Annotated in this window: 49 protein-coding genes (1 of these 49 cut by a window edge); 35 read left to right on the top strand and 14 right to left on the bottom strand. The window is 73.3% G+C overall.

The window, feature by feature from the left end; translation table 11 throughout:
* Positions 1-131: 131 nt before the first annotated feature.
* Positions 132-959 carry a SigB/SigF/SigG family RNA polymerase sigma factor gene (locus ACH4K4_RS14240; RefSeq protein ID WP_398167345.1) on the top strand — a complete coding sequence of 276 codons (828 nt, stop codon included), beginning with the start codon at positions 132-134 and terminating at the stop codon, positions 957-959.
* 125 nt (positions 960-1084) lie between these two features.
* Positions 1085-2341 carry an aromatic acid exporter family protein gene (locus ACH4K4_RS14235; protein ID WP_398167343.1) on the top strand — a complete coding sequence of 419 codons (1257 nt, stop codon included), beginning with the start codon at positions 1085-1087 and terminating at the stop codon, positions 2339-2341.
* Between the two features lie 203 nt (positions 2342-2544).
* On the opposite strand, the gene ACH4K4_RS14230 is transcribed toward ACH4K4_RS14235, so the two are convergent.
* Positions 2545-2715: a hydrophobic protein gene (locus ACH4K4_RS14230; protein ID WP_398167341.1), complete on the bottom strand. Its 171-nt coding sequence runs from the start codon at positions 2713-2715 to the stop codon at positions 2545-2547.
* Between the two features lie 157 nt (positions 2716-2872).
* Here ACH4K4_RS14230 and ACH4K4_RS14225 point away from each other — a divergent pair, with 157 nt between their 5' ends.
* The 9 genes from ACH4K4_RS14225 to ACH4K4_RS14185 all read left to right on the top strand — a co-directional run bounded on the left by ACH4K4_RS14225 (position 2873) and on the right by ACH4K4_RS14185 (position 14994).
* Positions 2873-3046: a CsbD family protein gene (locus ACH4K4_RS14225; protein WP_398167339.1), complete on the top strand. Its 174-nt coding sequence runs from the start codon at positions 2873-2875 to the stop codon at positions 3044-3046.
* A 341-nt stretch (positions 3047-3387) separates the two neighbouring features.
* Positions 3388-5829: a SpoIIE family protein phosphatase gene (locus tag ACH4K4_RS14220; protein ID WP_398167337.1), complete on the top strand. Its 2442-nt coding sequence runs from the start codon at positions 3388-3390 to the stop codon at positions 5827-5829.
* Between the two features lie 74 nt (positions 5830-5903).
* Positions 5904-6422, top strand: coding sequence for a DinB family protein (locus tag ACH4K4_RS14215; protein ID WP_398167335.1), 519 nt, complete (start codon positions 5904-5906; stop codon positions 6420-6422).
* 126 nt (positions 6423-6548) lie between these two features.
* Entirely contained in the window at positions 6549-7310 is a 762-nt protein-coding gene (locus ACH4K4_RS14210; RefSeq protein WP_398167333.1) for a hypothetical protein, read from the top strand.
* A gap of 334 nt (positions 7311-7644) precedes the next feature.
* Positions 7645-9489, top strand: a complete 1845-nt coding sequence (gene asnB, locus ACH4K4_RS14205) for an asparagine synthase (glutamine-hydrolyzing) (RefSeq protein ID WP_398167331.1) — start codon at positions 7645-7647, stop codon at positions 9487-9489.
* A gap of 29 nt (positions 9490-9518) precedes the next feature.
* Positions 9519-9950 (top strand): MarR family winged helix-turn-helix transcriptional regulator, encoded by a 432-nt coding sequence (locus ACH4K4_RS14200; protein WP_398167330.1) that lies wholly within the window; start codon positions 9519-9521, stop codon positions 9948-9950.
* A 127-nt stretch (positions 9951-10077) separates the two neighbouring features.
* Positions 10078-11241, top strand: a complete 1164-nt coding sequence (locus ACH4K4_RS14195) for an FAD-dependent monooxygenase (protein WP_398167328.1) — start codon at positions 10078-10080, stop codon at positions 11239-11241.
* Between the two features lie 168 nt (positions 11242-11409).
* The gene (locus tag ACH4K4_RS14190; protein WP_398167326.1) at positions 11410-12621 is read left to right on the top strand and encodes an acyl-CoA dehydrogenase family protein; all 1212 of its coding nucleotides are present in this window, start codon (positions 11410-11412) and stop codon (positions 12619-12621) included.
* 120 nt (positions 12622-12741) lie between these two features.
* Positions 12742-14994: a tetratricopeptide repeat protein gene (locus tag ACH4K4_RS14185; protein ID WP_398167324.1), complete on the top strand. Its 2253-nt coding sequence runs from the start codon at positions 12742-12744 to the stop codon at positions 14992-14994.
* 12 nt (positions 14995-15006) lie between these two features.
* Here ACH4K4_RS14185 and ACH4K4_RS14180 read toward each other — a convergent pair whose 3' ends face one another.
* The gene (locus tag ACH4K4_RS14180) at positions 15007-16332 is read right to left on the bottom strand and encodes a glycoside hydrolase family 27 protein (protein ID WP_398167322.1); all 1326 of its coding nucleotides are present in this window, start codon (positions 16330-16332) and stop codon (positions 15007-15009) included.
* A gap of 153 nt (positions 16333-16485) precedes the next feature.
* Between ACH4K4_RS14180 and ACH4K4_RS14175 the strand changes: the two genes are divergently transcribed.
* The gene (locus ACH4K4_RS14175; RefSeq protein WP_398167320.1) at positions 16486-18042 is read left to right on the top strand and encodes a phytoene desaturase family protein; all 1557 of its coding nucleotides are present in this window, start codon (positions 16486-16488) and stop codon (positions 18040-18042) included.
* Positions 18043-18049: 7 nt separating this feature from the next.
* Here the strand turns inward: ACH4K4_RS14175 and ACH4K4_RS14170 are convergent, their stop codons facing one another.
* Entirely contained in the window at positions 18050-19219 is a 1170-nt protein-coding gene (locus ACH4K4_RS14170; RefSeq protein ID WP_398167318.1) for an FAD-dependent oxidoreductase, read from the bottom strand.
* Positions 19220-19382: 163 nt separating this feature from the next.
* Between ACH4K4_RS14170 and ACH4K4_RS14165 the strand changes: the two genes are divergently transcribed.
* The 4 genes from ACH4K4_RS14165 to ACH4K4_RS14150 all read left to right on the top strand — a co-directional run bounded on the left by ACH4K4_RS14165 (position 19383) and on the right by ACH4K4_RS14150 (position 24660).
* Entirely contained in the window at positions 19383-20486 is a 1104-nt protein-coding gene (locus ACH4K4_RS14165) for an NAD(P)H-dependent flavin oxidoreductase (RefSeq protein WP_398167316.1), read from the top strand.
* A gap of 17 nt (positions 20487-20503) precedes the next feature.
* Complete coding sequence (locus tag ACH4K4_RS14160) at positions 20504-22069, top strand: acyl-CoA synthetase (protein ID WP_398167315.1); 1566 nt, start codon at positions 20504-20506, stop codon at positions 22067-22069.
* Between the two features lie 65 nt (positions 22070-22134).
* Positions 22135-23679 carry a fatty acyl-CoA synthetase gene (locus tag ACH4K4_RS14155; RefSeq protein ID WP_398167313.1) on the top strand — a complete coding sequence of 515 codons (1545 nt, stop codon included), beginning with the start codon at positions 22135-22137 and terminating at the stop codon, positions 23677-23679.
* Positions 23680-23865: 186 nt separating this feature from the next.
* A complete protein-coding gene (locus ACH4K4_RS14150) occupies positions 23866-24660 on the top strand; it encodes a VOC family protein (protein ID WP_398167311.1) in 795 nt (264 codons plus the stop codon).
* Between the two features lie 36 nt (positions 24661-24696).
* Here the strand turns inward: ACH4K4_RS14150 and paaK are convergent, their stop codons facing one another.
* Entirely contained in the window at positions 24697-26055 is a 1359-nt protein-coding gene (paaK, locus tag ACH4K4_RS14145; protein WP_398167310.1) for a phenylacetate--CoA ligase PaaK, read from the bottom strand.
* Positions 26056-26174: 119 nt separating this feature from the next.
* Here paaK and ACH4K4_RS14140 point away from each other — a divergent pair, with 119 nt between their 5' ends.
* From ACH4K4_RS14140 to ACH4K4_RS14110, 7 genes are all read left to right on the top strand, one after another.
* On the top strand, positions 26175-26873 hold the full coding sequence (locus tag ACH4K4_RS14140) for an alpha/beta fold hydrolase (protein WP_398167309.1): 699 nt from the start codon (positions 26175-26177) through the stop codon (positions 26871-26873).
* Between the two features lie 127 nt (positions 26874-27000).
* Positions 27001-27237 (top strand): hypothetical protein, encoded by a 237-nt coding sequence (locus ACH4K4_RS14135; protein WP_398167308.1) that lies wholly within the window; start codon positions 27001-27003, stop codon positions 27235-27237.
* 1 nt (position 27238) lies between these two features.
* Complete coding sequence (locus ACH4K4_RS14130) at positions 27239-27358, top strand: hypothetical protein (RefSeq protein WP_398167997.1); 120 nt, start codon at positions 27239-27241, stop codon at positions 27356-27358.
* Positions 27359-27411: 53 nt separating this feature from the next.
* Positions 27412-28476: an RNA polymerase subunit sigma-70 gene (locus ACH4K4_RS14125; protein ID WP_398167307.1), complete on the top strand. Its 1065-nt coding sequence runs from the start codon at positions 27412-27414 to the stop codon at positions 28474-28476.
* A 96-nt stretch (positions 28477-28572) separates the two neighbouring features.
* Positions 28573-29022, top strand: coding sequence for a hypothetical protein (locus ACH4K4_RS14120; RefSeq protein WP_398167305.1), 450 nt, complete (start codon positions 28573-28575; stop codon positions 29020-29022).
* 210 nt (positions 29023-29232) lie between these two features.
* Positions 29233-30843 carry an adenosine deaminase gene (locus tag ACH4K4_RS14115; protein ID WP_398167303.1) on the top strand — a complete coding sequence of 537 codons (1611 nt, stop codon included), beginning with the start codon at positions 29233-29235 and terminating at the stop codon, positions 30841-30843.
* Positions 30844-31023: 180 nt separating this feature from the next.
* Positions 31024-31200 (top strand): hypothetical protein, encoded by a 177-nt coding sequence (locus tag ACH4K4_RS14110; RefSeq protein ID WP_398167302.1) that lies wholly within the window; start codon positions 31024-31026, stop codon positions 31198-31200.
* On the opposite strand, the gene ACH4K4_RS14105 is transcribed toward ACH4K4_RS14110, so the two are convergent.
* Both ACH4K4_RS14105 and ACH4K4_RS14100 read right to left on the bottom strand, forming a co-directional pair.
* Complete coding sequence (locus ACH4K4_RS14105; RefSeq protein ID WP_398167301.1) at positions 31195-32457, bottom strand: cytochrome P450; 1263 nt, start codon at positions 32455-32457, stop codon at positions 31195-31197. The two genes, ACH4K4_RS14110 and ACH4K4_RS14105, sit on opposite strands and share 6 nt — an antisense overlap.
* Before the next feature lie 353 nt (positions 32458-32810).
* Positions 32811-34436 (bottom strand): acyl-CoA synthetase, encoded by a 1626-nt coding sequence (locus tag ACH4K4_RS14100; RefSeq protein ID WP_398167300.1) that lies wholly within the window; start codon positions 34434-34436, stop codon positions 32811-32813.
* 211 nt (positions 34437-34647) lie between these two features.
* Between ACH4K4_RS14100 and ACH4K4_RS14095 the strand changes: the two genes are divergently transcribed.
* From ACH4K4_RS14095 to ACH4K4_RS14075, 5 genes are all read left to right on the top strand, one after another.
* The gene (locus ACH4K4_RS14095; protein WP_398167298.1) at positions 34648-35448 is read left to right on the top strand and encodes a crotonase/enoyl-CoA hydratase family protein; all 801 of its coding nucleotides are present in this window, start codon (positions 34648-34650) and stop codon (positions 35446-35448) included.
* A 26-nt stretch (positions 35449-35474) separates the two neighbouring features.
* Complete coding sequence (locus ACH4K4_RS14090) at positions 35475-36449, top strand: Zn-ribbon domain-containing OB-fold protein (RefSeq protein WP_398167297.1); 975 nt, start codon at positions 35475-35477, stop codon at positions 36447-36449.
* On the top strand, positions 36449-37495 hold the full coding sequence (locus ACH4K4_RS14085; protein ID WP_398167296.1) for a thiolase domain-containing protein: 1047 nt from the start codon (positions 36449-36451) through the stop codon (positions 37493-37495). Before ACH4K4_RS14090 ends, ACH4K4_RS14085 begins: the two co-directional genes overlap by 1 nt.
* The gene (locus ACH4K4_RS14080; protein WP_398167295.1) at positions 37492-38673 is read left to right on the top strand and encodes a thiolase domain-containing protein; all 1182 of its coding nucleotides are present in this window, start codon (positions 37492-37494) and stop codon (positions 38671-38673) included. Before ACH4K4_RS14085 ends, ACH4K4_RS14080 begins: the two co-directional genes overlap by 4 nt.
* A gap of 81 nt (positions 38674-38754) precedes the next feature.
* On the top strand, positions 38755-38994 hold the full coding sequence (locus ACH4K4_RS14075) for a DUF397 domain-containing protein (protein ID WP_398167293.1): 240 nt from the start codon (positions 38755-38757) through the stop codon (positions 38992-38994).
* Between the two features lie 134 nt (positions 38995-39128).
* Here the strand turns inward: ACH4K4_RS14075 and ACH4K4_RS14070 are convergent, their stop codons facing one another.
* The 5 genes from ACH4K4_RS14070 to ACH4K4_RS14050 all read right to left on the bottom strand — a co-directional run bounded on the left by ACH4K4_RS14070 (position 39129) and on the right by ACH4K4_RS14050 (position 43147).
* The gene (locus tag ACH4K4_RS14070) at positions 39129-39431 is read right to left on the bottom strand and encodes a hypothetical protein (RefSeq protein ID WP_398167291.1); all 303 of its coding nucleotides are present in this window, start codon (positions 39429-39431) and stop codon (positions 39129-39131) included.
* A 91-nt stretch (positions 39432-39522) separates the two neighbouring features.
* Positions 39523-40737: an RICIN domain-containing protein gene (locus ACH4K4_RS14065; protein ID WP_398167289.1), complete on the bottom strand. Its 1215-nt coding sequence runs from the start codon at positions 40735-40737 to the stop codon at positions 39523-39525.
* Positions 40738-40973: 236 nt separating this feature from the next.
* Positions 40974-41657, bottom strand: a complete 684-nt coding sequence (locus ACH4K4_RS14060; RefSeq protein ID WP_398167288.1) for a hypothetical protein — start codon at positions 41655-41657, stop codon at positions 40974-40976.
* Between the two features lie 379 nt (positions 41658-42036).
* Positions 42037-42798, bottom strand: coding sequence for a DUF2637 domain-containing protein (locus ACH4K4_RS14055; RefSeq protein ID WP_398167286.1), 762 nt, complete (start codon positions 42796-42798; stop codon positions 42037-42039).
* A 94-nt stretch (positions 42799-42892) separates the two neighbouring features.
* Complete coding sequence (locus tag ACH4K4_RS14050) at positions 42893-43147, bottom strand: hypothetical protein (protein WP_398167285.1); 255 nt, start codon at positions 43145-43147, stop codon at positions 42893-42895.
* Positions 43148-43638: 491 nt separating this feature from the next.
* Here ACH4K4_RS14050 and ACH4K4_RS14045 point away from each other — a divergent pair, with 491 nt between their 5' ends.
* From ACH4K4_RS14045 to ACH4K4_RS14020, 6 genes are all read left to right on the top strand, one after another.
* Positions 43639-45180, top strand: coding sequence for a cytochrome P450 (locus tag ACH4K4_RS14045; protein ID WP_398167284.1), 1542 nt, complete (start codon positions 43639-43641; stop codon positions 45178-45180).
* Positions 45181-45196: 16 nt separating this feature from the next.
* The gene (locus ACH4K4_RS14040; RefSeq protein WP_398167283.1) at positions 45197-46381 is read left to right on the top strand and encodes a terpene synthase family protein; all 1185 of its coding nucleotides are present in this window, start codon (positions 45197-45199) and stop codon (positions 46379-46381) included.
* A gap of 142 nt (positions 46382-46523) precedes the next feature.
* The gene (locus ACH4K4_RS14035; RefSeq protein ID WP_398167282.1) at positions 46524-47900 is read left to right on the top strand and encodes a protoporphyrinogen/coproporphyrinogen oxidase; all 1377 of its coding nucleotides are present in this window, start codon (positions 46524-46526) and stop codon (positions 47898-47900) included.
* A 264-nt stretch (positions 47901-48164) separates the two neighbouring features.
* Positions 48165-49364, top strand: a complete 1200-nt coding sequence (locus ACH4K4_RS14030) for an ATP-binding protein (RefSeq protein ID WP_398167280.1) — start codon at positions 48165-48167, stop codon at positions 49362-49364.
* The gene (locus ACH4K4_RS14025) at positions 49322-51088 is read left to right on the top strand and encodes a hypothetical protein (protein ID WP_398167279.1); all 1767 of its coding nucleotides are present in this window, start codon (positions 49322-49324) and stop codon (positions 51086-51088) included. The genes ACH4K4_RS14030 and ACH4K4_RS14025 overlap by 43 nt, the downstream gene beginning before the upstream one ends.
* Positions 51089-51130: 42 nt before the next feature.
* Positions 51131-51631: a hypothetical protein gene (locus tag ACH4K4_RS14020; protein WP_398167278.1), complete on the top strand. Its 501-nt coding sequence runs from the start codon at positions 51131-51133 to the stop codon at positions 51629-51631.
* A gap of 53 nt (positions 51632-51684) precedes the next feature.
* Here the strand turns inward: ACH4K4_RS14020 and ACH4K4_RS14015 are convergent, their stop codons facing one another.
* Positions 51685-53694: an N-acetylmuramoyl-L-alanine amidase gene (locus ACH4K4_RS14015; RefSeq protein WP_398167277.1), complete on the bottom strand. Its 2010-nt coding sequence runs from the start codon at positions 53692-53694 to the stop codon at positions 51685-51687.
* Between the two features lie 247 nt (positions 53695-53941).
* Complete coding sequence (locus tag ACH4K4_RS14010) at positions 53942-55075, bottom strand: aminoglycoside phosphotransferase family protein (protein ID WP_398167276.1); 1134 nt, start codon at positions 55073-55075, stop codon at positions 53942-53944.
* 259 nt (positions 55076-55334) lie between these two features.
* Here ACH4K4_RS14010 and ACH4K4_RS14005 point away from each other — a divergent pair, with 259 nt between their 5' ends.
* Positions 55335-56843, top strand: coding sequence for a hypothetical protein (locus tag ACH4K4_RS14005; protein WP_398167275.1), 1509 nt, complete (start codon positions 55335-55337; stop codon positions 56841-56843).
* Between the two features lie 89 nt (positions 56844-56932).
* Here ACH4K4_RS14005 and ACH4K4_RS14000 read toward each other — a convergent pair whose 3' ends face one another.
* On the bottom strand, positions 56933-57114 hold the final stretch of the coding sequence (locus ACH4K4_RS14000) for a PP2C family protein-serine/threonine phosphatase (protein ID WP_398167274.1). Its footprint extends 1300 nt past the window's final position; 182 of the gene's 1482 nt are visible here — the last part of the coding sequence; its start codon lies beyond the right edge, outside the window — the gene reads right to left on this strand; the stop codon is at positions 56933-56935.

Here is a 57114-nt window from a genome sequence, read left to right as displayed (position 1 = left end):
GAAGAGCGGCAGTGCTTCGGAACGGTAGGCACCCTTCCCTTTTCTGGTCGAGGGGTCCGTCTGCCGTTTTCCGGCCGTGGCCCCTCGCCTGCCCGCGGACACCTCCGCGGATCGTCTAAGGAGAGCCGGCGATGGCCACCCCCGCTACCGCGCGCGACCATGGGCGCGGTGCCCGCGATGTCGACACCAGCGACGAGTTCCGGCTGCTGGCCACGTTGGAGGACGGGCCGGTCAAGGAGCAGATACGCCAACGGATCATCACCGCGTGGCTGCCGATGGCGCACCGGCTGGCGTACCGGCTGCGAGAGCGCGGCGAACACCTCGACGACCTGAAGCAGGTCGCCGCCCTGGGTCTGGTCAAGGCCGTCGACCGCTTCGACCCCGACCGCGCCGAGGCGTTCGAGCAGTTCGCCGTCCCCACCATCACCGGTGAACTCAAGCGGCACTTCCGCGACCACACCTGGCATGTGCACGTGCCGCGCCGCATCCAGGACCTGCGCAACAAGGTCCGTACCGCGGTCCAGGAACTGAGCGCCACCTCGGACGGGCGTACCCCCACCGCGGCGCAGCTCGCCGCCCACACCGGGTTGACCGAGCAGGACGCCGCCCTCGGGCTGAAGGCACTGGGGTCCTACCGTTCGCTGTCGCTGGAAGCGGCTCTCGACCACGGTGGCGGCGGCGGTGACGGCCACGCTCTCGTGGACGTCCTGGGCGGGCTCGAAGACGCCTTCGGGCTCGTCGAGGACCGTGAGGCGGCCAGGCCGTTCCTGGCCAGGCTGCCCGAGCGCGACCGCCGCATCCTGTATCTGCGGTTCTTCGAGGACATGACGCAGAGCGCGATCGCCGCCCGGTTGGGCATCACCCAGATGCACGTCTCCCGCCTGATCAGCCGGGCGCTGGCCCGGGTGCGCGCCGAGGTGGTGAAGGGGGCGGCGGAGGAATACCGCAAGGCTGCCTGAGCCGTCTGTGGTGCGGGTGGCTCAGTGCGGCGGGGGAGCGCTGGGGTGGGGTCGTCCCGGCGGGGTACCGAGTGAAAGCGGTCGGTCCGCTGCCAGGTGCGGGCCGGATGAGGAACGGAGCGTGCATGACCGGTCGGACGGGGGAGCAGGTTCCCCGGGAGGAGAGGGTGCGGAGGAAGTCCCGGGAGCCGTCGGCGCGACGGCGGGAGTCGCCCGCGGCTCAGGGCCGGGTGGCCCGGGTGCGGCAGTGGTGGAGCCGGGCCTGGGGGACGGCGGGGCACGAACGCCACACGCTGCTGCTGATCGGCAAGAGCACGCTGGCCGCCACGGCTGCCTGGGTGTGCTCGTACAACCTGCTCAACGCGCAGTCGCCGGCGTTCGCGCCGTTCTCGGCGGTGCTGATCATGCAGGTGACGGTGTACCAGTCGCTGTTGCAGTCGCTGCGCTACGTGGGCGCCGTGGCGACCGGGGTGGCCGTACAGGCGGCTCTCGGCGCGCTGGCCGGCCCCGACGTGCTGACCTTCGCGCTCGTGGCGGTGGTGGCCCTGGTCATCGGGCGGTGGCCGGCCCTGGGCTCGCAGGGCTCCCAGGTGGCGACGGCGGCGTTCTTCGCCTTCTCCACCTATGTGACGGCCCCGCCGGGCATCGGCAAGATCACCCACCTCGGGCAGATCGTCCTGCTGGTCCTCATCGGCTGCGGCATCGGCGTCCTCGTCAACGTGTTCGTGGTGCCGCCACTGCGCTACCGCAGCGCCGAGCACTCCATCCACACCCTCGCCCGCGCACTGTGCGACCTGGTCAGCGACATGTACCCGGCCATGCGGCAGGGCGAGCTGGACGAGGAGCGCATCAGCCACTGGCGCAGCCGGGCCGAGCAGACCGGAGAGCTGATCACCCAGGCCGAGAACGGGTTGCGGACGGCGCGCGAGAGCCTCTACTACAACCCCCGCAGCCGACTGGGCCGCCACCGCGGCCGTACGGGATTCGAAGGGTACGGCGCGGTGCTCAAGGCACTGGAGCGGACGCTGTACCAGATGGCCTCCCTCACCCGCAGCCTCGACCAGTGGCGCGAGGGCGGCGACGAACGGGACCGGCGCTTCCTGCGCGGCTACGCCGGCTTCCTGGAATCCGTCTCCGACCTCACCCGGACCCTCGGCGAAGTGGACGAGGACTCCCTGCACGAGCAGGCCCGCCGGCTCTCCGGGCTCGCCGAAGAGGCGCAGGAGCGCTGCCGCCAGGTGACCGAACAGGCCGAGCAGGACGGCCTGCCGCTGACCGATCCGGCCCGCCCGTACGGCGTACTCGTCGTGGAGGCCACCCGGCTGACGGACGAGTTCCGGTACACCTGCGACGTGCTCCGGCGCTATGTCGACGGGCGGTGACACCGGCGGGCCGGGACGGGCCGGGCTGGAGGTTGCGCGCGGTTCCCAGCGCGAGCCCTGACCCGCCCCGGCTACGGCACCGACTACCCGATTCGGTGATTCCGATTCGGGAATCGGGTACGGACGGTTCCGGAACACGGCTGCGGGCCCGCCCGGATCACGGAGATCCGGGCGGGCCCGCAGTACGTGCGGGGCGCGCTACCTCACCACCGGTACCAGCGCCCACGGCGGCCGCCCGCTCCGGCGGAACGCATGACGAAGCCGAGAAGCCAGATCACGAGTACGACGACGGCCACCCACCACAGGGCTTTGAGGGCGAATCCGGCGCCGAACAGGATAAGCGCGAGAAGCAGAACGAGTAGCAGGGGAACCATAGTTATCAACCTCCGGAACGTCGTGTGCCCCGCCCTTTCGCTTTCACACACCCACGTTTTTCCGTCGTTCCCGCATCGTGCCTCCGGCGGTTTGTTTGCGCGACCGGGAGCCGGGCACTCGCGATGTCGTCCAACGACTGCCGAAGGGGAGGGATCCATGAGCGCGAGCGAAAAGGCCAAGGCCAAGGCCGAGCAGGTCAAGGGCGCGATCAAGAAGGAAACCGGCCGCGCGGCCGACAACGATCAGGCGGCCGCCGAAGGCCAGGGCGACAAGACGAAGGGCAGCCTCCGAGAGGCCAAGGAAAAGGCCAAGGACGCTTTCAAGAAGTGAATCACGGCGAGCGTGACGCGCACATGGGGCCACAATCTTCCGGGTTGTGGCCCCATGTGTGTCGGCATCGTTTCTTCCCCGGAATCCGGGCAGTCCGTTCCGGTTGCCCCGGGCTCTCGGAGGTGCGGTTGAACCGGTGGCGGGGAGCCGGCCGTACTACCGGCCGTCGTGTGCTCCGCTCGGCGGAGTGAGCGGCCCCGGGCCCCCGGCCCGGGGCGCGGGTCGCGCGGGCCGACACGATACTGGGGCACACCTGCTCAATTCACTGTCTCGGGTCGCCCGGAGGAGTCGCCGCAGGGACGACAGCGCGGGCCCGCTCGGCGAGTCGAAGGGGCGAAGCGATGGACGCACCGGTGCCGGACTTCACCGAGCGGCCGGAGGACCCGTTTGCGCTGCACCGCGCCGCCTCGGCGATGCTCGACGACCAGGGCGGGGTCGTGGGCTGGAGCGAGCGCGCCGAGATCCTGCTCGGGCACCCGCCACAGGAGGTGTTCGGGCGGCGGGCGGACGCGTTCCTGGTCCCCCGGGACGGCCGGGGCGCCGTGGCGGACGCCGTCGCGGCGGCCCGGCGGGACGCGGGCTGGTCCGGCATCCTGCCGTTGCTGCACCGCGACGGGCGGCGGATCGAGCTGGGCCTCAGGGTCCGTGCCGTCACGCGCGGTGACGCCGCGCGCGAGTGGTTCGTCGCCGCCGCGCCCGCGGCGGAGGTGGTCCAGTGGGAGATCGACCGCTCCGTCCTGGACGGCCTGTTCCGGCGTTCCCCCATCGGGCTGGCCGTGCACGCGCCCGACCTGAGCATCCTGCGCATCAACCGGGCGATCGCGGGCATCAGCCGGCGCCCCGCCGCGGCGCACCGGGGCCTGCGCATGGAGGACTTCCTGATCGGCCCCGACGTGGCGACCATCGAGGAGCGGCTGCGCCGGGTACTCCGGACGGGCGAGCCGCTGATCTTCACCGAGCAGCCGTGCCGGCTCCGCCTCGACCCGGGGCACGAGCGGGTGGTGTCCGTGTCCGCGTTCCGGATGCAGGACCGCTCCGGCGCGGTGCTCGGCGTCACCCAACTGGTCGAAGACGTCACCGACCGGCACCGGGCCCAGCGCCGGCTCGCCGTCCTCAACCGGGCGAGCGCCCGTATCGGTACCACCCTGGACGTGGACCAGACCGCCGGGGAACTCGCCGAGGTCGCGGTCCCCGACCTCGCCGACGCGGTCTCCGTGGACCTGCTGGAGCCGGTCGTCCACGGCCAGGACCCCACCCGGGGCACGCCCGTGGCGGTGTGCCGCGCGGCCGTCAGGTCCGTCGTGGCCGAGGCGCTGGAGGTGATGTACCCCGTCGGCGAGGAGTTCCGGTTCGAGCCGGGTACGCCGCAGGCCCGGTGCCTCGCCGAGCGGGAGCCGGTCCTGGAACCGGACCTGACGGGCAGCACCGGCTGGCACGTCCAGGACCCGGAGCGGTCCAAGGCCGCCCTCCGCCTGGGCGCGCACTCGCTGATCGTCGTGCCGCTGGCGGCCCGCGGCCAGGTGCTGGGCCTGGTCAGCCTGTGGCGGGCGGAACGGTCCGAGCCGTTCGAGGAGGACGACCTCGTACTGGCCCAGGACTTCGCCGCCCGCGCCGCCGTCTGCATCGACAACGCCCGCCGCTACACCCAGGAGCACCACGGGGCGCTGACCCTTCAGGAGAGCCTGCTGCCGCGGGAGCTGCCCCGGCAGCTGGCCGTCGAGGCCGCCCACCGCTACCTGCCCGCCGATCCCGCGGCGGGCGTCGGCGGCGACTGGTTCGACGTCATCCCGGTCTCCAGCGCCCGCGTGGCCCTCGTCGTCGGCGATGTCGTCGGCCACGGGCTGCACGCCGCGGCCACCATGGGGCGGCTGCGCACCGCGGTGCACACACTGGCCGCCCTCGATCTCGCGCCCGACGAGGTCCTCTCCCACCTGGACGACCTCGTCAACCGCCTGGCAGAGGAGCAGGAGTCGGCCGCCGGCGGCCCGCAGAGCCCGCAGATCATCGGCGCCACCTGCCTGTACGCGGTCTACGACCCGGTCTCCCGGCGGTGCACCCTGGCCCGCGCGGGCCACCTGCCGCCCGCCGTGGTGGGCCCGGACGGCGGGATGAGCCTGCCCGACCTGCCCGCCGGGCCGCCGCTCGGGCTGGGCGGCCTGCCGTTCGAGACCGCCGAACTCGAACTCGCCGAAGGCAGCCTGCTGGCGCTGTACACCGACGGGTTGCTGGAGGCCCACAGCCGGGACCTCGACGAGGGGCTGGCGCTGCTGCGCGAAGCGCTGGAACAGCCCCGACGCCCTCTGGAGGAGCTGTGCGAAGCAGCGGTGGACGCCCTGCTGCCCGTCCACCCGCGTGACGACGTCGCGCTGCTCCTCGCCCGTACGCGCGCACTGCCCTCGGAGAGCGTCGCCTCGTGGGAACTGCCCGCGGAACCGGCCGCCGCGGCACAGGCGCGGGAGGTCACGGCGGCCACGCTCACCGAATGGGGCCTGGAGGAGCTGGCGTTCACCGCCGAACTGGTCGTGAGCGAACTGGTCACCAACGCCTACCGGTACGGCGGTACGCCGATCACGCTGCGGCTCATCCGTGACCGTTCGCTGATCTGCGAGGTCTCCGACCCCAGCAGCACCGCCCCGCACCTCAGGCGCGCGCACAGCACGGACGAGGGCGGACGCGGCCTGCTCCTGGTCGCCCAGCTCACGGAGCGCTGGGGCGCCCGCCACACCCGCGACGGCAAGACCGTCTGGACGGAACTCCTCCTGCCCGTCGCCGCACCGGGCTGAGCAGCGCCCGGGGCGCGGGTGCCGGCGGCACGCTCCGGGCCGCGTTGTCAGACCCCCGTGCCACGATGACGGACATGAGCACTTCCGAACGCACCATGCCTCCCCTGGACGCCGACGAGCGGGCCTCGCTGGAGAGCTGGCTCGACTTCTACCGCACCACCCTCGCCCAAAAATGCGACGGGCTGACCGAGCAGCAGCTCCGCGAGGCGTCGGTGGCGCCCTCGCCGATCACCCTGCTCGGCCTCGTCCAGCACATGGCGGAGGTCGAACGGAACTGGTTCCGCCGGGTCCTGGCCCAGGAGGACGCCCCGCCGATCTTCACCGCCGGCCCGGACGCCGGCCGCGGGGCCGCCGACGGCGGGTTCGAGCTCGCGGCGGAGGCCACCTACGAGAAGGCGCGGCTCATATGGCAGGCCGAGACGGAGCGCGCCCGGGAGAACTGCGCCGCCCGCGCGCTCGGCGACACCAGCCCGTTCATGGGCGGGCAGGTGACCCTGCGCTGGATCTACACCCACATGATCGCCGAATACGCCCGCCACTGCGGCCACGCCGACCTCGTCCGCGAGCGCATCGACGGCAGCACGGGCGTCTGACCACCGGCACGAGAGGAGGGAGGGGCGGGGCCCGGCACGGCGGGTTTACGTATTCCGCGTGCCGGGCGGGCTGAGGAGACTGGCGCCACCGACCGCACCGCGGGACACATCCGAGCGGAGGGCACCGTGGCAGACGACTCGACGGCCCAGGACCGGCAACTCCTGCACGCCTACTCGCGCGAGACCCGCGATCCGTACGTCCAGCGGCTGCTGGGCGAGCTGCTCGGGCACGTCAACCGCGCGGACTTCGCACGGACGGCGGGCGCGGGCGGTGGCAACACCCGCGACCTCGGCCAGGGGCGGTACGCCGTCTCCTACGCCCATACGTCGGCCATGTCCCGCAGCGACCACCTCGCCGTGCTGGTCCACGAGCTCACACACGTCGCGGTCAACCAGGCGTACGACTCCCAGATGCTCAACATCCGGGTGCCCGCGCTCGCGCCGGCGGAGGCCGACCGGGTGCGCGACGAGACACCGGGGCGCGAGGAGGACTTCCAGAACGCCCGCCTGGGGCGGCTGGACGCCCGGCGCCGCGACGCCTTCGTGGACCTGGTCGTCGGCAACGTCCGGCGGCTGCTGGAGGAACTGCCCGGGTCCGGGCTGCCGGCCGACCGGCAGCGGGTGATACGGACCAAGCTCACCGACCACCTGCGCGCCCGCCCGTACCACGAGTACGACGGGGTCCTCTCGCACGTGCTGACGTGGTGCGACCTGGACGGGGCCGACCGCCGCTCGCCCTTCTACCGGAGCCTGACCGCGATGGTGGCGCAGGCGGCCGACTGGCGCGCCGCCGGCGACGTCGCCGTGCCGGGGCGCCGCCGGCGCCGCGGGCTCCTGCGCCGGGTGGGCGGTGTGCTGGGCGGAATGTTCCGCGTCTTCCGCAGGTAGCCCCGCGCGGGGCTCCGCACACGGTAAAGCCTTGTCCACGGTGTCGTAAGCCGGGTGCCATCCGGCGGGGTGTCCCGCTGCCCGCGCGTTCCGTGAAGCCGCAGTTCAGAGGCGCGCCAATGGTTCATGTCGCGCTCTGGAGCGCCGGGTTGGGCGGTTTCGGCGCGGTGGCGGCGAGGTTGACGGAGCGTCCTCGTGAGGAACACCCTCGTTACATAGGTGCTCGATACAACTGACCTGTGGGGGCGTCGGACCGCCGGGCTCCGCCATGCCCGCGTACGGTTCCCCGGCGCACGGCGGGCCGCCTCCCCGGGCCGGAACAGGAGGACTTGGCATGTGTGGCATCACCGGCTGGATTTCCTTCGACCGTGACCTGCGCTCCGAGCGGGAGACCGTGGACGCGATGACCGAGACGATGTCCTGCCGCGGGCCCGACGACCGCGGTACGTGGGTGCAGGGGCCCGCGGCCCTCGGCCACCGCCGTCTCGCGATCATCGACCTCCCGGGCGGCCGGCAGCCGATGACCGCCGAGAAGGCGGACGGCAGCCCGGTCGCCGTCGTGTACTCCGGCGAGACGTACAACTTCGGCGAGCTGCGCGAGGAACTGGCCGCCAGGGGGCACCGGTTCACCACCGACTCCGACACCGAGGTCGTGCTGCGCGGCTACCTGGAGTGGGGCGAGGCGGTCGCCGAACGGCTCAACGGCATGTACGCGTTCGCCGTCTGGGACGAGCAGCTCCAGCGGCTGGTCATGATCCGCGACCGGATGGGCATCAAGCCGTTCTACTACTACGAGACGCCCGACGGCGTGCTGTTCGGCTCCGAGCCCAAGGCGATCCTCGCCAACCCGCTCGCCGGGCGCACCGTCGGCCTCGACGGCATCCGCGAACTCTTCGCCCTCGTCAAAACGCCCGGCCACGCCGTATGGGAGGGCATGTACGAGGTCGAGCCGGGCACGGTGGTCACCGTCGACCGCGGCGGCCTGCGCCGGCACGTCTACTGGTCGTTGCAGACCCGCGCCCACCAGGACGACCGGGACACCTCCGTCGCCCACGTCCGCGCCCTGCTCGACGACATCGTCCGCCGCCAGCTCGTGTCCGACGTACCGCGCTGCACCCTGCTCTCCGGCGGCCTCGACTCCTCCGCGATGACCGCGCTGGCCGCCCGCCAGTTGGGCGAGGCGGGCGAGACCGTACGCAGCTTCGCCGTCGACTTCGTCGGCCAGACCGAGCACTTCGTCGCCGACGACCTGCGCGGCACCCCCGACACGCCGTACGTCCACGACGTGGCCCGCCTCTCCGGTACCGAGCACCAGGACATCGTGCTGGACTCCGACGCCCTGGCCGACCCCGAGGTGCGCGCGAAGGTCATACGGGCGCGGGACATCCCGATGGGCCTCGGCGACATGGACGCCTCGCTCTACCTCCTGTTCAAGGCGATACGGCAGCAGTCGACCGTCGCCCTGTCCGGCGAGTCGGCCGACGAGGTCTTCGGCGGCTACAAGCAGTTCTTCGACGAGGAGGCCCGCCGGGCCGACACCTTCCCCTGGCTGGTGCGCTGGGCCGAGCACTTCGGCGACGACGGCAGCATCCTCGACCCCGGCCTCGCCGACACCCTCGACCTGCGCTCCTACGTCCGGGACGGCTACCGGGCCGCGGTCAAGGACGTACAGCGGCTGGAGGGGGAGAGCGACTTCGAGTTCCGGATGCGCAAGGTCTGCTACCTGCACCTGACCCGGTTCGTGCGCATCCTGCTCGACCGCAAGGACCGGGCGAGCATGGCCGTCGGCCTGGAGGTGCGGGTGCCGTTCTGCGACCACCGGCTGGTCGAGTACGTCTACAACACGCCGTGGGCGCTGAAGTCCTTCGACGGGCGCGAGAAGAGCCTGCTGCGCGAGGCCACCGCCGACGTCCTGCCGAAGTCCGTGTACGACCGGGTCAAGAGCCCGTACCCGTCGACACAGGACCCCAAGTACGCGGTCGCGCTCCAGCAGCACGCCAAGGACCTGCTCGCGCGCTCCTCGCACCAGGTCTTCGACATCGTCGACCGCAACTGGCTCAAGCGGGCGGCCGACCACGACGCGCCGCAGATCACCCAGGCGTCCCGGCGCGGCCTCGAAAGGACGCTGGACCTGGCCCTGTGGTTGGACATGTACCGCCCCCGCCTTACGCTTTCCTGACCCGGACCGGGCGGCACGATGGGCGAGCGATGACGATCGGCGACGACGCGGCACTGCAACTGGTGATCTCCTTGAACCGGCTCACCCGCAGCCTGCGCAGGGCTGCCTCGGCGGGCGGCGTCCAGCCGACGCAGCTCGCCGTCCTGGCCCTGCTGAGCCGGCAGCAGGGCCCGTCCCGGATCGGTGAGATCGCGGCCTGGGTGCCCTGCTCGCAGCCGACCGCCACCGCCGCCGTACTGGGGCTGGAGTCGGCGGGCCTGATCCGCCGCGAGCCCGACCCCACGGACGGGCGGGCCAGCCGGGTCCTGGCCACCGAGCGTGGCAGGTCCGCGTTCGCCGACCTCGCGCGCGGCGAGGCCGAGGTGCTCTCCAAGCGCCTCGCCTCGCTACGCCCCGACGAGGTCCGCCTGCTCGCCGAGGCGGCGCCGCTGCTGCGCCGCCTCGCGGAGGCGGCGGACTGAGGGACGGGGCGCACCGCCCACCCTCCCGGGCGCGCCCGCCACGCGCGCCCCTCCCGGACCGCGGCGCATGGACGCAAACCAGCCGGGTACACGAGTCTCCTGACCGCCTCTCAAGGACCGTTGCCCGATGCCCGTTTCCACGGCACGTCCCCACGCTCTCGTCGCCGGTGCCGGTATCGCGGGGCTGGCAGCGGCCCTGGCCCTGCGCGCAGCCGGCTGGGACGCGACGGTCGTCGAGCGGGCCCCGGCCCGCCGCACAGGCGATCACCTGGTCTTCCTCCGCGGCAACGGCTATCGCGCGGCCCGCCGTCTCGGACTCGCCGACCACCTCGGCGACCGGCTGGGCCCGGACAGCCGGTGGTTCGAGATCGACGCACGCGGGCGCACCCTGCCCGGCCTGAGCCTCCCGGCCGGCGCACGCCGTCCCCTGGCGCTGCTGCGCAGCGACATCGAGACCGCGCTCCACCACTGCCTGCCCGGCGACGTGGGCATACGGTACGGCCGCTCGCCGGTGGCCGTCACCCAGACCCCGCACCACGTGCTGACCACCCTCGACGACGCCACCGAGATCCGCTCCGACCTGCTCATCGGCGCGGACGGCAGCCACTCGGCCGTACGCCGCCTGGCCTTCGGGCCCGACGGGCACTTCCGTCACGACTTCGGGCACGTCGCCGCCGCGTGCCTGCTCGGCACACCCCTGGCGGGCCTGGCCGCGGGCGACACCGCCGTCATGCCGGACGCGGGGCGCGCCGCGTGGGTGGCCGCCTTCCGCGGCTGCGGGCCCGTGGCGTACTTCCTGTACCGCGGCGACGACCCCGCGGCAGAACCGCGCGAGCCGGCGGGTGCCGCCCTGCGCCGGGTCTTCGGCGACCACCCGGGCCCCCTGATGCCCGGACTCCTCGACGCGGCCGACCGCGCCGGCACCGTCCGCTTCGACCGGGTCGGCCAGATCCGCATGCCCCGGTGGACGAACCGCCGCGTCGTCCTGATGGGCGACGCGGCGTGGAGCCTGAGCCTGTACTCCGCGTACGGCGCCTGCCTCGCCGTCGAGGCCGCGGCGGGCCTCGCGGACGCGATACGGACCGGCCGCCCCCTCGACCGGGCCGTCGCCCAGTGGGAACGGCGGACGCGCCCCACGGCCGGCTACCACGCCGACCAGGCCTGCCGCATGCGGCACCTCTTCCTCCCCGCCAGCCCCGCGGCGGCCCGCGCCCGCCGCGCGGCGATCTGCCTGTCCCGCAGCCCCCTCACCCGCCCGCTGTCCCTGCGGCTCCTGCCGCAGCCGCTGTAGCGCACCGCCCGCCGGCGGCCCGCGCCCTTCCTTATCAATGGAACACGTTCTAGTGTGCCCTGGACCCGTTACCCGACGGCCCGTCAGAAAAGCTGCCGGCCGCGCCACCGGCGCGTCGGGGAGCGCACGCGCCACGCGCGAGCCGGGCCGGTCAGACCAGGAGGGGCCGTGCACCTCGAATACACCCCCGAACAGCAGCGGCTGCGGTCCGAACTGCGGGAGTACTTCGCCGCCTTGGTGCCGGACGACTCGTACACCCGCTTCGAGGAGCCCGCCGGGCCGTCCGGTGACGGGCCCACCGCGCAGAAGCGGTTCTACCGTGCGACCATCCGGCGGCTCGGCGCGGACGGCTGGCTGGGGGTCGGCTGGCCCGAGGAGTACGGCGGACGGGGCATGTCGCCGATGGAGCAGTTCGTCTTCTTCGACGAGGCGGCGCAGGCGGGTGTCCCGCTGCCGCTGATGGCACTGAACACCGTCGGCCCGACGATCATGCGATACGGCACCGGCGAACAGAAGGAGTACTTCCTGCCCAAGATCCTCTCCGGGGAGATCGACTTCGCGATCGGGTACAGCGAACCGGAAGCCGGCACGGATCTCGCGTCGCTGAAGACCCGGGCCGTACGCGACGGCGACGCCTACCTCGTCAACGGGCAGAAGATCTGGACCACCAACGGCGACACGGCCGACTGGGTGTGGCTCGCCGTACGCACCGCCCCCGTGGAGGACGGCGTGCCACCCCACAAGGGCATCAGCCTCCTCCTGGTGCCGACCTCCGACCCCGGCTACTCCTGCACCCGCATCAACACCCTCGCCTCGCACGACACCACCGCCAGCCACTACGACAACATCCGCGTCTCCCTCACCCGCCGCGTCGGCGAGGAGAACCAGGGCTGGCGGATCATCACCAACCAGCTCAACCACGAACGCGTCACCCTCGCGGCGCACGGCACCATGGCCGTCCGCGCCCTGCGCGACGTCCAGCGCTGGGCCGCCGGCACCAAGCTGGCCGACGGCCGGCGCGTCGCCGACCTCGGCTGGGTACGCGGCCGGCTGGCCCGTACGCACGCCAGGCTGGACGCGATGAAGCTGCTGAACTGGCAGATGGTGGACGCCCTCCAGCGCGGCACGCTCACCCCGCAGGACGCCTCCGCGGCCAAGGTCTACGGCTCGGAGGCGCGCCGCGACGCGTACGCCTGGCTGATGGAGATCGTCGCGGCCGCCGGCCCCCTGAAGGACGGCTCGGCAGGCGCGGTCCTGAACGGCGAACTGGAACGCGGCTACCGCTCCGCGGTCATCTTCACCTTCGGCGGCGGCAACAACGAGATCCAGCGCGAGATCATCTCCTGGATCGGCCTGGGGATGCCACGGGTGCGGCGGTAGGCCGCCTCCCGGCCCGCCCCCGCGGTGCCCCCTCAGCGCCCTACAAGGCGCGCCGTCGCGCCGCCATACTGGGCGGGCGGAGCACTCAGGGGAACCGCGGGACGGGGGCGCGGGCGGGCGATGGCGGAGAGCAGGCTCGTACAGGGGCGCTACCGGATGCTCGACCTGATCGGGCGGGGCGGCATGGGGGAGGTGTGGCGGGCGCGCGACGAGTCCCTCGGGCGGCAGGTCGCCGTCAAGTGCCTCAAGCCGCTCGGGCCGCAGCACGACCCGTCCTTCACGCGGGTGCTGCGCGAGCGCTTCCGGCGCGAGGCGCGGGTGGCCGCGGCGCTCCAGCACCGCGGCATCACGGTGGTCCACGACTTCGGCGAGGACGACGGGATCCTCTTCCTGGTGATGGAGCTGCTGGACGGCCGCAACCTCAGCCAGCTGCTGGAGGACAACCGGCACGGGCCGCTGCCCGTACCGGACTTCGCGGACATCGCCGAGCAGGTCGCGGCGGCCCTCGCGTACACCCACGAGCAGTCCGTCGTGCACCGTGACCTCAAGCCGGCGAACATCGTGCGGCTCGCCGACGGCACGGTCAAGATCTGCGACTTCGGCATCGCCAGGCTGGGCCACGACATCGGCTTCACCGCCCGGCTGACGGGCACCGGCATAGCGATGGGCACGCCGCACTACATGTCGCCCGAACAGATCGGCGCCGGCGAGGTCGACCACCGCAGCGACCTGTATTCGCTCGGGTGCGTCCTGTACGAACTGGCGACGGGGGTACCGCCGTTCGACCTCGATGACGCCTGGGCGGTGCTCGTCGGCCATCGCGACACCGCGCCGGAGCCGCCGCGCGGCCACCGGCCCGACCTGCCGGGAGCGTACGAGCAGATCGTGCTGGACCTGCTGGCCAAGGCCCCGGAGGACCGTCCGCGGGACGCCGCCGAGCTGGTGAAACGCCTGGTGTCGGCCCGCCGGGCCCAGGAGGGGGCCACACAGCCCTACGGGCCCGCGCCCCCGGCAGACCGGAACGGCGCGGCGGCCACGCGCCCAGCGCACCGGATGCCGGCCTGGACGCAGGGGATGACCAGCGGATTCCCGGCCGCCGGGCCCCGCGCGCCGCGGAGCGGCGGCAGCGACCCGGCCGCCTGGCTCACCGGCGCGTGGACGAGCGGCCCGCCACCGCTGAGCCGCGACACCACGGAACCCGTCCTCCCCGGGCGCCCCGCGCCCTCGCCGGAACACCTCGCCGCGCTGGCCGCCCGGCACGACGCCGGGCTCAGCCTGGGGCGGCTCGGCCGCTGGGCGGAGGCGGGGGAGGTGCACCGCGCGGTCGCCGCCGAACGCGAGCACGCGCTGGGCCCCGACCACCCCGACACCCTCGCCAGCCGCTTCGAAGTGGCCTTCACCCTCGCCCGGTCCGGGCGGGCCGCCGACGCGCTGCGCGAGTACGAGGCGGTGGCCGCCGGGCGGGTACGGGCGCTGGGCGCCGACCACGTGGACACCCTCGCGGCCCGCCAGGAGACGGCCTACGCCCTGGGCAGGCTCGGCCGGCACTTCGAGGCGCACCAGGTGTACGTGGCCGTCCTGGCGGCCCGGGAGCGCACCATGGGGCCCGAGCACCCCGACGCGCTGCGCTGCCGGCACAACCTCGCCTTCAACCTCAGCCGCCTCGGCCGCCTGGAGGACGCGTACCGGATGGCACGCGACGTGGCGTCGGCGCGCGCCCGGGTGCTCGGCCCGCAGCACCCGGACACCCTCGTCACCCGGTACGAGGTCGCCTACCTGCTGGGCCAGTTGGGCAAGTGGGCGGAGGCGTTGCAGACCTACCGGCAGGTGGCCGCCGACCGGGCCCAGGCGCTCGGGCCCGGCCACCCCGACACCCTCGCGGCCCGCTACGAGGTGGGCATCAGCCTGGGCCGGCTCGGGCGCAGCGCCGAAGCGCTGGAACTGTACCGGGACCTCGCCGGCGCCCGTACGGCCGCGCAGGGCCCCGCCGATCCGGAGACGCTGCGCGCCCGGCACGGCCTCGGCGTCAACCTCGGCCGCCTCGGCCGCTGGGAAGAGGCGCTGGCCGAGGCCCGTTCGGTGGCCGCGCTCCGCGAACAGGTGCTGGGCGCCGGGCACCCCGACACGCTCGTCAGCCGCCGGGAGATCGCGGTCGCGCTGGGCTGGCTGGGCCGCTGGCCCGACGCGCTGGCCGTCTACCGGCAGGTCGCCGCGGCCCGCGAACGGGTGCTGGGCGCCGACCACCACGACGCCCTCGCCAGCCGCAGCGACGAGGCCCAGTGCCTGGAACAGCTCGGGCGCTCCGCCGAGGCGGTGGCGCTGTACCGGCGGGTCGCCGCCCTGCGGCAGCGGCGCGCGGGGCCCGGCCGCTGAGGCCGGCGCCCGTCACCGCAGCGGATGCACCCGGTACAGCACCGTCCCGTGGGCCGGCACGCGTGCCGAGATCTTCCCCGTGGTGCGGGAGGTGCGCTTGGTGACCAGGTCGCGCAGCTCGTACGAGCCGGCCTTCGGCAGCCCGGCCGTCTTGGCCGTGGTGGTCAGCGTCCGTGCCGAGCCGCCCGGGTTGAAGAGCGCGACCGCCCGGTCGCCGTTCTTCAGCGGCTTGGCGAGCACGTCGTACCCCGCGCCCTGCTGCACGACGCGGCCCTGCACGCCCTTGGTGTCCTGGTCCACCGCGATGACGTCGCGGTTGCCGAGCACCTTGAGCGCGGCCGGTGAGAGCTTCGTCAGATCGGTGCTGGAGATCAGCGGCGCGGCCATCACGGCCCACAGCGACATCTGGCTCTGGATCTCCTGCGCCGACAGCCCCGAGTCACCGGCGAGCAGGAAGTCGGGGTCGTTCCACCGGCCCGGGCGCTGGAAGTGCGCCAGCTTGGCGTTGTAGGCGTAGTTGTACGTGATCGAGGCCCACTTCTTGGCGCCGCTGTGCTTCTCCACCGCGATGTCCCGGCCCTCCCGCCACAGGTTGCCGGTCTCGGAGGACCAGCGGATCACCTGGTGCCAGACGTGGTCGCCGTCGTACTGGAAGTACGCGGGCGCCGAGACCGAGAAGACGATGGGCCGGCCGGTCTTCACGAGCGCCTGGCTGACCGCCCGGTAGGCGTCGTGGTAGGTACGCTCCTTGGTCTTGCCGGGCGCGGTGGGCAGGTTGCACCCGTCCATCTTGAGGTAGTCGACCTTCCACTGTGCGAAGAGGTCGACGTCCTGCTGGTAGTGGCCGAGGCTGCCCGGGTACTTTTCGCAGGTCAGGGTGCCGACATCCTCGTAGATGCCGAACTTCAGCCCCATTTCGTGCAGTCGGCGGCCCACGTACGCCATGCCGTGCGGGAACCTGGCCGGGTCCGGTACGAGGTTGCCCTTGGCGTCGCGCTTCTTCAGCATCCAGCAGTCGTCGACGGTCACCGTGTCGTAGCCCTTGGCCGCGAGGCCCGACCTCACCAGGGCCCGCGCGTTGCCGAGGACGATCTTCTCGTTGATGTCGCACATGTAGTACGACCAGTTGTTCCAGCCCATCGGAGGTTTCGGGGTGAGGTTCGGGTAGACCGCCGCGGCGCGCGCGCCGCCGGGGGGTTCCGCCGGGCCCGGTGCGGTGGGCAGGGCCGCCGCCGGGGCCGCGGCGGTGGCGGAAAGAGCGCCGGCCGCACACAGGGCGGCGGCGCTCAGGACGATCAGGGTGCGCCTCGGGGGACGCGGTACCGGCGAAACGCGCAAGGGGCACCTCACGGAGGGACGGAGCAGGCCGATCTGACGCATCGTCGGACGTTAGGAACGTAGGAGGAAGAGAACAAGGAGCCACGCGGTCCGCTGCCCGGAATTCAGCCGTCCGTGCCTGGCGGCGGCGATCACCTCGTGCTACCAAGAGGCATGCCGGAACGGACTTCGTACGACGCTGTCATCGTCGGCGGCGGGCACAACGGCCTGGTCGCCGCCGCCTACCTCGCGCGGGCCGGGCGCAGCGTGCTGGTGCTGGAGCGGCTGGACCACACCGGCGGCGCCGCGGTCTCCGCCCGCGCCTTCCGCGGCGTGGACGCGCGGCTGTCCCGCTACTCCTACCTCGTCAGCCTGCTGCCGCCGCAGCTCGTGCGCGACCTCGGCCTGCGCTTCGCGGTGCGCAAACGCTCGGTCTCCTCCTACACGCCCGCGGTGCGCGACGGCCGCCCCACCGGGCTGTTCGTCAGCTCCGACGAGGCCGCCACCCGCGCCTCGTTCGCCCGGATCACCGGCTCGGACCGGGAGTACGCGTCCTGGCGGCGCTTCTACGGGATGACCCGGCGGGTCGCCGAGCGGGTCTTCCCCACTCTCACGGAACCGCTGCCGACGCGCGCCGCGCTGCGCGCCCGCATCGATGACGAAGGCGCCTGGGAAGCCCTGTTCGAACGCCCGCTCGGCGAGGCGGTGGAGGCGGCGTTCGCCGACGACCTCGTACGCGGTGTGGTGCTCACCGACGGGCTGATCGGCACGTTCGCGGACGCCCACGACCCGGCGCTGGTGCAGAATCGTTGCTTCCTCTATCACGTCATCGGCGGCGGCACCGGGGACTGGGACGTGCCGATCGGCGGCATGGGCGCACTGACCGACGCGCTCGCCGACGCCGCCCGCAAGGCCGGCGCCGAGATCGTCACCGGCTGCCCGGTGACCGGCATCGCCACGGACGGCCGCACGGCCGAGGTCACCTGCGCACAGGGGACGTTCGGCGCGCGCCACGTCCTCGTCAACGCGGCCCCGCACACCCTCGCCCGGCTCCTCGGCGCACGGCCCCCGGAGCCCGCCGAGGGCGCCCAGCTCAAGGTCAACATGCTCCTCACCCGGCTGCCGCGGCTGCGCGACACCGGCGTCGACCCGCGCCTGGCCTTCTCCGGGACCTTCCATGTCGCCGAAGGCTACGAGCAATTGGCGGCCGCCCACCGGCAGGCGGCCGCCGGCGGACTGCCCGCCGCGCCGCCCTCGGAGATCTACTGCCACTCCCTCACGGACCCCTCCGTCCTCGGCCCCGACCTGGTGCGCCAGGGCTACCAGACGCTCACCCTCTTCGGCCTGCACGCCCCCGCCCGCCTCTTCGCCGAGGACCACGACGCCACCCGCGAACGCCTGCTCGCGGCCACGCTCGGCCAGGTGGACGCGGTGCTGGCCGAGCCGCTCACCGACTGCCTGGCGGCCGACGCGGACGGCCGGCCGTGCATCGAGGCCCGCAGCCCGCTCGACCTCGAACGCGACCTGGGCCTGCCGGGCGGCCACATCTTCCACCGCGACCTGGCCTTCCCGTACCGCGAGGAGGCGGACGAGGACGACGCCGCGGCCCGGTGGGGCGTGCGGACCGCGCACCCCAACGTACTGCTGTGCGGAGCGGGCGCGGTCCGGGGCGGCGGGGTGAGCGGCATCGCCGGCCACAACGCGGCCATGGCGGTGCTCGAACAGAGCTGAGGCCGCCTCAGGCGGCCTCGCGGGCCCGGAGCCCGGCCGCCCGCACCGCCCCAGCGGCGGCCCGTACCGCGCTGTTGACCGCGATCTCGCCGCGCATGCCGGGCGCCGCGACCTGGTCGCCGGCCAGGAACACCCCGTCACCGCGGTCGATCGCCGGGCGGTCCCGCCAGGTCAGACCCGGCAGGTCCAGGGCGCCGGTCCGGCCGCGCGCGGTGCCCCGGCGCTGCCACACCGCGCGGTCCCGCCACCCGGGCACGGCCAGTTCGGCGAAGCGGTCCAGCCGCTGCCGGGCGCCGGCCAGGCTCTCCCCGGCGCGTACCGGCATGTCCAGCTGGAACAGCGACTCGCCGCGCGGCGCCGTCGCCGGGTCCTGCATGGAGTAGCTCTCGTGAAAGCCGCCCGCGTCCAGGTCGAAGGCGAGGAACCGGTCACGCGGTCCCCGGGGGACCGCGAGGTCCAGCAGTACGCAGTGGCCGCTCTCCCAGTGCAGTGAGTCGTCCCCCAGCAGGGATCGTGCGGAGGAGAGTTCGGTGGCGATGATGGTGGGATGGTCCGGCAGTGCGGTGATCCGGGAGCCGAGTTCGACGCGTACGCCCAGGTCACGGGCGCGGGCCGCCATCCGGTCGACGACCGCCTGCCAGCCGCCCGCCACCCACCGCACGGCCGGCACCCCGGGCGCGTACACGCGGCGGAGCAGCTCCCACACGAAGGCGGCGGAGAGCCGCCCGGTGTCCGCGTCGTACGTCACGGCGGCGATGGCGTTGGCGGCGGCGCGGGCCGCCGCCTCGCCGAAGTGCCGGGCCGCCCAGCCGTGGAAGTCCTCGTCGACGGGCGCGGTACGGTACCGGCCCACCGTGATCATCTTCAGGAAGCCGGCCGGCGGGCGGAGCGTGCGCCGGCCGTTGTGCACGAACGTGACGCGCAGCAGGTCACGGGCCGGCGGGCGCACCAGCCTGCCGGTCAGCCCGCGCCCGGCCAGCCAGGTCCAGTGCGGGCCGTCGCAGTAGAAGACGTGCGGGCCCTCGTGGGCGGTGTACGGGCCGGCCGTGGCGCGCCCGCGCCCGCCCGGCGAGCCGTGCGCCTCGTGCAGCGTCACCGACGCGCCGGCCTCCGCGCAGGCGATGGCGGCCACCAGGCCCGCCGTACCGCCGCCGATGACTGTGATCTCCGCCTGCATGCCGCTGCCTCCAGAGTGGGTGGTGCCGGTACTTGTCCCTTCGGACGGACGACACCGGTACGGGTGTGACATGCCGGGGCGGGGCAGGGGGCGCCGGCGCTTTTGCTGACGCGGCATCAGAAAATCTCTTCCCTCGGACGGCGCGCTGCGGCATCCTGCGCCCATGCGGACGGAGCTGAGCAACCAACTGGGAGTCGAGCACGCCGTCTTCGGGTTCACCCCGTTCCCCGCCGTGGCCGCCGCGATCACCCGGGCCGGGGGCTTCGGCGTGCTGGGCGCGGTCCGCTACGCGGCGGCCGGCGACCTCGCCCGCGACCTCGACTGGATGCAGCGGCACACCGACGGCAAACCGTACGGCCTCGACGTGGTCATGCCCGCCCGGCAGGTCGCGGGCGTCACGGAAGCCGACATCGAGGCGATGATCCCGCCCGAGCACCGGCGCTTCGTCGAGCAGACCCTCGCCCAGCACGGCGTGCCCGAACTGCCCGCGGGCGAGGCGTCCGGCTGGCGGATCACGGGCTGGCTGGAGCAGGTCGCCCGCTCGCAGCTCGACGTCGCCTTCGACTACCCCGTGAAGCTGCTGGCCAACGCGCTCGGCTCGCCGCCCGCCGACGTCGTCGAGCGCGCCCACGCGCACGGCATCCTCGTCGCGGCCCTGGCCGGCAGCCCCCGGCACGCCCGGCACCACAAGGACGCCGGGATCGACGTCGTCGTCGCCCAGGGCTACGAGGCCGGCGGCCACACCGGCGAGATCGCCACCATGGTGCTGACACCCGAGGTCGTCCGCGCGGTGGACCCGCTGCCGGTGCTCGCGGCCGGCGGCATCGGCACCGGCGAACAGATCGCCGCCGGGCTGGCGCTGGGCGCGCAGGGCGTCTGGCTCGGCTCCGTCTGGCTGACCACCGAGGAGGCGGCGCTGCACTCCCGGCGGCTCACCGAGAAGCTGCTCGCGGCGGGCTGCGGCGACACCGTACGGTCCCGCGCCCTGACCGGGAAGCCCGCCCGTCAGCTGCGCACGGCGTGGACCGACGCCTGGGACGACCCGGCGGGCCCCGGGCCGCTGCCCATGCCCCTCCAGGGGCTGCTGGTCGCCGACGCCGTCTCCCGCATCCAGAAGTACGAGATCGAGCCGCTGCTCGGCACGCCGGTCGGCCAGATCGTCGGGCAGATGAACTCCGAGCGCAGTGTGCGGGCGGTCTTCGACGAACTCACGCGCGGGTTCGAACGGGCCGTCGACCGTGTCAACCGTATCGCCGGGCGCGGCTGAGCCGAGGAGGACCAGCAATGTCGGCATCCATGGCGTCATCGACCCCCAACGGCTTCTGGGCGCAGGCCGCCGCCGACCCGGCGCGCACGGTCCTGATCTCCCCGGACGGCGAGGAGTGGACCGCCGCCCGCCTGCACGCCGCCTGCAACCGCCTGGTGCACGGGCTGCGCGCCGCGGGCGTGGAGCGCGGCGACGCCTTCGCGGTCGTCCTCCCCAACGGCGTCGAGTTCTTCACCGCCCACCTGGCCGCCGCGCAGGCGGGCCTGTACCTCGTACCGGTCAACCACCACCTCGTCGGCCCGGAGATCGCCTGGATCGTCGCCGACTCGGGCGCGAAGGTGCTGATCGCGCACGAACGGTTCGCCGACGCGGCCGGGGCCGCCGCCGACGAGGCGGGGCTGCCGTCGGAGCGGCGCTACGCGGTCGGCGCGTTGGACGGGTTCCGGCCGTACGACGCGCTCCTGGCCGGGCAGCCCGAGTCCGCGCCCGAAGGCCGCACGCTCGGCTGGGTCATGAACTACACCTCGGGTACGACCGGGCGGCCCCGCGGCATCCGCCGCCCGCTGACCGGGCAGCTCCCCGAGGAGTCCCACCTCGGCGGCTTCCTGGGCATCTTCGGCATCCGGCCCTTCGACGGCAACGTGCACCTGGTGTGCTCGCCGCTCTACCACACCGCCGTACTCCAGTTCGCGGGCGCCTCCCTGCACATCGGGCACCGGATCGTCCTGATGGACACGTGGACGCCCGAGGAGATGCTGCGCCTGATCGACACCTACCGCTGCACCCACACGCACATGGTGCCGACCCAGTTCCACCGCCTGCTCGCCCTCCCGGAGGAAGTACGGGCCCGCTACGACGTGACGTCGATGCGGCACGCGATCCACGGCGCCGCGCCCTGCCCCGACCACGTCAAACGGGCGATGATCGACTGGTGGGGGAGCTGTGTGGAGGAGTACTACGCGGCGAGCGAGGGCGGCGGTGCCTTCGCCACGGCCGAGGATTGGCTGAAGAAGCCGGGCACGGTGGGCAGGGCCTGGCCGATCAGCGAACTGGCGGTCTTCGACGACGAAGGGAACCGCCTGCCGCCCGGCGAACTGGGCACCGTCTACATGAAGATGACCACCGGCGGCTTCAGCTACCACAAGGACGAGGCCAAGACGCGGAAGAACCGTATCGGCGACTTCTTCACCGTCGGCGACCTCGGCCACCTCGACGAGGACGGCTACCTCTTCCTCCGCGACCGCAAGATCGACATGATCATCTCGGGTGGGGTCAACATCTACCCCGCCGAGATCGAGTCCGCCCTGCTCGCCCACCCGGCCGTCGCCGACGCCGCGGCCTTCGGCATCCCGCACGACGACTGGGGCGAGGAGGTCAAGGCCGTCGTCGAGCCCGCGGCGGGGCACCCGCCGGGACCGGCCCTCGCCGACGCGATCCTGGCCCACTGCGCCGATCGGCTGGCCGGCTACAAGCGCCCGAAGACGGTCGACTTCGTCACGGCCATGCCGCGCGACCCCAACGGCAAGCTCTACAAGCGGCGCCTCCGCGAACCGTACTGGCAGGGCCGGGAGCGCGCTGTGTAGGGGTTCCGCTTCCGGGGCGGCCGCGCACCCTTGACCCGGGTGGGGCCGGGGCACAGGATCGCGCCATGACGGGAGTGCGCGCGAACACGGTCGACGGAGTCCTGCGGCGCAGCGCGGGCCGGGTGCCAGGGCGTACGGCGGTCCGTTACGCGGACCGGTCCTGGACCTACCGCGAGCTGGACGACGCGGTGACGGCCGCGACGGCGGCCTTGCTGGACGCCGGGTTGGCGACGGGGGACAGGATCGCCGCGTACGGGCACAACTCCGACGCGTACCTGATCGCCTTCCTGGCCTGCGCGCGGGCCGGACTGGTGCACGTGCCCGTCAACCACAACCTCGTCGGCGACGAACTGAACTACGTCATCGAGCAGTCCGGCAGCGCGCTCGTCCTCACCGACCCGGCCCTGGAGCACCGGCTGCCGGGCACCGTCCGCACCATGCCACTGCGCGACGCCACCGGCTCGCTGCTGGAACGCGCGAGCGAGGGACTGCGCCAAGGGACGTTCTTCCTCGTGGCGGGCGGTACGGGCGGCCCGTACGGCTCGCGATCCGACGAACTGGTCCAGCTTCTCTACACGTCCGGCACCACCGGGCTGCCCAAGGGCGCGATGATGACGCACGGCGCGCTGGTCCACGCGTACGCGTCCGCCATCGCCGCGCTGGACCTCAAGGAGACCGACCGGCCCGTGCACAGCCTGCCGCTGTACCACTCGGCGCAGCTGCACGTCTTCCTGATGCCCTACCTCGCCGTGGGCGCCGAGAACATCGTCATCGACGCCCCCGACCCGCACCGGATCTTCGAGCTGGTGGAGGCGGGCCGGGCCGACAGCCTGTTCGCCCCGCCCACCGTCTGGATCGGCCTCACGCGGCACCCCGGATTCGCCTCCCGCGACCTCGGCGGCCTGCGCAAGGCGTACTACGGCGCGTCCGTCATGCCGGTGCCCGTACTGGAACGCCTGCGCGCCCGGCTGCCCGGCCTGGCCTTCTACAACTGCTTCGGGCAGAGCGAGATCGGGCCGCTGGCCACGGTCCTGGGGCCGGACGAGCACGACGGCCGCATGGACTCGTGCGGCCGGCCGGTGCTGTTCGTGGAGGCGCGGGTGGTGGACGAGAAGGGCATCGACGTGCCCGACGGCTCGCCGGGAGAGATCGTCTACCGCTCGCCCCAGCTGTGCTCGGGTTACTGGGACAAGCCGGAGGAGACCGCGGCGGCGTTCAGCGGCGGCTGGTTCCGCTCCGGCGACCTGGCGGTCCGGGACGCGGACGGGTACTTCACGATCGTGGACCGGGTCAAGGACGTCATCAACTCCGGTGGCGTACTGGTGGCCTCGCGCCGGGTGGAGGACGCGCTGTACGCGCACCCGGGGGTCGCCGAGGCCGCGGTGATCGGACTGCCGGACGAGCGCTGGATCGAGGCGGTGACCGCGGTCGTCGTACCGCGGGCGGGGGCGGCGCCGGACGAGGCGGAGCTGATCGCGGTCGCCCGGGAGCGGCTGGCCGGGTTCCAGGTGCCCAAGCGCGTGCTGTTCGCCGACGCGCTGCCGCGCAACGCCAGCGGCAAGATCCTCAAGCGTGAACTCCGCGAGCGCTACGGCCGGCGCCGGCCGTGAACGGCGCGCACGGAGCGCACGGTTCGCACGGAGCGGTCGGCGGGGGCGATTGTCAGACCCCCCTGCCATGCTGAAAGTGCCGGGAAAAGCACCGTGGAATGCGCGGGGTTTCCGGTGACGAGGGCGTTCGTGCTCGTTCGGCGGCCGCCCGCGTCGTGACCCGACAGGACGCCGGAGGAGAAGATCATGCTGATGACCCAGTACGTCCCGGGCGCGCCGAACTGGCTCGACCTCGGGGTCACCGACACCGACGCGGCCGCCGCGTTCTACGGCGGCGTGTTCGGCTGGACCGTCCAGTCGGCCGGGCCCGACGCCGGCGGGTACGGCTTCTTCCAGCTCGACGGCAAGACCGTCGCCGGGGTGGGCCCGCTCACGGAGGAGGGGGCCGGCGCGGCCTGGACGGTCCACTTCCACAGCCGGGACGTGGACGCCCTGGCCAAAACGGTGGAGCAGGCCGGCGGCACGGTCCGCTTCGGTCCGTGCGACGTCTTCACCGCCGGCCGGCTGGCCGGGTTCACCGACCCGACCGGCGCCGAGTTCGCCGTCTGGCAGCCCCGCGAGGTGGCCGGCCTGGAAGTGATCGCCGAGCCCGGCTCGCTCGCCTGGACCGAGCTGTACACCACCGACGCGGCCGCCGCGAAGACGTTCTACCGCTCGGTCTTCGGCTGGGAGACCGCGGACAACGAGATGGGCGACCACCTCGTCTACACGGTCGCCTCGCCGGCCGGCACCGACCCGGCGGGCGACGCCGGGCACAGCGGCCTCATGCAGCTTCCCGAGGAGGAGCGCGCGGCGGGCTCGGCGTCGGAGTGGCACCCGTACTTCGGCGTGGCCGACTGCGACGCGACGGTCGCCGCGGCCACCGAGCGCGGGGCCACGGTCGTCATCGACCCGGCGGACGCCGAGGGCATAGGCAGGCTGGCCAAGCTCCTGGACCCGTTCGGCGCCCCGTTCGCGTTGATCACGCCGAGCCCCAGGTAGCAGGGGAGGAGCACCGGAGGGGCGGGCGGAAGCCGGTCAGCCGCGGGTGTCGACGATGCGCTTGAGCTTGCCGACGGAGCGTTCCAGCGACTCCGGGTCGACGATCTCCACCGCGACCGAGACGCCGATGCCGTCCTTGACCCCACGGGCGATCAGGCCGACGGCCGCCGTCCGCGCCTCCGGTGTCGCGTCCGGCCGGGCCTCCGCCCGTACGGTGAGGTGGTCCATCCGGCCCTCACGGGTCAGCCGCAACTGGAAGTGCGGCGCGACGCCGGGCGTGCGCAGCACGATCTCCTCGACCTGGGCGGGGAAGAGGTTCACCCCGCGCAGGATGATCATGTCGTCGCAGCGCCCGGTGACCTTCTCCATGCGGCGGAAGGCCGGGCAGGCGGTGCCGGGCAGCAGCCGGGTCAGGTCCCGCGTCCGGTACCGCACCACCGGCATGGCCTCCTTGGTCAGCGAGGTGAACACCAGCTCCCCGTGCGCACCGTCCGGCAGCGGGGCGCCGGTGACCGGGTCGACCACCTCCGGATAGAAGTGGTCCTCCCAGATGTGCAGCCCGTCCTTCGTCTCCACGCACTCCTGGGCCACGCCGGGGCCCATCACCTCCGAGAGGCCGTATATGTCGACCGCGTCGATCGCGAAGCGCTCCTCGATCTCCCGGCGCATCTCCTCCGTCCACGGCTCCGCGCCGAAAATCCCGACCTTGAGGGAGGTGGTACGCGGATCGACGCCCTGCCGCTCGAACTCGTCGAGGAGCGTGAGCATGTAGGTCGGCGTCACCATGATGACCTCGGGCCGGAAGTCCCGGATGATCTGCACCTGCCGGGCGGTCATGCCGCCGGAGGCGGGGACGACCGTGCAGCCGAGCCGTTCGGCGCCGTAGTGCGCGCCGAGGCCGCCGGTGAACAGGCCGTAGCCGTACGCGATGTGCACCTTGTGGCCGGGGCGGCCGCCCGCCGCGTGGATCGAACGGGCGACGACGTCGGCCCAGACGGACAGGTCGCGCTCGGTGTAGCCGACGACCGTCGGGCGGCCCGTCGTGCCGCTGGAGGCGTGGATGCGGCGGACCTCGTCCTGCGGCACGGCGAACATGCCGAAGGGGTAGTTGGCCCGCAGGTCGTCCTTCACGGTGAAGGGGAAGCGGGGCAGGTCGGCGAGCGACCGGCAGTCCTCCGGGCGCACTCCGGCCCGGTCGAAGGACTGCCGGTAGAACGGGACGTTCTCGTACGCGTGCCGCAACGAGGCGCGCAGCCGCTCCAGTTGCCGCGACCGCAGCTCCTCGGCGATGAGCCGCCGCACCGCGCCGGCCGCGTCCGCCACCGAGGCGCCCGCGCCGGCCCCCGTGCCCGGACCCGTGCCCGGCTCCCCGCTCCTGCTGCGTGCATCCGGCATGTGCTTCACCGTTCCGTGTGCCGACCGATCATTCGGTTGCTGAACGCGGTCCAAGTAATCAGCGGGCAGCGAACGCGTCAAGGGGCGTGACCGAGTCCCCCGCGGGTAGCTTCGAGCGCATGAGCGACGTACAGAAGGTCCAGGTCGGTGACGTCCAACTGGCATACCGGTGCTGGGGCGAGGCGGACGCGCCCCCGGCGGTGCTGCTCCACTGCCTCGGCGAGGACGGTGAGGACTGGCGCGGCGTGGTCGGCCAACTCGCCACCACCCACCGGGTGTACGCGCTGGACCTGAGGGGGCACGGCCACAGCGACCGGCCGGGCGAGTACGGCTTCGAGCGCTGGCGTGACGACGTGGCCGGGTTCCTCCGGGAGCTGCGGCTGGGGCCCGTGGCGCTCATCGGCCACTCCCTCGGCGCGATCGCCGCGCTGCTGCTGGCCGCCGACCGACCGGAGCTGGTGGAGCGGCTGGTGCTGGAGGAAGCGGTCCCACCCCTCCCGGGCGACCCGCCGCAGGAGGTCGCCGGCCCGCCGCCGGGCCCGCTGGGGTTCGACTGGCAGGCCAAGGTGGCCGTGGTGGCGCAGCGCAACGCGCCGGACCCCGGGTGGTGGGACGGCCTGGCCAAGATCACCGCGCCGACCCTGGTGATCGCCGGCGGCTCCACCAGCCACATCCCGCAGCAGCAGATCCAGGACATGGCCGAGCGCATCCCGGACTGCCGGCTCGTCACCGTGGAGGGCGCGGGCCACCTCGTCCACGAGGAGCGCCCCTTGGAGTTCCTCGACGCGGTCCGGGCGTTCCTCGTCCCCCGCCCCTGAGTGCCGGCGATACCAGGGCCCGCCGGTACCGCCGGGGTGCCGGCGGGCCCGCCCACGTCCGGCCCAATGCCGGGATCCTTCCTGCGTTCCGTGGTGCGCTGACCGCGCAACCGTAGAAAGGATCATCATGCGTGCGTCTTTCCGTACCACCGCGGGCCTCCTCGCCGCGGCCGCGCTGCTCAGCGCCGCTCTGCCCGCCGTGGCCCGAGCCGACTCGGACGACGACTCCGGCTCCCAGGCCACCTCAGGCCGTACCGGAAGAGTCGATTCCCCGTCCAAGACCGGAACGCCGTACCCCCTCGGGCTGACCGGGCTCGCCGACAACGCCAACGTGGGCGTCACCAGCGTCTCCGACCGGGACTGACCTGACCGGGACCGACCTGATTGGGACCGACTCGACCGGGATCGACCTGACCCGGACTAACCTGCCCGGTGGGCCTGCACGCTCGCAGGCATCACGGACAGCGCTGCCGACCCGGCCGTGAAGCGGTCGTGACACGGCCGGGCCCGCAGCGCACGCGAGGGGGCGGCCGACGGGATGCGGGGGCAGGGAGGCACGGACGAGCGGGCGGAGGCCGCGGTCCGGGAGGGGGACGAGCGGGCTTTCGCGCGGCTCGCCGAGCGCTACCGCCACGAACTGCGGGTGCACTGCTACCGGATGCTCGGCTCCTTCGACGACGCGGAGGACCTCGTACAGGAAGCCCTGCTGCGGGCCTGGCGCAAGAGAGCCACCTTCGAGGGACGGGCGACATTCCGGGCCTGGCTGTACCGGATCGCCACCAACGCCTGCCTGGACGCACTGGCCGGCCCCGCCCGCAACCGGGAGATCGCGGTGGCGGTCGGCAGTACGGGCGGCGCGGTGCGTTCCGCGCCGGCCGAAGTCACCTGGCTACAGCCCTACCCGGACACGCTGCTGGACCTGGCGGCACCGGCCGACGGCGGCCCGGAAGCGGTGGCGATCGCCAGGGAAACCGTCGAACTGGCCTTTTTGGCGGCCGTCCAGCACCTGCCGCCGCGGCAGCGGGCCGTACTGATCCTGCGCGACGTCGTCGGCCTGCCCGCCGCCGAGACGGCCGAGGCGCTTGAGCTGAGCGTGGCCGCGGTCAAGAGCGCGCTGCAACGCGCCCGCGCCACACTGCGCGAGCAGTTGCCCGAGCGACGCGCCGACTGGGCGCGGGCCACCGGCCCCAGCGACGCCGAACGCGCCCTCCTCCAGCGCTTCATCGCCGCCTCCCGGGCGGCCGACGTGCCCGCGCTGGCCGCCTTGCTGCGCGAGGACGGCCGGCAGACCATGCCGCCCGCCCACCTGGTGTTCGAGGGGCGCGCGGCCGTCCTGGGCATGTGGACGCCCGTCCTGGAAGGCGAACAGGCGTGGGGCGACTGGCACGCCGTACCGCTCGCCGTGAACCGGCAGCCGGCCGCCGTGAACTACGTGCGCCGCCCCGGCTCCCCGGCGTACACGGCGGTCAACATCGACGTGCTGCGTATCGAGGACGGCCGGATCGCGGAGATCACCACCTTCGCGCCGGACCTCCTGTCCGCCCTCGGCCTCGCCTCCGCCCTGACGCCTGCCGACGTGCGGGGCGGCACGGACGGGAGGTGACGCAGGTCACTGCCGGCCGCCGATTCCTTTCCGCGGGCCCGCCGGTCGTATGAGTCGTATGAGCGGTAGGAGTGCGCAGGAAAGGGAGGAACGAGCATGACGGAGCGGGCGGACAACAGGGCGGCGGCGCGGTCGGACGAGGGGATCGGGGGACTGGTGAGGCTGGTGGGCCGCTGGCGGGTCGGCGGCGGGGTGACGGGCACGGTCACCTACCGGCTGCTCGACGGGGGGTTCTTCCTGGTGCAGGACGTCGCGTTGGAGCAGTACGGGCGGCCGGTCACCGGCATGGAGGTGATCGGCCGGGAGAAGCCCTTCGGCGCACAGACGCCGGGGGAGGACATCAGGTCCCGCTTCTACGACAGCGAGGGGCACACCTTCGACTACGTGTACGAACTGGAAGGGGACGTCCTGACGATCTGGGGCGGCGAGAAGGGCTCGCCCGCGTATTTCCGGGGCACCTTCGCCGCGGACGGGAACAGCCTCGCCGGCGCGTGGGTCTATCCGGGCGGCGGGGGCTACGAGTCCACGATGACCCGGGTCGGTTGAGGGGATGAGGGGATGACTGGTTGAGCGGCTGAGCGGCTGAGCGGTCGCCGCCGCCGGGGCAGGGGGCTTGTCTCCGGTGGCGGCGGTGACGGCGGCGCACCGGTCCCGCCGCGCGGCTGTCGCGTGGTCCGGTGGATTCTTGTTCACCCAAGAGGACGCAGCCCCGCCTGCCGTTGCCGTCTCGTCCGCCGGACTCGCCAAGATGAGCGAGTGATCACCTTCCCCCGCCGCCGGCGGCACCGCCGGTCCGCCCCGCTCGCCCTCGGCGTGAGCTGCACCGCCGTACTGTCGCTGCTGCCCTCCTCGGCGCTCGCCGCGCCGCCGGACCCGGGCGCGGCCGCCGCCCCCGCCGGTACCGAGCAGCTGGTCGCCGCCCACCTAGCCAGGATCAAGAACCGGCCCGCGGCGCTGCGCGCCTTCTTCCGCGCGCTGCCCAAGGGCGCCGACCTGCACAACCACCTCTCGGGCGCGGCCTCGACCGAACTGCTGATCAAGCTGGCGGGCGACGGCAGGCTGTGCATCGACAACAGGACGACGACGGCCAAGCCGGGGCCGTGCGGGCCGGGCACGCGGCCGGCGGTGCAGGCGCGTACCGACCGCGCCTTCCACCGCCGGATCCTGCGGGCCTGGTCGATGCAGGACTTCTCGTCGGCGTCCGGCGAGTCCGGGCACGATCATTTCTTCGCCGCCTTCGGCAAGTTCGGCGCGGTCACCTGGCCCAACGGCGGCAAGCTGCTGGCCGACGTGGCGAACTCCGCAGCCCGGCAGAACCAGTTCTACCTGGAGACGATGCTGACGCCCGCCTCCGAGAGCGGCAAGAAGCTGGCGGACCGGGTCGGCTACCACGCGGACCTGCGCAGGATGCACCGGCTGCTGACGTCCGGCGGCAGGCTGGACCAGCTCGTGCGCGAGGCCGGACGCGAAACGGACGCGAACCAGGCGCAGTTCCGCAAGGCGGCGGGCTGCGGCACGGCCCGTCCGGGTCCCGGCTGCCGGCTGCCGGTCCGGTACATCTCCCAGGTGTCGCGCGGTGCTTCGCCCCAGCGGGTCTTCACCCAGATGGCCATCGGTATGCGGCTCACCGAGCGCGACCGCCGGTTCGTCGCGGTGAACCTCGTGCAGCCGGAGGACGAGGAGAACGCGCTGCGCAACTACCGGCTCCATATGCGGATGCTGGACTACCTGCACGGCGTCTACCCGCGCGCCCACATCACCCTGCACGCCGGTGAACTCGTCCCCGGCCTGGTCAAGCCCGAAGACCTCCGCTTCCACATCAACGAGGCGGTGCGCACCGGGCACGCGGAGCGCATCGGCCACGGTGTGGACGTGGCGCACGAGGACAACGCGCCCGCGCTCCTGCGCACCATGGCCCGGCGGAACATCGCCGTGGAGGTGCCGTTCACCAGCAACCGGCAGATCCTCGGCGTCACCGCCGCCGACCATCCCTTCCCGCTCTACCGGCGCTACGGCGTGCCGGTCGTGCTCGCCACCGACGATCCGGGGATCTCGCGCAGCGACATCAGCCGCGACTACCAGTACGCGGCCGCCGCCTACGGCTTGCGGTACGGCGAACTGAAGAACCTGGCCCGCGCCTCGCTGGAGCACGCCTTCCTGCCCGGCCGCGGCCTGTGGGGCGAGCGGGGCAACGGGCGGCGCGCGTACGAGCTTTCGGGCCCCTGCCGTTCCGAACGTCCCGGCCAGGGCCTCCCGCGCACGGCGTGCGCACGATTCCTCGCCAAGAACCAGAAGGCGGCTCTTGAGTGGCGCCAGGAGGTCGCCTACGCCCGCTTCGAGCACCGCGTCCTGCACACGCGACACTGAACGGGGCATGATGACAGGCGGCCGCAAGGGGTGGAGGGTTAAAGAGGTGGAGGGGTGACGGGGCGATGGTGATACGGAACGGGCCGAGTCTCCCGCGCCGGCTGTTGACCACGGGTACGGCCGCCGTGCTCCTCGTCGTCACCCAGGCGACGACGGCCGGCGCGGGTCGACGACGCGCTGATGCGGGCCGTCGCCGGGTCCGAGGAGGCGCGGTCGGCGCCGCTCTGCGGCCCCCGGCTGGCGGACGCCGACCGACGCGTACGCCACGAAAGGCGCCTGGACGCCCTGCACACGGTCGCGCTGGCCCGTTCCGTACGGTCCGTGTGCGGGCGCGAGGAGCCGGGCCGGGCGTCATGAGGCGCCGCGCGGGGCCAGGACGACCGGCAGGTCCCGCAGGCCGTTGAAGACCAGGCCGGGGCGGCGCGCCGGGGGCCGTTCCGGCTCGTACAGGGCCAGCTCGGGGAAGCGTTCGAAGAGCGCGGACAGGGCGACGGCCGCTTCGAGCCGGGCGAGCGGCGCGCCGAGGCAGTGGTGGATGCCGTGGCCGAAGGCGAGGTGGCGGGTGGGCTCCCGGGTGATGTCGAAGCCCGCGGCGCCGGGCCCGTGCTGCTCGGGATCGCGGCCGAACGCGGTGTACGAGAGCATCACCGGGTCGCCGGCGCGGATGGTGTGGCCGGCCAGGTCCACGTCGCACAGGGCGTAGCGGAACGGGAAGTTGGCGACCGGCGGGTCCCAGCGCAGCACCTCCTCGACCACCGCGTCCCACGCCACCTGCCCGCTGCGGGCGAGCGCCAGCTGACGCGGGTGGGTGAGCAGCGCGTACACGGCGTTGCCCAGGAGGTTCACGGTCGTCTCATGGCCGGCGACGATCATCAGCAGCAGCGTGTCGACCAGTTCGGTCGCGCTCAGCGTCCACTCCCCGGGGGCCACCAGCGCGCTCGTGAGGTCGTCCCCCGGCCTGGCCCGCTTCTCGTCGAGGAGCCCGCCGAGCGCGGCGCGCAGCGCGCGGTGGGTGGCCAGGGCCTCGGACGGGCCGGCCGGGGCGCCGAACAGGGCACCGCACAGCGACCGCAGCCGCTCGCGGCGGCCGCCGGGTACGCCGAACAGCTCGCAGATCACGTGGATCGGCAGCGGGAGCGCGAACCGCTCCCGCAGCTCGACCGGCTCCGTGGCCGGGCCGGCGGCGAGGCCGTCCAGCAGCAGGCCGGTCAGCTCCTCGACGCGCGGCCGCAGCCGCTCCACACGGCGCACGGTGAACGCCCGGGCCAGCGGCGCGCGCAGCCGGGTGTGGTCGCCCGCCGTCGCGGTGGTCATGTTGGCGACGGTCAGCAGCGGCGCCAGCGGCCAGGAGCACGGGACCTCCCCGCTGCGCCAGGCACGCCACGCGCCGATGTCCTTGACGAAGCGGCTGTCGGCCAGCACCGTACGCCCGGCCTGATGGCGGGTCACCAGCCAGGCCGTCACCCCGCCCGGCAGCACGACGGGGACGACCGGCCCCGCGGCGCACAGCGCGGCCGTGTCCGAGCGCGGGTCGTGCTCCGCGGGGTCGAGCCGGACCCGGAGGTCGTACGAACCGGACCGGGCGCCTTCGAACTCCACGCTGTCGAAGTCCATGCTTCAGCGTAGAGCCGTTGCCGGGCCGCTTCCCACCCTTGGCGCGGGCCGCGGCTTGCTGCATTCGGGCGGCGCGGCGTGTGCCAAGCGGGTGAAGCGCCGTAACCGGAAGTTGACCCACCTGGAGGCGCGGGGCAACCGTGCGGGTGTCCCCTTCCTCCCACACAGGAGAACCGTATGTCCGAGATTCTTGCCGTCATAGCCCGGCCCGGCGCGGCGCACACCCCCTCGCGGGTGTGTCGGCCGCGCCGCCGCCAGCGCCGCACCACCTGAACTGCCGGTCAGGGACTCCGGCCGCCGTCGGGGCGGCGGCCGGAGCCCGGCCGGTGACCGGGGCCCCGCGCGAACGGCCCCTACAGGGCGGCCCCGGAGACCACCGTCTTCGCCCACCGGTAGTCCGCCTTGCCGCTCGGGGAGCGCTGGATGCGGTCGGCGAAGACGACCGAACGGGGAACCTTGTAGCCGGCCAGCCGCGCCCGGCAGTGGGCCTGCAAGGCGGCCAGGTCCAAGGGGGGCGCACCGTCGCGGAGCTGGACGACGGCGGCGACCCGGCTGCCCCACCGCTGGTCCGGCACGCCGGCCACCAGCGCGTCGTACACGTCGGGGTGCGCTTTCAGCGCCTGCTCGACCTCCTCCGGGTAGATCTTCTCGCCGCCGGAGTTGATGCACTGCGAGCCCCGCCCGAGGACGGTGACGACGCCCTCCTCGTCGACGGTGGCCAGGTCGCCGAGAAGTACCCACCGGTCGCCGTTCGCCTCGAAGAACGTCTCGGCGGTCTTGCGCGGGTCGTTGTAGTAGCCGAGCGGTACGTGCCCGCGCAGCGCGAGCCGCCCCACCTCGCCGGCCGCCACGGGCCGGTGGGCGGGGGAGTCCGCGTCGACCACCGCCGTGTGCGCGTTGACGCGTAGCCGGAAGCCCTTGTCCGGGCCGGAGTCCTCGGTGGCGGTGCCGTTGAAGCCCGACTCGGAGGAGCCGAAGTTGTTGAGCAGCAAGGCGTCCGGCACGAGGGCGGCGAACTGGGCCCGTACGGTCTCCGAGAGGATCGCGCCCGAGCTGCTGACGCTGAACAGCGAGGAGCAGTCCGTGCCCTTGAGCGGGCCCGCCAGCGCGTCCGCGAGCGGGCGGAGCATCGCGTCGCCGACCAGCGAGATGCTGGTGACCCGCTCGCGTTCGACGGTGCGCAGTACCTCCTCCGGCACGAACTTGCGGTGCAGGACCACTTTCTGGCCGAAGTGGAAGGCGATGAAGGCGGTGAGGGTGGAGGTGCCGTGCATCAGCGGGGGAGTGGGGAAGAAGACCAGCCCTTCGCCGCCGGCGGCGACGCGTTCGGCCAGTTCCTCCGGGCGCCGTACCGGCTCGCCGGTGGGCGCCCCGCCGCCCATGCCGGAGAAGAACAGGTCCTCGTGCCGCCACAGCACGCCCTTGGGCATGCCGGTGGTGCCGCCGGTGTAGATGATGAACCGGTCGTCGGGGGAGCGCGGCCCGAAGCCGCGCTCGGGCGGCCCGGACGCCTCGGCGTCCGCGAACGGCACGGGGCGGACGGCGGGCTCGGGGGCGTGCGGTGGCGGCGTGCCGACCCGGACCAGGTGGCGCGGTCCGCCGGTGCGCGGCAGCGCGGCCGCGACCCGGCCGGTGAACTCCGCGTCGAAGACCAGCGCGGCGAGGTCCGCGTCCCGGTAGAGGTATGCCAGCTCGTCCGCGACGTAGCGGTAGTTGACGTTGACCGGGACGGCACGGATCTTCAGGCAGGCGTAGACGGTCTGGAGGTACTCGACGCCGTTGTAGAGATGCAGGCCGACGTGTGCGCCGGGCGTGATCCCGTGGGAGCGCAGGTGGTGGGCGAGCCGGTTGGCGGCCCGGTCCAGCTCCGCGTAGGTCAGCCGCCGCGCCGCGCCCGGGTGATCGAGGTAGACCAGCGCCTCGCGCCCGGGAACCGTGTCGACGACCGACTCGAACAGATCGGCGAGGTTGTATTCCACGTCTCCTCCAGGGCGGACGGCGGCGTCGGTCTGGCGGTCATTAGAGCGCCGCGCGGCGGACGGGGGAAGGGGCGCGGCGGCGGAAACTGACTGACTGTCAGAAAACCCTTGAAGTCGTCCCCCCGCTACTGCAACCTGTTCTACGTTCCGGGGCGTACGGGCGGCTCACGGGCGGCGGGCACGGCACGCGGCCGTACGGACAGGAGGACGCATGGGCGGGACCGAACATCTGACCGTGACACGCGAGGGCGCGACCCTGGTGCTCACGCTCAACCGGCCGGAGGCGAGGAACGCGCTCTCGCTCCCGATGCTGGTCGGCCTGTACGACGGCTGGACCGCGGCCGACGAGGACGACGCCGTCCGCTCGGTCGTGCTCACCGGAGCCGGCGGCGCCTTCTGCGCGGGCATGGACCTCAAGGCGCTGGCCGGCCGGGGCATGGCGGGCGAGCAGTACCGGGAGCGCCTCGAAGCCGACCCCGAACTCCACTGGAAGGCGATGCTGCGCCAGTACCGCCCCCGCAAGCCGGTCGTCGCCGCCGTCGAAGGCCCCTGCGTCGCGGGCGGCACGGAGATCCTCCAGGGCACGGACATCAGGGTGGCCGGCCGCAGCGCCACCTTCGGCCTCTTCGAGGTACGGCGCGGGCTCTTCCCCATCGGCGGGTCCACCGTCCGCCTCGCCCGCCAGATCCCGCGCACCCACGCACTGGAAATGCTGCTCACCGGCCGCCCGTACACCGCGGCGGAAGCCGAGCGCATCGGGCTGATCGGGCACGTCGTGCCGGACGGCGGCGCGCTCGGCAAGGCGCTGGAGATCGCCGGGCAGATCAACGCGTGCGGCCCGCTCGCCGTCGAGGCGGTCAAGGCGTCCGTCTACGAGACCGCCTCCATGACCGAGGAGGACGGGCTGAAAGCGGAGATGGAACGCGGCTGGCCCGTCTTCGCCACCGCCGACGCGAAAGAGGGCTCCCGGGCCTTCGCGGAGAAGCGCCCGCCCGTCTTCCGGCGCGCCTGACACCCGTACGCGAGCGAGGAGCCCGTATGTCCCAGACCTCCCGCACCGTCGGCACACCCGGGGCGCTCACCGCGCCGCTCGTCGTGGAGTTCCCCTTCACCCGGTCGCTCGGCCCCGTACAGAGCGCCTTCCTCACCGGGCTGCGCGAGCGCGTCGTCCTCGGCGTACGCACCGGCGAAGGCCGGGTGCTGGTGCCGCCCGTCGAGTACGACCCGGTCACCGCCGAGGAGATCCGCGACCTCGTCGAGGTCGGCAGCACCGGCACCGTCACCACCTGGGCCTGGAACCCGGCCCCGCGCCGATACCAGCCGCTGGACACGCCGTTCGCCTGGGTGCTGGTCCGCCTCGACGGCGCCGACACGGCCCTGCTGCACGCCCTGGACGCGCCCGGGCCGGAGGCCGTGCGCTCCGGGATGCGGGTGCGCGTGCGGTGGGCGCGGGAGCGTACCGGCGCGATCACCGACATCGCGTGCTTCGAGCCGTACGAAGAGGGCGGCGCGGCGGGGGAAGCCGTCCCGCACAGCGGCGAGTTCACCGACCCCGTCACCGGCATCACCACCCCCGCCCGCCTCGACTACACCTACTCGCCCGGCCGGGCCCAGACCCGCTACCTGACCGCCCTCGCCGGCCGCCGCACCGTCGGCGAGCGCTGCCCGTCCTGCCGCAAGGTGTACGTACCACCCCGCGGCGCCTGCCCCACCTGCGGCGTCGCCACCCGGGAGCAGGTCGAGGTCGGCCCCAGAGGCACGGTCACCACCTTCTGCATCGTGAACATCAAGGCCAAGAACCTCGACATCGAGGTGCCGTACGTCTACGCGCACATCGCCCTGGACGGCGCCGACCTGGCCCTGCACGCGCGCATCGGCGGCATCCCGTACGACGAGGTGCGCATGGGCCTGCGGGTGGAGCCGGTGTGGAGTGACGACGGCCGCTTCCCGGACCACTACCGGCCGGCCGGCGAACCCGACGCCGACTACGACAGCTACAAGGAGCTGGTCTGATGCGTGAGATCGCGGTCGTCGCCTTCGCGCAGAGCGACCACACCCGCGACACCTCCGACGTCTCCGAGGCCGAACTGCTGCTGCCGGTACTCCAGGACGCACTCGGCCAGGCGGGACTGCGGGCCGGAGAGGCCGACTTCACCTGCTCGGGGTCGTCGGACTACCTCGCCGGGCGGGCCTTCTCCTTCACCATGGCGCTGGACAGCGTCGGCGCCTGGCCGCCCATCGCCGAGTCGCACGTGGAGGCGGACGGCGCCTGGGCGCTGTACGAGGCGTGGGTCAAGCTGCTGACCGGCGAGGCCGACACCGCGCTCGTATACGCGTACGGCAAGACCTCGCCCGGCGAGGTGCGCGACGTGCTCACCCGCCAGCTGGACCCCTACTACCTCGCGCCGCTGTGGCCCGACTCCGTCTCCCTGGCGGCCCTCCAGGCCCAGGCCCTGATCGACGCCGGCGACACGGACGAACGGACGCTCGCCGAGATCGCGGCACGCAGCCGCGCCGACGCGGTGGCCAACCCGCACGCCCAGCTCAGCGGCCCCGTGCCACCCGGCGAGTACGTCGTGCGGCCGCTGCGCACCGGCGACTGCCCGCCGGTCGGCGACGGCGCCGCCGCCGTGGTCCTCGCGGCCGGGGACACCGCACGGCGGCTGTGCGAGCGCCCCGCCTGGATCCGCGGCATCGACCACCGCATCGAGGCACACGGACTCGGCGTACGGGACCTCACCGACTCGCCGTCCGCCCGGCTGGCCGCCGAGCGCGCCGGCGCCTTCGAACAGCCGGTGGACACCGCCGAACTGCACGCGCCCTTCACCGCGCAGGAGGTCGTGCTCCGCAAGGCGCTCCGGCTGGACGACGCGGTACGGGTCAACCCGTCCGGCGGGGCGCTCGCCGCCAACCCCGTGATGGCCGCCGGGCTGATCCGGATCGGCGAGGCAGCGGACCGGATCCGGCGCGGGCAGTCGCGGCGCGCGCTGGCCCACGCCACCTCCGGGCCCTGCCTCCAGCACAACCTGGTCGCCGTACTGGAAGGGGAGCCGCGATGAGCAGGGCCGCAGCCGCGAAGGAGCCCGTCGCCGTCACCGGCGTCGGGCAGACCCGGCACGTCGCGGCCCGCCACGACGTCTCCATCGCCGGACTGGTGCGCGAGGCCGCGCTCCGTGCACTTGAGGACGCCGGGCTGGGCTGGCAGGACGTCGACGCCGTCGTCATCGGCAAGGCCCCCGACTTCTTCGAGGGCCTGATGATGCCGGAGCTGTACCTCGCCGACGCGCTCGGCGCCGTCGGCAAGCCGATGCTGCGGGTGCACACCGCCGGTTCGGTCGGCGGCTCCACCGCCCTGGTCGCGGCCGACCTCGTCGCGGCCCGCGTACACCGCACCGTGCTGACCCTCGCCTTCGAGAAGCAGTCCGAGTCCAACGCCATGTGGGGACTGTCGCTTCCGGTCCCGTTCCAGCAGCCGCTGCTGGCCGGGGCGGGTGGCTTCTTCGCCCCGCACGTGCGCGCCTACATCCGGCGTACGGGCGCGCCCGCCACGGTCGGCTCCCTGGTCGCCTACAAGGACCGCCGCAACGCGCTGAAGAACCCGTACGCCCACCTCCACGAGCACGACATCACCCTGGAGAAGGTGCAGGCGTCCCCGATGCTCTGGGACCCGATCCGCTTCTCCGAGACCTGCCCGTCCTCCGACGGCGCCTGCGCGATGGTCCTCACCGACCGCGCGGGCGCGCGGCGGGCGCCGCGCCCGGCAGCCTGGGTGCACGGCGGGGCGATGCGCAGCGAACCGACCCTCTTCGCGGGCAAGGACTTCGTCTCCCCGCAGGCGGGCAAGGACTGCGCCGCCGCGGTGTACCGGCGGGCCGGGATCACGGACCCGCGCCGGGAGACCGACGCGGTCGAGATGTACGTCCCGTTCAGCTGGTACGAGCCGATGTGGCTGGAGAACCTGGGCTTCGCCGCGCCCGGCGAGGGCTGGAAGCTCACCGAGTCGGGGGTGACGGAACTCGACGGCGACCTGCCCGTCAACCCGTCCGGCGGGGTGCTGTCGGCCAATCCCATCGGCGCCTCCGGCATGATCCGCTTCGCCGAGGCGGCGCTCCAGGTGCGCGGGCAGGCGGGTGAGCACCAGGTCCCCGGCGCGCGGCGCGCACTGGGGCACGCGTACGGGGGCGGCTCCCAGTTCTTCTCGATGTGGCTGGTGGGCGCGGAACCGCCCACCACGTGACACGGGTGCGCACCGCGGTCTGTCGGTCACCGGGCGCGATGGCTAGGCTGACCGCAGCGCCGAACCGGGAGGAGCAGCGACGTGGCCGAGGGCATCACCGAGGAGCGGCTCGCGAACGGGGCCGTGCCGGAGCTGGATCTGACCGGCGCCGCGTGGCAGTCGAGCACCCAGGGGGTGGGCGACGTGCAGGTCGCCTTCGTCGAGGGGTACATCGCGATGCGCAACCGGCGCACACCGGACGTGCCCGCGCTGGTCTTCACGCCGGCCGAATGGCGCGGCTTCGTCCTCGGCGCCCGGCACGGGGAATTCGACCTCACCTGACGTTCCACGAGGACGGGCCCCGAAGCCTCAGGCCAGGACGACACAGCCGCGTTCGCGCAGTGCGCACAGGGGCGCCGCGTCGTGGTCCACGGGGTTCCAGCGCAGGTCCAGTTCGCGCAACGCCTGGAGGCCGCTCAGGGGGCGGGCAGTCCTGTCAGGTGGTTGCCGCGCAGCCACAGCTCCCGCAGGCGCGCGGGGCGGCCGAGGGAGACCGGGAGGTCCGTGAGGGCCGCGTGCTGCGCGCGGAGTTCGCGCAGCCCCGCCATGTCGCCGAGCGACGCACGCAGCCGGCCGACCTGGGGCGGGAGTACGGTCAGCTCGTTCCCGGCGAGGATCAGCACCCGCAGACCGGTACGCGCCCACACGTCGGCGGGCACCGAACGCAGCCCTGCCTCCCAGTGGTTGAGCACCTGCGCGGAGCCGATGGCATTCGTCATGCACGCAGGTTAGTGAGGGACGGCCCGGTGCGCGGGACCGGGCGGCCGTACGGAGAGACGGCCGCAGGCCACCCGGTCGCGCGGGCCGCCGCTATGCCCAGAGCCCCAGCAGGAAGGGGTAGGCGTTCAGCACCGGCGCGGGCCCCTGGATGAGGTCGCGCAGGGTGAAGACGGCGTACTCGGTGCCCTTGGTGGCGAAGAAGTGGACCTCGTCGCCGACGGTGGCGGAGGCGACCGCGTCCGGCGTCTCCCAGCCGTTGGGCAGCTGGCCCAGCCGGATCGGCTGCACCTCGCGGATGTCCGGCGCCCGGAACCGGCCGTCGATCAGCGCCGTGCCCTGCTCGCAGAAGAGCAGGTACTGGGAGTCGTCGGGCCTGGCCGGCGCCGCCTCCAGGACCCGCCCGTACGGCTCCAGCTCCCGGGACGGGAAGTACTCCTCGCTCCGGTCGATGCCGTCGTTGCCCTTGTCGGAGAAGGCGACGGTCAGATCGCCCTTGACGCCCAGGTACGTGCGGTCGCTGTGCCGCGGCGCCCGGGTGACGAAGTCGAAGCCGCCGTGGAACTCCTTGGGCAGGTGCGGGAACTGGGTGCTGATCTTGCGTGGCCCCGCCTCGACGCGGTTGCGCGAGGAGAACCGGATGACCTCGTCGCCGCGGAAGCCGTCGAAGCGGACGAACGGCGTGGTGTCGCCCGGCACGTACTTGGCGACGGTGCCGAAGACCCCGCCGGCGGCCTCCAGCGACGCCTTGAAGACGTGCGCGACGGTGGAGACGATGCCGCCGCCCGGCTCCACCAGCAGCCCGGAGAGCGCGTCGAACACCTTGTCGCCACCGAGCGCCTCGACCGGCTCGAAGGCCCACTGCTGGGCGCCGCGGTAGGCCCCGGTGTTCTCCGTGGACTGGTCGACGGCCGCGCCCACGGCGGCGGCGTTGTCGCGGACGTTCGCCCACAGGCCGCTGTGCAGGTTGGAGATCCGGTACGGATCCTCCTCGACGAGCTGCCAGGACTGGCTGCGGTAGGCGGGGGTGTTCTCCTCCAAGTGCTCCTGGACCAGGGGAGCGCCCTTGTCCTTGCTGCACCTGCGGACCTGGAGGTACCCGCCACTGTTCTGGTTCTGCAGCCGGAAGGTGTTCTCGCCTCCCGGCGCGGACTCCAGCCGCCACGCCTGCGCCGCCCGCTGCGGCCAGTCGTGCAGCCTCTCCTGGACGATGTCCGTGGGAACCTGTTTGCTGTTGCCCTTGGCGGTCAGGTAGAGACCGCTGCTCGTGTTCTTGATCAGGTACGTGCCCTTGGCGCTGACGCTCACGGGAACCTCCTGGGGAGCGGACGGAAATATTTCCGATTCCGGCGCTCCACCCTAGGAGCAGGGACCCCGGGGCGCGACGGTACGGCCATCAGACCCGGCCAAGGTCACGTGCCGGTTCCGGCCCGCCCGCGCACCGCCCACAAGGCCGGATCCCCGCCGCCGCCGTCCCGCCGTTCCGGCTCCACGCGTCAGCAACGACCGGAACAGCACGCAGGACCGGGCGCGGGAGGCCCGGGTCACTGCTGCGCGGGGATGGTGGGCGCCGCTTCGAGCGAGGTCGGCGGTACGGGCCCGTGGTCGCCGCGGGGGCCGAGTTCGGCGGCGCGCGTCGCGTACGCGGTGGCGGGCTCCGGCGGCTGGGTCTGCTGGGTGTCGGCGAGGACGGTGGTCGCCAGGTGCCGCAGCACGTCGGCGTGCGCGTGGAGCATCTGGTGGGTCCTGGTGTCCTCGGGGTCCGCGAGCAGGATGCGGGCGGCGGTGTTGACCGCGCGCAGCCGGGGTTTCTGGGCCGTCCGGTGGGCCCGGGGCAGCGACCGCCAGGCGGTGTTGGCGACGGTGATCAACCGCCACAGGTCGTTGGTGGCCGGGTCGGTGTCGTAGAACCGCAGCCCGTACCGGCCGACGAGCCAGTAGGAGACGGACAGCGCCACGGCCATCGCGAGGTCGAACCCCATCCAGACGCGTGCCAGTTGGTCGCGGTCGATGACCACGTCGACGAGCAGGGCCACGCCCGCGCCGCCCGCACCGAAGAGGACCGAAGCGATGACGCCGAAGAACGCGCAGGCCGGAACGATGCCGATCCCGTTCTCGCTGTCCACCCGGAGGAGCCCCTGCCAATGGGGCGCCAGGTAACGGGCGTAGCGGACGGGTTTCGGGGCGGGTTCCGTGACGGCGATCCTTTTCGCCCAGCTCACGGCCATCAATACTCACTCCTCTATCGGCTGCTGACGCAACGGCTCACATCCCCACCAACGAATCACGGAAATAGCGGATACGCTCGCTCTGGTCAAGCAACCGTTTCTGCTGCGCTGTTTCCTCCGGACAGCCGGGCGCATTCGGGGGGCGTATTGCGCCCTCCCGGGCAACAAAAAAAGGGGCGGTCGGCCGGTTTCGGGTATTTTCCGTACGACGGACCGTACACCCGGTTTCCGGCCCGGCCGAGGAAACGCGAGCGGATTTCCCCGAAGCGTCGGCGAGGCCCGGATCCCGGTGAATACCCGGCAGCGTGCGGCCGTTGACCTCCGCGCCCTGAAAGTGATTTCCGGCGGCCGCCGCGGGACCCGGGCGGCCGCCGGGAGGTCAGCGGGCGGAGCGGTGGCGGCGGGCGCCGCTCTTCGTCTGCGCGTGCCGCGTCGAGGGCGTCGGCGCCGGGCCCGGTTCGAGCTGGCGGATGAGCTGGTGGAAGCAGAGCAGCACGGTGACCGGCGGCAGCCCCGCGACGGTGATGCCGGCCGGTGTCGTGGGGGCCTTGGCGATGCACAGCACCGTGGCGACGGCGGCGAAGAAGATGACCACGCACCACGAGTGGGCGGTGCGGCGCCGGTGGGCGCGGGCCCGCAGGATGGACAGGATGGCCGCGACCCACGGGCCGTAGACCAGGAGCGGCCACAGCTGGGCGATGTGCGGTGAGGTGGCCTCGCCGGCCAGCGCCCGCAGCGGCGGGTAGGAGGCCACCGCGGCCAGCAGGCCGACCGCCACCACGATCACGGCCGTCAGGACCACGGTGACCACGCTGAGCGTGCGGCGCCAGGACCGGGTACCGCCGCGCGCCGGGTTGCGGGCGGCGCGTACGAAGGACGGCTTGCGGTGGCTGTGGGGTTCGGACGCCGGCAACGCGTCGGCCACGCGGGGCTGTTCGGCGGTGTCCAGGAGCTGGGCCAGCTCGGCGTCGAGGTCGTCCGGCACCAGCCGGGCCGCGTCGTAGGCGTAGGCGTCGGCCAGGCTCTCGTGGGCGGGCTGGTCGCGGAAGAGGGGACCGTCGGTGAGCCCGAACGCGTAGGACAGGTCGGGCTCGTGGGTGGCTTGGGCGGGGATCCGGTACCCGTCGGCGGTGGACGGCATCAGGAGATGAAGACTGGGGGGATCGTACACGGCAACTTCCCTGCGGGCGGTGCGGCGGCGGTGGTCCCGGTCGGTCAGGTGGTGCGGTCCGCTCTCAGCACCGCCGGGGTTCCGGGCCGTATTCGGCTTCGGCCTGCTGCGACCACAACGCGGCCCTGATCCGGTCGAGTTCCGCGCCGAGGCGTTCCAGCAGATCATCGGAGTGCTGCGGGCGCACGTATTCCCTTTCGCTTTCCGGCTCGGCCTGCGCACGGTCGCCGGCGGAAGGGACGGGGACACACTCGGGCTTGAAGAACCGCCGTCCGAGGCGCCGCACCGGCTGCTGGAGGGGGAGAGGAGTGTCAGGCATACATGCGGAACGAACAGGGCCGACTCGAAGGGACGGGTATGCGGCCCTACTGAACTCAAGTAGACGTGGAGGGTGCGAAGAGGAGGTGATCGGAAAGAATGGTTGTTTCCCGCGGGGTTCCGGCTTCGCCGTGGCCGGCCCTATACCACCGGGTCCCGCCTCGCGTCATCAGGGCGTCTGGCGGCGCGTTCACCGCCGGCGGCCCGGGCGTGCCGCCCCGCCGCCGCGAACGGTTGTCCGCCCGGACGCGCCCACCTCGGCAGCGGAACGTTACTGCTCATACGGGGGCGGCTCCGGCGCGCGACGGACCGTTTCAGCGTAGCCCGCACCGGTGAGCCGACCCCCACTCCGACGCGCCCCCCGAAGAAAGTATGACCAGGAGACCGGCCGGTCGGCCCGGGTAGGTAATGGGGCGACTCCCCACCCGTCCCCGTACCGCCCCCGGGCAGCCCTTCGCGGCGGCCCGGAACACCAGCCGAGCGAGGTGCTCCGTGAAGGCAACCCACGGCGAGGCCGGCGTCCGCACACCGCGCGGCGCGGCGCACACGCAGAACGCCTGGACGGTGTCGGCGGCGCCCGGAGGCATACCCCTGCTGGGACACGCGCTCCCGCTGTGGCGGCGGCCGCTCGACTTCCTGGCCGCACTGCCCGACCACGGCGACCTGGTGGCGATCCGCCTCGGGCCGCAACGCGTCTGGCTGGCCTGCGACCCGGCCCTGGTGCAGCAGATCCTCATGGACCCGCGCACGTACGACAAGGGCGGCCCGCTCTACGACACGATGCGCATGGTGCTCGGCAACGGCCTGGTCACCTGCTCCCGGACGGCGCACCGCAGGCAGCGCCGGCTGGCCCAGCCCTGCTTCCGGCCGTCCCGCATCGCCGACTACGCGGGAGTGATGAGCGCCGAGATCGGCGCCGCCGTCGAGGAGTGGCGGCCCGGGCAGACGCTGGACGTCACCGACGCGATGATGGACCTCTCGGCCAGGGTGACCACCGGCGTGCTCATGTCCACCTCCCTCGCCCCCGGCCTCGCCGCCGACGTACGCGGCTGCCTGGGCACCGTCATGCGCGGCGTGCTGCTTCGCGCCGTCGTCCCCCTCGGCCCCCTCTACAAGCTCCCCACCCCGGGCAACCGCCGCTTCGACCGGGCGCTGGCCCGGCTGCACGGCATCATCGACGGCATCATCGCCGAGCGCCGCGCCGCTCCGGACGAGCACGACGACCTGCTGGCCACCCTCCTGGCGGCCACCGACGACGACCGGGAGGACGACGACGCCGGCCGGAGCACCGGCGGACGCTGCCCGGTGGACCACACCCGCGACCACCCCGTACCACCGCCCGCCACCAGGGAGGCCACCGACGCCAAGGAACCGCTCACCGACCAAGAGGCCCACGACCAGCTGATGACCTTCCTGGTGGCCGGGATCGAGACCACCGCGCTGGCGCTCGCATGGACGTTTCACCTCCTGTCGCGGCACCCCGAGGAAGAACGCCGGCTGCACGCCGAGGCCGACAGCGTGCTCGCCGGCCGCCCGCCGGGACCCGGCGACCTCCCCAGGCTCGGCCACGCCCGGCGCGTGGTCACCGAAGCCCTGCGCATGTATCCCCCCGGCTGGGCCCTGACCCGCGTGACCACCACCGAGACCACCCTGGCCGGCCGGCGGCTGGCCCGGGGAAGCACGGTCCTGTACAGCGCCTACGTGCTGCACCAGGACCCGGTCGCCTTCCCCGACCCCCAACTGTTCGACCCCGACCGATGGTTGCCGGAACGGGCAGGGAGCGTTCCGAGCGGTGCGATGCTCCCGTTCGCCGCAGGCAACCGCAAGTGCATCGGCGACCACTTCGCGATGACCGAAGCCGTGCTCGCCCTTGCCGCCATCGCCGCGCGCTGGCGCCTGCGCCCGCTGTCCGCCAGGACCGTACGACCGGTCCCGGCGGCGGTGCTGAGCCCGGGCCCGCTGCCCATGGTCTGCGAGCCACGCGGCCGCCGCCCGGGTGGCGGAGCGCCGGCCGTGCCAACTGAAGCACCGTGAACATGGAGAGAGAACCATGCAAGCAACAGGCTACGGCGTCCCGGAATCCGACCTGCCCGCCGCCCGTTGGGGCCAGGTCCGACTGGCGCGAGACCGGGCGGACGGCGAACCGGACGGCACGACGGCGCGCTCCGCCGTCGAGATCCCGCCGCTGTTCTGCCCCATCCCGGCAGCGCCGCACCACGAGACCGCCGCGATCGAACGGCGCGTGGTGGACTGGATGGCGCAGTTCGGATTCTGCGACGACGACTTCCACCACGCCCAGGTCATCGCCAACCGCACCGCCGAGTGGGCGTGCCGGATCGCCCCCGGCGGCACGGCCGACCCGCTGCAGATCGGCGCCGACTGGTCCTGCCTGGGCCTGCTGCTGGACGACGTGTACCTGGACGGCGGCCTCTACAGCCGGCACCCGGAACGGTTCCTCCCGATGGCCGTCCGGGTCATCCACGGTGCCGACCACCCCGAGACCACCGACGACGAGACGGCCGACCCGTACACGGCGGCTTTCGGCGAGGTCTCGCACCGCTACCGCAGTTACGCCTCCGGCACGGTCGTACGACGGTGGATCGACGGCGTTGCCGAATGGTTTCTGGCGGCGTCGGTGGGCCTGGCCCAGCGGGCGTCGGGCACCGTGCCGAGCCTGGCGGAGTATCTCGTCATCGGGCCGCGGGACCGCGGCACCAAGGCGTCCATCGCCGTCATCGAGATGGCGGAGGGCACCTCACTGCCCAACGAGGCGGCGGAGACACCCCGGATACGGGCCCTGACGCAGATCGCGTCGGCCCTGGTGACCTTCGCCAACGACGTCTACTCCTACCACCGCGAGGTCAAGGAGCAGTCGCTGGAGTCCAACCTCGTCGGCGTCCTGGAGCACGAGCTGCGCGTGCCGCCCCAGGAAGCCATGGCCAGGGCCGCGGCGCTGCACGACCGGCTGATGTGCCTGTACGTCACCCTGCGGGACCGTACCGCCTACCGCGCCGCCCCAGAAACCCGCTGCTACCTGGGGCAGTTGGACCACTTCATCCGGGGCAACCTGGACTACAGCGCCGTCACCCCGCGCTACCGGACCGACCCGAGTGCCGTCCCCGACCCGGCACCCGCTTTCGGTGTATGGGCGGACTCGCCCTGTGATGGGAGCCTCGAACCGCTGCCGCTGCGCCCCGTCGCGTGGTGGTGGGACCAGCTGAGCCCCGCGGTGTGAGGCGCCGGCGGCATCCGCCGGCGCCGTGGCCCCAGGGCCCCGGCGGGTCTTCCCGGCCCCCGCGGCCCGTCGAACCTCTTTGGTACCCGCGGTGCCGGCCCCCGGGGGCCGGCACCCGTACCGGCAGGAAGGGTGAACCGGTGTGAGTGCAAAGCCCCGTGTCGTCGTGGTGGGTGGCGGTATCGCCGGCCTGTCCGCGGCGTTCCGGCTCCAGCAGGCCGGATGCGAAGCCGTCGTCCTGGAGAGCGCGGGACCCGAGGCGGTCGGCGGCCGGATGGCCACCGTCGACGTCTCCGGATTCGCCGTCAACCGGGCGGCGACCATCCTCATCAACAGCTACCGCGACCTGATACGCCTGATCGCGGCGGCCGGCCTGGCGGGCGAGGTGGTGCCCGGATCCGACCTGTTCGGCCTGGTGCGCGGCGGCCGGGTGGACCGGGTCCGCCTCGGCTCCCGCCGGCAGCTCGCCACCGGCGGGCTGCTGACCAGCTTCCCCCTCGCGGACGTCGCCAAGCTGCTGCGGGACTACCGCCGCATCCGCCCCTTGCTGACGCCGCACGACATGTCGGCGATGGCCGCGGCCGACTTCGAGTCCGTGCACCAGTACGCGACCCGCCGTGGCCTGCGTCCCGAGACGCTGGAGTACCTGCTCGACCCGCTGGTCTCGGGCCTGTGCCTGGGCGAGCCCGAAGAGGTCTCGGCCGCCATGCCGTTCGTCTTCATCGACGTCATCCTGTGCGGCGGTGGCTTCTTCACCTCGCGCGAGGGCGTGGGCTTCCTGCCCAAGGGGCTGGCCAGGCAGCTCACCGTCGAGTACCGCGCGCGGGTCACCTCGGTCGAGGACCGCGGGGACGAGGTGGCCGTCACCTGGCACCGGCCGGGCGAGGCGGAGCACCTGGAGACCGCGGCCGCCTGCGTGCTGGCCGTGCCGCCGCCGCAGGTACCGCAGCTGTACGCACAGCTCACGGCCGACCAGCGCGAGTTCCTGGACGACGCCCCGTACGCGCGAAGCGTCCACGTCGCCTTCGGGCTGGACCGGCCCACGGCGGAACGGGCGATGCTGGTGCAGGCGTCCCGCGTCGAACACCCCGACCTCTGCGCCTTCGTGCTGGAGCACAACCTCTCCCCGCAGCGCGTGCCGGAGGGGACCGGGCTGGTCATGACCCACCTGCGCGGCGCGTGGTCGGACCGCAACTGGGACCTGGGGGACGACAAGGTGGTCGACCACGTCCTGGCGGGCGTCCGGCGGCTCGGCATCCTGCCCGAGCTGGCACGCCACACGACGATGACGCACATCTGGCGCGTCTCGCCGTGCCTCATCGGGCGCCGACCGGGGGACTACCGGGCCATCGCCCGGTTCGCAGCCGGGTTCCGCGCCGACGGCCGCGTCCAGCTCGCGGGCGGCGACTACTTGGGCCACTCGACCACCAACAGCAGCGTGTGTTCCGGGGAGCAGGCCGCCAGGAACCTGCTGAACCGGCTGCGTACGGAAGGGGCGCTCACCCCGACGCGCCGCTGACCCGCCCGCGGTGGCCTGAACCGGCCCCAGGCAGCCCCGATTCACCCGTGAGAGTGGCGACTTGCGGGTGGATCGAGCGTGCGCGGACCGGTACGTGCGGGCGCGTATAGCACGGTCGGGCCCCCGATGTGCAGCGTGTCGCTCATCCTGGTTACCGCGGGTCCGTATCGGCGTACGCTCTGCGCTATCCGCAGGCAGAGTGCGACCCAAGCGGCCCGCGCTCACGGCGGGCGGGACGAGCCGGCGCGGCGAACGGATTCGGTCATGGCTGAGTGGGAACACGTGCGTGACGTACGACGGGGCTTGCTCGAAAGGAACACCGAACTCGGCGCCCTGGACGCGGCCCTGACCCGGCTCTGCGGGCCGGGGGACGGGCCGGCCGCCGCCCGGCGCGGCGGTCTGCTCTCCTTCGCCGGACCGGCGGGCATGGGCAAGACCGCGCTGCTCGCCGAGGTGCGCGCCCGCGCCGCTGCCTACGGCTGCACCGTGCTCTCCGCACGCGGCGGCGAGCACGAACAGGGCATGGCGTTCCACGTCGTGCGCCAGCTCGTGCAGCCGGTGCTGGCCGCGTACGACGACGACTACCGCACCGTACTGGGCAGTTGGTACGGCATCGTCGCGCCCGCCGTCGGCCTCGTCGCCGACGCGGGCGGCAGCAACCCCGACCCCACCGGAGTCCGCGACGGCCTGGACTGGCTGCTGACCCGCTTCGCCGTGCAGCAGGCGCCCACCGTGCTGGTCCTGGACGACGCCCACTGGGCCGACCAGGAATCCCTGGGCTGGCTGACCGCCTTCGTGCCGCGGGTCGAGGAGCTCCCGATGCTCGTCGTGGTCGCGTACCGGCCCGAGGAACTCACCCGCGGCGCCGACCCCTTCCGGCGGCTGGCCGAGCGCCACGCCTCCCGGCCCTTCCCCCTCACCCCGCTCACCTGCGACGCGGTCGCCAGCATCGTCCGCGAGGCGCTCGGCGACGGCGTCGAGGACAAGTTCTGCACCGAATGCTGGGCGGTCACCGACGGCAACCCCTTCGAGACCGTCGAACTCGCCGCCGGGCTCAGCGAACGCGGCGTCAGGGGCAGCCGCGACGACCTGCCGGCACTGCGCGAACTGGCCTCGGCGGTCAAGGGGAAGGGTCTGGTCGACCGGCTGGACCGGCTCGGCGGCGCGGCCGTCCGGCTCGCCTGGGCCACCGCCGTACTGGGCACCTCGGCCACCCTCGACGTGACCGCCGGCGTCGCCGCCCTGGGCAGCGAGTCCGCGGTCGACATCGTCGCCCAGCTGCGCGAGGCCCGCATCCTCGCCCCGGCCGACGGCCCGGACGGCACCCTGCAGTTCGTCCACCCGCTGATCGCCACCGCCGTCCACCGGGCCATCCCCACCGCGCTGCGCGTCGGCATGCACAACATGGCCGCCGAAGCGTCGTGGAGGCCGGGCTCGGGCCGACGGTCGCCGCGCGGCACCTGATGGAGGTGCCCTGCCAGGGCGACGACTGGGTCGTCCAGCGGCTGCGCCAGGCCGCACGCGAGTACGTACGGGCCGGGGCGCCCGACGCCGCCCGCCGCTTCCTGGCCCGCGCCCTGCGGGAGCCGCCCTCGCCCGAACAACGCGCCGCCGTCCTCTTCGAGCTGGGCGCCGCCACCTTCCTCACCGCACCCGAGGTCACCGTCAACTACCTGCGCGAAGCCCTCGACGAACCGGACATCGAACCCGAGCTGCGCGAGGCCGTCACCTACCGGCTGGCCCAGGCGCTCGCCCACACCGACCAGGTCGCCGAGGCCGCGGCGGTCGCCGCCGCGGAGGCCCGGCGCACCAGCCTGCCCGGCACCCGGCTGCGGATGCAGGCCGAGAACTTCGTCTGGAGCGCCTTCCGGGCCGACGAACCGGACTCCGCGGCCCGCTCCCGCAGGCTGTCCCGGCTCGCCGACCACCTGGCCGGCGGCAGCCTCGCCGAGCGCTACATCCTGGGCCTGCGCGCCTGGGACTGCGTGGTGCACGGCGAGCCCGCGGCCACCGCCCTGCGCTACGCCGAAGCCGCGCTGGTCGGCGGGCTGAGCTGGACGGAGGACAACCGCGGCTTCGAGGTGCCGGTCGCCGTCGCCATGACGTTCATGTACTGCGACCAGCCGGGCCGCGCCGAGGAACTGTTCAACCGCGGCATGGCCGAGTGCGAGCGCAAGGGCTGGCGCGGCGCCCACCTGGCCTTCGGCCACGCCCTGCTCGGCTACATCCGCTACCGCCGCGGCGCGCTGGCCGAAGCCGAGGCCCTGGTCCGCGAGGGGCTGCGGATCGCCGAACGCGTCGGCGGCGCGGTACCCGCCCAGTGGTACGCCATCGGCATCCTCATCGAGATCCTGCTCGCCCGCGGCCGCGTCCAGGACGCGCAGGACCTCGCCGACCGCTTCGGCTACGGCGACGTGGTGCCCAACGCCGTCGTCTACCCCGACTCCCGCACCGTCTACAGCGAGCTGCTGATGGCCCGCGGCCTGCACCGGCACGCCGAGCACCACCTCAAGGCGGTCGGCCGGCGGCTGGAGGCGCGCGGCATGCGCAACCCGGCCTGGTGCCCCTGGCAGCTGCACCTCGCCCGCGCCACGGCGCTCACCGACAGCCCGCGCGCCGTCGAACTGGCCGAGGAAGGCGTACGGCGGGCCCGCAGGTTCGGCACCCCGACGGCGGTCGGCGAGGCGCTGCACTGCGCCGCCACCGTGATCGGCGGCGGGCAGGCACTCAAGCTGCTCGCCGAGGCCGTACGGGAGCTGGAGCACTCGCCCGCCGGATACGCGCTGGCCGAGGCCCTGGTCGACCACGGCGCGGCCCTGCGCCGCGCCGGACTGCCCCAGGACGCCGCCGAGCACCTCTACCGCGGCCTGGAGGGTGCGGTGCACTGCGGGGCCGACGGCCTGGCGGCCCGCGCCCGCGACGAGCTGTCCGCCGCGGGCCTGCGCCCCCGCCAGCTCCACAACTCCGGCACCGAGGCGCTCACCGCGCAGGAGCGGGCGGCGGCCGAACGGCTCGCCCTCGGCTGGTCCCCCCGCCGCATCGCCGAGGAGCTGGCCGTCCCGGAAGCGGTCGTGACCCGTCTGCTGTCCAGCGTCTGCCGCAAAATGGGCACGGACTACGCCGGGCTGCCCCGGCTGCTGGAGACCTCCGCGGCGGCCACCGAACCGGCCGGGCCGCCGCGGGGTTGACGCGGGGCCCGCCGGCCGGCGGCAGCCACGTACGATGGCGGTATGTCCTTCCTCCGCCGCCGCAGCGCAGCCACGCCCGCCGGGCCTGACTTCGACGTCCTCGCCATGGACCCCGGGGACTGGCCCGGCAACCTCGGAGCGGGGCTGCTGCCCGCCCCCGACGGCAGCTGCCAGGGAGTCTTCCTCCGCTACGACCTGTTCGGCGGCCGCGGACCCGCGATGGTCATCGGCAACCTCCCGGAGGGCTCCCCGGCGCGCGAGCCGGGCGAAGGCGAGGTGCCGTTCGAGGTGGCGCAGCTGCTTGCCGCGCTCGGCAACGACGAGCCGGTCACCGTCGTCGAGACCGAGGACACGCCGGTCATGCACGACGACAACCTGCTGATCGTCAAGCGCATCAAGTGCTCGGAGGGCCGGATCTCCTGCGCGCAGTTCGACCGCAGCGACGGCGTGCTGGTGACCATCGCCTGCTGGGACCGGCCGATCACCGACGACCTGTACGCCCTGCTCAAGCCGCTGCCCGCGGAGATGTTCCAGCAGGGCTGAGAGCCTGTGTCAGGAGGACCGCGCCCGGCTGCCGGCCGGGCGCGGCATGCCCGCTACCGGTGTGACGGGCGGATGTCGACGTCCGCTGCCCGTACGTACCCCACCCGGTGCCCCACCTGGATCTCGTAGTAGACGTCCTTGCCGCGCACGACGGTGTGCCCCGAGACGTCGAACGTCGGCGCGTAGAAGTACTCGCCGCGCACCCGGTTGCCGACGGCGTACCGCTGCCCGGCCAGGAGCTTGTACGGCAGTGGCGTGACGGCCTGCACCGGCACCCCGGGCGGGTAGGCCGCCTGCTCCGGGTACGCCCGTCCGTACACCGGGATGTCCGCGCGGCCGGCCTTCGGCGTGGCCACCGGGCCCTTCGCGTCAACCGCCGTCGGCTGCGCCGCCGGATTGTGGAACCACGCCTTCTGGCCGAGGTACCAGATGGCGGTCCACTCGCCCCGGCGCTCCGCGACCGCGTACCGCTGGCCGGTGGTGGCGCGGGCGCCGGTGTCGTTCACGCCGGTCGTCGAGGGGCTGCCGTCAGGGCGCAGCCCGATGTCCCTGACCAGCGGCGCGCTCGCACTGGGCTCGGTGTGCAGCCGTACGGCGGTCGAGCCGTGTGGCGGGCACGACCGGCCCGGCGTGACGCAGTCCGTGTAGACGGGCCGGTGCCGGTCGTAGTCGGGGCGGATGGTCACCAGGCCGCCGTCGGGGCCCGCCGTACGGACGAACGGCCTGCCCAGCAGCCGGAAGTAGTGTGCCCAGTCCCAGTACGGGCCCGGGTCGGTGTGCATGCCCTTGATCGTGGCGGGCGTCGTGCCCGGCACGTTGTCGTGACCGATGATGTGCTGCCGGTCCAGCGGCAGGTCGTACTTGTGTGCCAGGTACCGCACCAGCCGTGCCGAGGCCCGGTACATCGCTTCCGTATACCAGGCGTCCGGCGCCGCGAGGAACCCTTCGTGCTCGATGCCGACGGAGTGCGCGTTGACGTACCAGTTCCCCGCGTGCCAGGCGACGTCCTTCGTCGGCACGTGCTGGGCGATCAGCCCGTCCGCCGACCGGATCGTGTAGTGCCACGACACGTACGTCGGGTCCTTGATGAGCTTGAGCGTCGTCTCCCAGGATCCCTCGGTGTCGTGGACGACGATGGCGTCGACACTCTGGTCCCCGGGCCGGTCCGCCTTGTCGTGGTTGCCGTAGTCGCCGTCGCCGAACTCCTCGTACGGTGCCGGCACGGACACGCACGAGACCGTGTGCGGGCATTCCAGACGGGCCCGGTCGGCGGCCGCGCCAGGGGACCGCAGCCCCAGGCGCCCGAGCTGCGCCCGGTCGGCCGTCACCCCGGGCACGGCGGGCAGCGTCACCCGCTGGCCCGAGTCGGTCGTACGGGACTGGCCGTGCCGGAGCACGTCGTACACGTCGTCGGCGAAACCCGCCGCGGTCCGGACGTCGTCCGCGCCCGAATAGCGCGCGACGGCGCCGTACCAGCGGGCGGGATCGGCGGTGTGCAGCCCGAGGCGGCGCTGCTCGGCGGCGAGCAGCGCCGCGCCGCCGCCGATGTTGGCCGCCGGGTCCTTGCGCAGCCGCTCGGCGGGCAGCCCGGTCAGCGCGGCCGCCCGGTCCAGGGTCCGCAGGCGCGCCGGGAGCGCGGTGGTGGCCGGCAGCTGCGCGCGGACCTGCTTGCGGGGGCGCGAGCCGTCGCCGCGCGGGTCCTCGCCGCCCTCGCCGTGGTGCGGCCGCTCGGCCAGCGCCGTACGGGCGTCGGTCAGGTGCATGGGGCCGTAGCCGCCGGTCACACTGGGCGCGCCGCCGTGCCCGTCCCAGCGCGACTCCATGTACGCGACGGCCAGCAGGACGCTCTCCGGCACCCGGTAGCGCGCGGCGGCTTCGGCGAACGCCCGCTGGAGGGTGCCGGCGTCCTGCTGCTGCGCCGTGGCGCGGGGCGGCCCCGCGAGGGCGGACGGCGCGGCCGAGACCAGGGGCAGCAACAGGGCCGCCGCCGCGGCGGCGGTGGCGGCCCTGTGCGCTCTGGAACGGGGGGTTCTCTTCTCGTCTTCCGGGGCGGATCCTCGCAATGCAGCCTCCTCTGGCCGACCGGACCGAGCCGGGGCGTCTGACGGATGGTGTGCATACGGCCGTGCGCGGGACCGGACTTGTCGAATACAGCTATCGCCTGGCCGACGATCCGTCAATCACCGTGCGCCACAAGGGTTTCGCATGTCAGCACGCGTACCGGAGCCGCATTCGAGGAGCGGCCGCACGCGGACGTACGTGAGCGGCGCGCCCGCACTCGGACGCGCCGCTCATACCCCCCTTGGCGGATCAGCGGGTGCCGACCGCGGCCCGCACCGCACGGCGTGCCATCTGGCAGTCGTCGTGCAGCCGGCGCAGGAGCAGCCGCTGCTCCTCGCCCGCCGCCAGCGCACCGGGCTGTCCCGGACCCGGCGTGCCCGTCGGCGTGGGCTCGCGCATGGTGCGCTGTACGGCGGTCTCGTACCGCCGTATTTCGCGGGTGAGCACCAGCATCAGATTGACCAGGAAGGCGTCCCGCGCGGTCGGCCCGGCGGCCTGCGCGAGCTGGCTGACCTGACGGCGCGCCACGGGGGCGTCGCCGAGCACCGACCACAGCGTGGCGAGGTCGTAGCCCGGCAGGTACCAGCCGGCGTAATCCCAGTCGAGCAGCACCGGACCGGCGGGGGAGAGCAGGACGTTGTTCAGCAGCGCGTCGCCGTGGCAGAACTGGCCCTGGGTGTGGGCGAGACCGTGCAGCAGCTTCTGCAGGTCGCCCAGATCCCGGTCGGTCAGCAGGCCGAGGTCGTGGAAGCGCCCGATGCGGCCCGCGTAGTCCAGCGGCGCGTCGAACATCCCGGCCGGCGGCCGCCAGAGGTTGACCCGGCAGATCGCGCCGAGCGCGGCCCGTACGTCCGCGCGCGGTGGCGCTTCGGTCGGATGCCGTTGGAGGGAGGCGACCCGGCCGGGCATCCGCTCGACGACCAGGGTGCAGTTCTCGGGATCCGCGGCGACCAGCCTGGGTACGCGCACCGGGGGGCGGTGGCGTACGAAGGCCCGATAAGCAGCTATTTCGTGCCGGAACCGCTCGGCCCATGCGGAGGAGTGGTCCAGTAAACACTTGGCGACCGCGGTCGTGCGGCCGGTGGTGCCCACCAGGAGGACGGACTTGCCGCTCCGGCGCAGCACCTGGACCGGATGGAACTCGGGGCAGATGCGGTGCACGGAGGCGACCGCGGCGCGCAGCTGGGCGCCCTGGGGGCCGGACAAGTCGAGTCTCCCGCTGAGCGGTTGGGCACCTCCCCCTTGCGCCCGCCGGTTGCGGCCGCCGGAGAGGCCGGAGACCGCCCCCGGAGACTGGGAGGGGTCGAGATACGGTCCGCTTCCCGGAGGCTGCGGACGGTACGGCCGGTTCGGGGCGCTCACGGCGGACGATGCTGCGTACATGGGTGAAACAGATCCCTTCGTGCGCCGACGAGTTGCGTGCGGCTCCCGGCCCGATGAACGGGGCCCCGAAAGGCTCCGATTCCGGTGTCCGCACCCTGGGGAATGCGGTACCGACACCGGGCCGGGGGCTGCACTTCTACAGAACACGCGGGCGCGGGTGGCAGACCATCTGGCGCACCCTGGCGAACCCTGGCGAATGCTCGCGGGCGTCCGGGACGCCCGTTACTGTCAAGTCAGTCGAGGAACCTGGGGGCTTGACGTGGACAGGGAGCCGAACACCCGTCTCGCGGACCTTTTCGGTCTGGCCGGCTGGTCCAAGGGAGAACTCGCGAGACTGGTCAACCGGCAGGCGGCCGCCATGGGGCATCCGCAGCTGGCGACCGACACCTCGCGGGTCCGGCGCTGGATCGACACGGGGGAGACCCCGCGCGACCCGGTTCCCAAGGTGCTGGCGGCCCTGTTCACCGAGCGTCTCGGCCGTGTCGTAACCATCGAGGACCTCGGGTTCGGTCGCTCCGGGCGCGCGGGGAAGAAGCAGGCCACGGACGGTCTCCCGTGGCCGCCCGAGCGGACGGCGGCGGTCCTCACGGAATTCACGGGAATGGACCTCATGCTCAACCGACGCGGCTTGGTGAGCGCGGGCGCGGCACTCGCCGCCGGCTCCGCGCTCAGCAGCGCCATGCACGACTGGCTGCACACCGATCCGGCGCTGGCAGCCGACGCCCCCCGATTCGACGACCCGTTTGCCGACCACACCATCGACCAGATCGGCTTCGACCGCTACGAGGCGGCCCCCGTGGGGTCGCAGGAGATCGACGCCCTGGAGCGCTCGGTCGAGGTCTTCCGCGCCTGGGACGCGGCCCGCGGCGGCGGGTTGCAGCGCAAGGCCGTGGTGGGCCAGCTCAACGAGGTGGGCGGGATGCTCGCCTACCGCCACCCCGAGCACCTCCAGCGCAGGCTGTGGGGGGTGGCGGCCAACCTCGCCGTCCTGGCGGGCTGGATGTCCCACGACGTGGGGTTGGAACCCACCGCCCAGAAGTACTTCGTCATCGCGGCCCACGCGGCGCGTGAGGGCGGCGACCGCCCGCGCGCGGGCGAGGCGCTGTCCAGGGCGGCCCGCCAGATGGTGCACCTGGGCCGTCCCGACGACGCCCTGGACCTGATGAAGCTGGCCAAGTCGGGCTCCGGGGGGGAGACCCTGCCGCGGACCCGCGCGATGCTCTTCACCATCGAGGCGTGGGCCCAGGCGACCAAGGGGCACGGCCAGGCCATGCGCCGCACCCTGGGCGAGGCGGAGGAGCTGTTCGTCTCCGACAAGGGTGACGTGCCTCCGCCGAGCTGGATGCAGATGTTCGACGAGGCGGACATGCACGGCATGCAGGCACTGGCCTTCCGTACGCTCGCCGAGCACGACCCGCAGGCGGCGAAGGTCGCCCAGCTCCATGCCAAGGAGGCGCTGCGGCTGCGCGAGAAGGGCCGGCAGCGGTCACAGATCTTCGACTACCTCTCCCTGGCCTCGGCGTGCTTCATCGGGAACGACCCCGAACAGGCCGACCGGTACGCCCGGCTGGCGCTGGTGTCCATCAAGGAGAACTCCTCGCACCGCACCTGGGACCGGCTGCGCGAGATGTACCGGCTCACCGGCCAGTACTCGGACTACGGCCAGATCCAGGACCTGCGGGAGGAGATCCAGCGCGTCATGCCGAAGGCCAAGTCCAAGGGGCTCGGTCCCGGGCTGGGACCGGTGGGCAAAAGCATGCGGATCTGACATCCGCGTACGACGGCGTACGCGGGAACCCTACGACAGAGTCCGGAAGACAGCAGACCATCGGGCGGCCCGGACCACGCCGCTCTCCGTCACCCGCTCACCCTGGCGACCAGCACACACGCGTCGTCCTCGCGTTCGGCGCTGCCGAACTCCTCGGCGACGACGCGGACACAGTCCTGCGCGTTACGGGCCGCGGCGAACCGCGGTGCCAGCGACAGGAGGCGCTCGGTCCCCTCGTGGGGCGCGAGCGTGCCGTGCGACCGGCGCGGCA

Origin of the sequence: Streptomyces sp. NPDC017529, from assembly GCF_044329785.1 — a bacterium.
Lineage (GTDB): Bacteria > Actinomycetota > Actinomycetes > Streptomycetales > Streptomycetaceae > Streptomyces.
This window is presented reverse-complemented; position numbering and strand designations above follow the sequence as displayed.

What these genes read in the sequence shown, in the direction of transcription:
- ACH4K4_RS14030 (WP_398167280.1), top strand. Translation starts at nt 48,165, where the DNA reads ATGGCTGAGTGGGAACACGTGCGTGACGTACGACGGGGCTTGCTCGAA.
- ACH4K4_RS14135 (WP_398167308.1), top strand. Translation starts at nt 27,001, where the DNA reads ATGCGTGCGTCTTTCCGTACCACCGCGGGCCTCCTCGCCGCGGCCGCG.
- ACH4K4_RS14200 (WP_398167330.1), top strand. Translation starts at nt 9,519, where the DNA reads ATGACGATCGGCGACGACGCGGCACTGCAACTGGTGATCTCCTTGAAC.
- ACH4K4_RS14195 (WP_398167328.1), top strand. Translation starts at nt 10,078, where the DNA reads ATGCCCGTTTCCACGGCACGTCCCCACGCTCTCGTCGCCGGTGCCGGT.
- ACH4K4_RS14215 (WP_398167335.1), top strand. Translation starts at nt 5,904, where the DNA reads ATGAGCACTTCCGAACGCACCATGCCTCCCCTGGACGCCGACGAGCGG.
- ACH4K4_RS14235 (WP_398167343.1), top strand. Translation starts at nt 1,085, where the DNA reads ATGACCGGTCGGACGGGGGAGCAGGTTCCCCGGGAGGAGAGGGTGCGG.
- ACH4K4_RS14095 (WP_398167298.1), top strand. Translation starts at nt 34,648, where the DNA reads ATGGGCGGGACCGAACATCTGACCGTGACACGCGAGGGCGCGACCCTG.
- ACH4K4_RS14010 (WP_398167276.1), bottom strand. Translation starts at nt 55,075, where the DNA reads ATGTACGCAGCATCGTCCGCCGTGAGCGCCCCGAACCGGCCGTACCGT.
- asnB (WP_398167331.1), top strand. Translation starts at nt 7,645, where the DNA reads ATGTGTGGCATCACCGGCTGGATTTCCTTCGACCGTGACCTGCGCTCC.
- ACH4K4_RS14110 (WP_398167302.1), top strand. Translation starts at nt 31,024, where the DNA reads ATGCGGGCCGTCGCCGGGTCCGAGGAGGCGCGGTCGGCGCCGCTCTGC.
- ACH4K4_RS14225 (WP_398167339.1), top strand. Translation starts at nt 2,873, where the DNA reads ATGAGCGCGAGCGAAAAGGCCAAGGCCAAGGCCGAGCAGGTCAAGGGC.
- ACH4K4_RS14185 (WP_398167324.1), top strand. Translation starts at nt 12,742, where the DNA reads ATGGCGGAGAGCAGGCTCGTACAGGGGCGCTACCGGATGCTCGACCTG.
- ACH4K4_RS14085 (WP_398167296.1), top strand. Translation starts at nt 36,449, where the DNA reads ATGCGTGAGATCGCGGTCGTCGCCTTCGCGCAGAGCGACCACACCCGC.
- ACH4K4_RS14060 (WP_398167288.1), bottom strand. Translation starts at nt 41,657, where the DNA reads ATGGCCGTGAGCTGGGCGAAAAGGATCGCCGTCACGGAACCCGCCCCG.
- ACH4K4_RS14170 (WP_398167318.1), bottom strand. Translation starts at nt 19,219, where the DNA reads ATGCAGGCGGAGATCACAGTCATCGGCGGCGGTACGGCGGGCCTGGTG.
- ACH4K4_RS14230 (WP_398167341.1), bottom strand. Translation starts at nt 2,715, where the DNA reads ATGGTTCCCCTGCTACTCGTTCTGCTTCTCGCGCTTATCCTGTTCGGC.
- ACH4K4_RS14020 (WP_398167278.1), top strand. Translation starts at nt 51,131, where the DNA reads ATGTCCTTCCTCCGCCGCCGCAGCGCAGCCACGCCCGCCGGGCCTGAC.
- ACH4K4_RS14240 (WP_398167345.1), top strand. Translation starts at nt 132, where the DNA reads ATGGCCACCCCCGCTACCGCGCGCGACCATGGGCGCGGTGCCCGCGAT.
- ACH4K4_RS14160 (WP_398167315.1), top strand. Translation starts at nt 20,504, where the DNA reads ATGTCGGCATCCATGGCGTCATCGACCCCCAACGGCTTCTGGGCGCAG.
- ACH4K4_RS14155 (WP_398167313.1), top strand. Translation starts at nt 22,135, where the DNA reads ATGACGGGAGTGCGCGCGAACACGGTCGACGGAGTCCTGCGGCGCAGC.
- ACH4K4_RS14140 (WP_398167309.1), top strand. Translation starts at nt 26,175, where the DNA reads ATGAGCGACGTACAGAAGGTCCAGGTCGGTGACGTCCAACTGGCATAC.
- ACH4K4_RS14050 (WP_398167285.1), bottom strand. Translation starts at nt 43,147, where the DNA reads ATGCCTGACACTCCTCTCCCCCTCCAGCAGCCGGTGCGGCGCCTCGGA.
- ACH4K4_RS14055 (WP_398167286.1), bottom strand. Translation starts at nt 42,798, where the DNA reads ATGCCGTCCACCGCCGACGGGTACCGGATCCCCGCCCAAGCCACCCAC.
- ACH4K4_RS14090 (WP_398167297.1), top strand. Translation starts at nt 35,475, where the DNA reads ATGTCCCAGACCTCCCGCACCGTCGGCACACCCGGGGCGCTCACCGCG.
- paaK (WP_398167310.1), bottom strand. Translation starts at nt 26,055, where the DNA reads ATGCCGGATGCACGCAGCAGGAGCGGGGAGCCGGGCACGGGTCCGGGC.
- ACH4K4_RS14125 (WP_398167307.1), top strand. Translation starts at nt 27,412, where the DNA reads ATGCGGGGGCAGGGAGGCACGGACGAGCGGGCGGAGGCCGCGGTCCGG.
- ACH4K4_RS14175 (WP_398167320.1), top strand. Translation starts at nt 16,486, where the DNA reads ATGCCGGAACGGACTTCGTACGACGCTGTCATCGTCGGCGGCGGGCAC.
- ACH4K4_RS14150 (WP_398167311.1), top strand. Translation starts at nt 23,866, where the DNA reads ATGCTGATGACCCAGTACGTCCCGGGCGCGCCGAACTGGCTCGACCTC.
- ACH4K4_RS14165 (WP_398167316.1), top strand. Translation starts at nt 19,383, where the DNA reads ATGCGGACGGAGCTGAGCAACCAACTGGGAGTCGAGCACGCCGTCTTC.
- ACH4K4_RS14120 (WP_398167305.1), top strand. Translation starts at nt 28,573, where the DNA reads ATGACGGAGCGGGCGGACAACAGGGCGGCGGCGCGGTCGGACGAGGGG.
- ACH4K4_RS14070 (WP_398167291.1), bottom strand. Translation starts at nt 39,431, where the DNA reads ATGACGAATGCCATCGGCTCCGCGCAGGTGCTCAACCACTGGGAGGCA.
- ACH4K4_RS14220 (WP_398167337.1), top strand. Translation starts at nt 3,388, where the DNA reads ATGGACGCACCGGTGCCGGACTTCACCGAGCGGCCGGAGGACCCGTTT.
- ACH4K4_RS14105 (WP_398167301.1), bottom strand. Translation starts at nt 32,457, where the DNA reads ATGGACTTCGACAGCGTGGAGTTCGAAGGCGCCCGGTCCGGTTCGTAC.
- ACH4K4_RS14080 (WP_398167295.1), top strand. Translation starts at nt 37,492, where the DNA reads ATGAGCAGGGCCGCAGCCGCGAAGGAGCCCGTCGCCGTCACCGGCGTC.
- ACH4K4_RS14040 (WP_398167283.1), top strand. Translation starts at nt 45,197, where the DNA reads ATGCAAGCAACAGGCTACGGCGTCCCGGAATCCGACCTGCCCGCCGCC.